51 protein-coding genes (1 of these 51 only partly in view) are annotated in these 57,049 nt (G+C 70.7%); 31 read left to right on the top strand and 20 right to left on the bottom strand.

Going from position 1 to position 57,049, the window contains the following annotated elements; all coding sequences use genetic code 11:
• Positions 1–1,241: the 3' end of a phosphodiester glycosidase family protein gene (locus ACFV8T_RS15785; protein WP_385327829.1), read on the top strand. It extends 2,188 nt beyond the left edge of the window; 1,241 of the gene's 3,429 nt are visible here — the last part of the coding sequence; its start codon lies off the left edge, out of view; its stop codon occupies positions 1,239–1,241.
• A gap of 83 nt (positions 1,242–1,324) precedes the next feature.
• Here ACFV8T_RS15785 and ACFV8T_RS15780 read toward each other — a convergent pair whose 3' ends face one another.
• From ACFV8T_RS15780 to ACFV8T_RS15760, 5 genes are all read right to left on the bottom strand, one after another.
• On the bottom strand, positions 1,325–1,735 hold the full coding sequence (locus tag ACFV8T_RS15780; RefSeq protein ID WP_385327827.1) for a PTS-dependent dihydroxyacetone kinase phosphotransferase subunit DhaM: 411 nt from the start codon (positions 1,733–1,735) through the stop codon (positions 1,325–1,327).
• Positions 1,732–2,346 carry a dihydroxyacetone kinase subunit DhaL gene (dhaL, locus tag ACFV8T_RS15775; protein ID WP_385327825.1) on the bottom strand — a complete coding sequence of 205 codons (615 nt, stop codon included), beginning with the start codon at positions 2,344–2,346 and terminating at the stop codon, positions 1,732–1,734. Before dhaL ends, ACFV8T_RS15780 begins: the two co-directional genes overlap by 4 nt.
• A 46-nt stretch (positions 2,347–2,392) precedes the next feature.
• Positions 2,393–3,385, bottom strand: coding sequence for a dihydroxyacetone kinase subunit DhaK (gene dhaK / locus ACFV8T_RS15770; RefSeq protein WP_385327824.1), 993 nt, complete (start codon positions 3,383–3,385; stop codon positions 2,393–2,395).
• A gap of 162 nt (positions 3,386–3,547) precedes the next feature.
• A complete protein-coding gene (locus tag ACFV8T_RS15765) occupies positions 3,548–4,084 on the bottom strand; it encodes a hypothetical protein (RefSeq protein ID WP_385327899.1) in 537 nt (178 codons plus the stop codon).
• Positions 4,085–4,232: 148 nt separating this feature from the next.
• On the bottom strand, positions 4,233–5,162 hold the full coding sequence (locus tag ACFV8T_RS15760; protein WP_385327822.1) for an LLM class F420-dependent oxidoreductase: 930 nt from the start codon (positions 5,160–5,162) through the stop codon (positions 4,233–4,235).
• Positions 5,163–5,396: 234 nt separating this feature from the next.
• Here ACFV8T_RS15760 and ACFV8T_RS15755 point away from each other — a divergent pair, with 234 nt between their 5' ends.
• The 5 genes from ACFV8T_RS15755 to ACFV8T_RS15735 all read left to right on the top strand — a co-directional run bounded on the left by ACFV8T_RS15755 (position 5,397) and on the right by ACFV8T_RS15735 (position 12,642).
• Positions 5,397–7,619 (top strand): NADP-dependent isocitrate dehydrogenase, encoded by a 2,223-nt coding sequence (locus ACFV8T_RS15755; protein ID WP_385327821.1) that lies wholly within the window; start codon positions 5,397–5,399, stop codon positions 7,617–7,619.
• A gap of 234 nt (positions 7,620–7,853) precedes the next feature.
• Positions 7,854–8,591, top strand: coding sequence for an SDR family oxidoreductase (locus tag ACFV8T_RS15750; protein ID WP_385327819.1), 738 nt, complete (start codon positions 7,854–7,856; stop codon positions 8,589–8,591).
• A gap of 456 nt (positions 8,592–9,047) precedes the next feature.
• Positions 9,048–10,778, top strand: a complete 1,731-nt coding sequence (gene ctaD / locus ACFV8T_RS15745; RefSeq protein WP_385327817.1) for a cytochrome c oxidase subunit I — start codon at positions 9,048–9,050, stop codon at positions 10,776–10,778.
• Between the two features lie 29 nt (positions 10,779–10,807).
• Positions 10,808–11,149, top strand: a complete 342-nt coding sequence (locus ACFV8T_RS15740) for a hypothetical protein (protein ID WP_385327815.1) — start codon at positions 10,808–10,810, stop codon at positions 11,147–11,149.
• Positions 11,150–11,280: 131 nt separating this feature from the next.
• A complete protein-coding gene (locus ACFV8T_RS15735; RefSeq protein WP_385327813.1) occupies positions 11,281–12,642 on the top strand; it encodes an NAD(P)/FAD-dependent oxidoreductase in 1,362 nt (453 codons plus the stop codon).
• Between the two features lie 49 nt (positions 12,643–12,691).
• Here ACFV8T_RS15735 and ACFV8T_RS15730 read toward each other — a convergent pair whose 3' ends face one another.
• Together ACFV8T_RS15730 and rho are read right to left on the bottom strand one after the other, a co-directional pair.
• A complete protein-coding gene (locus ACFV8T_RS15730) occupies positions 12,692–13,690 on the bottom strand; it encodes an aldo/keto reductase family protein (protein ID WP_385327811.1) in 999 nt (332 codons plus the stop codon).
• A gap of 85 nt (positions 13,691–13,775) precedes the next feature.
• On the bottom strand, positions 13,776–14,933 hold the full coding sequence (rho, locus tag ACFV8T_RS15725; protein ID WP_385327810.1) for a transcription termination factor Rho: 1,158 nt from the start codon (positions 14,931–14,933) through the stop codon (positions 13,776–13,778).
• Positions 14,934–15,309: 376 nt separating this feature from the next.
• Between rho and ACFV8T_RS15720 the strand changes: the two genes are divergently transcribed.
• Positions 15,310–16,191 (top strand): GNAT family N-acetyltransferase, encoded by an 882-nt coding sequence (locus ACFV8T_RS15720; RefSeq protein WP_385327808.1) that lies wholly within the window; start codon positions 15,310–15,312, stop codon positions 16,189–16,191.
• Between the two features lie 54 nt (positions 16,192–16,245).
• Here the strand turns inward: ACFV8T_RS15720 and meaB are convergent, their stop codons facing one another.
• Genes meaB through mutA form a run of 3 tightly spaced genes read right to left on the bottom strand, consistent with a single transcriptional unit; the run spans position 16,246 to position 21,311 of the window.
• Positions 16,246–17,235 carry a methylmalonyl Co-A mutase-associated GTPase MeaB gene (meaB, locus tag ACFV8T_RS15715; protein ID WP_385327806.1) on the bottom strand — a complete coding sequence of 330 codons (990 nt, stop codon included), beginning with the start codon at positions 17,233–17,235 and terminating at the stop codon, positions 16,246–16,248.
• Positions 17,236–17,247: 12 nt separating this feature from the next.
• Positions 17,248–19,449 carry a methylmalonyl-CoA mutase gene (gene scpA, locus ACFV8T_RS15710; RefSeq protein WP_385327804.1) on the bottom strand — a complete coding sequence of 734 codons (2,202 nt, stop codon included), beginning with the start codon at positions 19,447–19,449 and terminating at the stop codon, positions 17,248–17,250.
• Positions 19,449–21,311, bottom strand: a complete 1,863-nt coding sequence (mutA, locus tag ACFV8T_RS15705; protein ID WP_385327803.1) for a methylmalonyl-CoA mutase small subunit — start codon at positions 21,309–21,311, stop codon at positions 19,449–19,451. The genes scpA and mutA overlap by 1 nt, the downstream gene beginning before the upstream one ends.
• 504 nt (positions 21,312–21,815) lie before the next feature.
• Between mutA and ACFV8T_RS15700 the strand changes: the two genes are divergently transcribed.
• The 4 genes from ACFV8T_RS15700 to ACFV8T_RS15685 all read left to right on the top strand — a co-directional run bounded on the left by ACFV8T_RS15700 (position 21,816) and on the right by ACFV8T_RS15685 (position 24,809).
• Entirely contained in the window at positions 21,816–22,613 is a 798-nt protein-coding gene (locus ACFV8T_RS15700; protein ID WP_385327802.1) for a tyrosine-protein phosphatase, read from the top strand.
• A gap of 166 nt (positions 22,614–22,779) precedes the next feature.
• A complete protein-coding gene (locus ACFV8T_RS15695) occupies positions 22,780–23,721 on the top strand; it encodes a hypothetical protein (protein WP_385327800.1) in 942 nt (313 codons plus the stop codon).
• A gap of 136 nt (positions 23,722–23,857) precedes the next feature.
• Positions 23,858–24,262, top strand: a complete 405-nt coding sequence (locus tag ACFV8T_RS15690) for a DUF1992 domain-containing protein (RefSeq protein WP_385327799.1) — start codon at positions 23,858–23,860, stop codon at positions 24,260–24,262.
• Between the two features lie 55 nt (positions 24,263–24,317).
• The gene (locus tag ACFV8T_RS15685) at positions 24,318–24,809 is read left to right on the top strand and encodes a GNAT family N-acetyltransferase (RefSeq protein WP_385327797.1); all 492 of its coding nucleotides are present in this window, start codon (positions 24,318–24,320) and stop codon (positions 24,807–24,809) included.
• Between the two features lie 67 nt (positions 24,810–24,876).
• Here ACFV8T_RS15685 and ACFV8T_RS15680 read toward each other — a convergent pair whose 3' ends face one another.
• Positions 24,877–25,266: a VOC family protein gene (locus tag ACFV8T_RS15680; protein ID WP_385327796.1), complete on the bottom strand. Its 390-nt coding sequence runs from the start codon at positions 25,264–25,266 to the stop codon at positions 24,877–24,879.
• 211 nt (positions 25,267–25,477) lie between these two features.
• Here ACFV8T_RS15680 and ACFV8T_RS15675 point away from each other — a divergent pair, with 211 nt between their 5' ends.
• Positions 25,478–25,993, top strand: coding sequence for a DUF6328 family protein (locus ACFV8T_RS15675; RefSeq protein WP_385327794.1), 516 nt, complete (start codon positions 25,478–25,480; stop codon positions 25,991–25,993).
• Between the two features lie 25 nt (positions 25,994–26,018).
• Here ACFV8T_RS15675 and ACFV8T_RS15670 read toward each other — a convergent pair whose 3' ends face one another.
• Together ACFV8T_RS15670 and ACFV8T_RS15665 are read right to left on the bottom strand one after the other, a co-directional pair.
• Positions 26,019–26,846, bottom strand: a complete 828-nt coding sequence (locus ACFV8T_RS15670; RefSeq protein WP_385327792.1) for a VOC family protein — start codon at positions 26,844–26,846, stop codon at positions 26,019–26,021.
• A gap of 136 nt (positions 26,847–26,982) precedes the next feature.
• Positions 26,983–27,315 (bottom strand): DUF6479 family protein, encoded by a 333-nt coding sequence (locus tag ACFV8T_RS15665; RefSeq protein ID WP_266423879.1) that lies wholly within the window; start codon positions 27,313–27,315, stop codon positions 26,983–26,985.
• Between the two features lie 259 nt (positions 27,316–27,574).
• On the opposite strand from ACFV8T_RS15665, the gene ACFV8T_RS15660 reads away from it, so the two are divergent.
• The 7 genes from ACFV8T_RS15660 to ACFV8T_RS15630 all read left to right on the top strand — a co-directional run bounded on the left by ACFV8T_RS15660 (position 27,575) and on the right by ACFV8T_RS15630 (position 36,438).
• The gene (locus ACFV8T_RS15660) at positions 27,575–27,964 is read left to right on the top strand and encodes a hypothetical protein (protein ID WP_385327790.1); all 390 of its coding nucleotides are present in this window, start codon (positions 27,575–27,577) and stop codon (positions 27,962–27,964) included.
• Positions 27,965–28,079: 115 nt separating this feature from the next.
• A complete protein-coding gene (locus ACFV8T_RS15655) occupies positions 28,080–28,646 on the top strand; it encodes a 2Fe-2S iron-sulfur cluster-binding protein (protein ID WP_385327788.1) in 567 nt (188 codons plus the stop codon).
• A complete protein-coding gene (locus ACFV8T_RS15650; RefSeq protein WP_385327786.1) occupies positions 28,643–29,629 on the top strand; it encodes an FAD binding domain-containing protein in 987 nt (328 codons plus the stop codon). Before ACFV8T_RS15655 ends, ACFV8T_RS15650 begins: the two co-directional genes overlap by 4 nt.
• A gap of 42 nt (positions 29,630–29,671) precedes the next feature.
• A complete protein-coding gene (locus ACFV8T_RS15645) occupies positions 29,672–31,771 on the top strand; it encodes a xanthine dehydrogenase family protein molybdopterin-binding subunit (RefSeq protein ID WP_385327784.1) in 2,100 nt (699 codons plus the stop codon).
• A gap of 150 nt (positions 31,772–31,921) precedes the next feature.
• Positions 31,922–32,425, top strand: coding sequence for an ATP-binding protein (locus tag ACFV8T_RS15640; RefSeq protein WP_385327782.1), 504 nt, complete (start codon positions 31,922–31,924; stop codon positions 32,423–32,425).
• Between the two features lie 178 nt (positions 32,426–32,603).
• Complete coding sequence (locus tag ACFV8T_RS15635) at positions 32,604–34,028, top strand: NADP-dependent succinic semialdehyde dehydrogenase (protein ID WP_385327780.1); 1,425 nt, start codon at positions 32,604–32,606, stop codon at positions 34,026–34,028.
• A gap of 22 nt (positions 34,029–34,050) precedes the next feature.
• On the top strand, positions 34,051–36,438 hold the full coding sequence (locus ACFV8T_RS15630) for a phosphoketolase (RefSeq protein ID WP_385327779.1): 2,388 nt from the start codon (positions 34,051–34,053) through the stop codon (positions 36,436–36,438).
• A 27-nt stretch (positions 36,439–36,465) separates the two neighbouring features.
• On the opposite strand, the gene ACFV8T_RS15625 is transcribed toward ACFV8T_RS15630, so the two are convergent.
• Together ACFV8T_RS15625 and ACFV8T_RS15620 are read right to left on the bottom strand one after the other, a co-directional pair.
• On the bottom strand, positions 36,466–36,789 hold the full coding sequence (locus ACFV8T_RS15625; protein WP_385327777.1) for a plasmid stabilization protein: 324 nt from the start codon (positions 36,787–36,789) through the stop codon (positions 36,466–36,468).
• A gap of 136 nt (positions 36,790–36,925) precedes the next feature.
• Positions 36,926–38,041: a chemotaxis protein gene (locus ACFV8T_RS15620; protein ID WP_385327775.1), complete on the bottom strand. Its 1,116-nt coding sequence runs from the start codon at positions 38,039–38,041 to the stop codon at positions 36,926–36,928.
• A 213-nt stretch (positions 38,042–38,254) separates the two neighbouring features.
• On the opposite strand from ACFV8T_RS15620, the gene ACFV8T_RS15615 reads away from it, so the two are divergent.
• From ACFV8T_RS15615 to glsA, 3 genes are all read left to right on the top strand, one after another.
• Positions 38,255–38,416, top strand: a complete 162-nt coding sequence (locus ACFV8T_RS15615) for a DUF1269 domain-containing protein (protein WP_385327773.1) — start codon at positions 38,255–38,257, stop codon at positions 38,414–38,416.
• A 125-nt stretch (positions 38,417–38,541) separates the two neighbouring features.
• Positions 38,542–39,108, top strand: coding sequence for a hypothetical protein (locus ACFV8T_RS15610; RefSeq protein WP_385327771.1), 567 nt, complete (start codon positions 38,542–38,544; stop codon positions 39,106–39,108).
• A gap of 12 nt (positions 39,109–39,120) precedes the next feature.
• Positions 39,121–40,470: a glutaminase A gene (gene glsA / locus ACFV8T_RS15605; RefSeq protein ID WP_385327769.1), complete on the top strand. Its 1,350-nt coding sequence runs from the start codon at positions 39,121–39,123 to the stop codon at positions 40,468–40,470.
• A 101-nt stretch (positions 40,471–40,571) separates the two neighbouring features.
• Here glsA and ACFV8T_RS15600 read toward each other — a convergent pair whose 3' ends face one another.
• Positions 40,572–41,396: an endonuclease I family protein gene (locus ACFV8T_RS15600; RefSeq protein WP_385327768.1), complete on the bottom strand. Its 825-nt coding sequence runs from the start codon at positions 41,394–41,396 to the stop codon at positions 40,572–40,574.
• Between the two features lie 250 nt (positions 41,397–41,646).
• Between ACFV8T_RS15600 and ACFV8T_RS15595 the strand changes: the two genes are divergently transcribed.
• The 3 genes from ACFV8T_RS15595 to ACFV8T_RS15585 all read left to right on the top strand — a co-directional run bounded on the left by ACFV8T_RS15595 (position 41,647) and on the right by ACFV8T_RS15585 (position 44,394).
• Positions 41,647–41,847, top strand: coding sequence for a hypothetical protein (locus tag ACFV8T_RS15595; RefSeq protein WP_266423914.1), 201 nt, complete (start codon positions 41,647–41,649; stop codon positions 41,845–41,847).
• Between the two features lie 77 nt (positions 41,848–41,924).
• A complete protein-coding gene (locus ACFV8T_RS15590; RefSeq protein WP_385327766.1) occupies positions 41,925–43,082 on the top strand; it encodes a methyltransferase in 1,158 nt (385 codons plus the stop codon).
• Positions 43,083–43,203: 121 nt separating this feature from the next.
• The gene (locus tag ACFV8T_RS15585; protein WP_385327765.1) at positions 43,204–44,394 is read left to right on the top strand and encodes an acyl-CoA dehydrogenase family protein; all 1,191 of its coding nucleotides are present in this window, start codon (positions 43,204–43,206) and stop codon (positions 44,392–44,394) included.
• 343 nt (positions 44,395–44,737) lie between these two features.
• Here ACFV8T_RS15585 and ACFV8T_RS15580 read toward each other — a convergent pair whose 3' ends face one another.
• The 3 genes from ACFV8T_RS15580 to ACFV8T_RS15570 are packed head-to-tail and all read right to left on the bottom strand — an operon-like array spanning position 44,738 to position 47,963.
• Entirely contained in the window at positions 44,738–45,646 is a 909-nt protein-coding gene (locus ACFV8T_RS15580; RefSeq protein ID WP_385327763.1) for a carbohydrate ABC transporter permease, read from the bottom strand.
• Positions 45,643–46,659 carry a carbohydrate ABC transporter permease gene (locus ACFV8T_RS15575; RefSeq protein WP_385327761.1) on the bottom strand — a complete coding sequence of 339 codons (1,017 nt, stop codon included), beginning with the start codon at positions 46,657–46,659 and terminating at the stop codon, positions 45,643–45,645. Before ACFV8T_RS15575 ends, ACFV8T_RS15580 begins: the two co-directional genes overlap by 4 nt.
• The gene (locus tag ACFV8T_RS15570; protein WP_385327759.1) at positions 46,656–47,963 is read right to left on the bottom strand and encodes an ABC transporter substrate-binding protein; all 1,308 of its coding nucleotides are present in this window, start codon (positions 47,961–47,963) and stop codon (positions 46,656–46,658) included. Before ACFV8T_RS15570 ends, ACFV8T_RS15575 begins: the two co-directional genes overlap by 4 nt.
• A 542-nt stretch (positions 47,964–48,505) precedes the next feature.
• On the opposite strand from ACFV8T_RS15570, the gene ACFV8T_RS15565 reads away from it, so the two are divergent.
• From ACFV8T_RS15565 to ACFV8T_RS15555, 3 genes are all read left to right on the top strand, one after another.
• Positions 48,506–50,209, top strand: a complete 1,704-nt coding sequence (locus ACFV8T_RS15565) for a class I mannose-6-phosphate isomerase (RefSeq protein WP_385327757.1) — start codon at positions 48,506–48,508, stop codon at positions 50,207–50,209.
• A complete protein-coding gene (locus ACFV8T_RS15560; RefSeq protein WP_385327756.1) occupies positions 50,206–51,153 on the top strand; it encodes an ROK family protein in 948 nt (315 codons plus the stop codon). Before ACFV8T_RS15565 ends, ACFV8T_RS15560 begins: the two co-directional genes overlap by 4 nt.
• A gap of 62 nt (positions 51,154–51,215) precedes the next feature.
• Positions 51,216–52,985, top strand: coding sequence for a beta-galactosidase family protein (locus ACFV8T_RS15555; protein WP_385327754.1), 1,770 nt, complete (start codon positions 51,216–51,218; stop codon positions 52,983–52,985).
• 106 nt (positions 52,986–53,091) lie between these two features.
• On the opposite strand, the gene ACFV8T_RS15550 is transcribed toward ACFV8T_RS15555, so the two are convergent.
• Complete coding sequence (locus ACFV8T_RS15550; protein ID WP_385327753.1) at positions 53,092–54,261, bottom strand: Gfo/Idh/MocA family protein; 1,170 nt, start codon at positions 54,259–54,261, stop codon at positions 53,092–53,094.
• Between the two features lie 424 nt (positions 54,262–54,685).
• Here ACFV8T_RS15550 and ACFV8T_RS15545 point away from each other — a divergent pair, with 424 nt between their 5' ends.
• From ACFV8T_RS15545 to ACFV8T_RS15535, 3 genes are all read left to right on the top strand, one after another.
• Complete coding sequence (locus tag ACFV8T_RS15545) at positions 54,686–55,462, top strand: FadR/GntR family transcriptional regulator (protein WP_376316825.1); 777 nt, start codon at positions 54,686–54,688, stop codon at positions 55,460–55,462.
• Between the two features lie 30 nt (positions 55,463–55,492).
• Entirely contained in the window at positions 55,493–56,536 is a 1,044-nt protein-coding gene (locus ACFV8T_RS15540; RefSeq protein ID WP_266734710.1) for an enolase C-terminal domain-like protein, read from the top strand.
• Positions 56,537–56,646: 110 nt separating this feature from the next.
• Positions 56,647–56,976: an L-rhamnose mutarotase gene (locus ACFV8T_RS15535; protein WP_385327752.1), complete on the top strand. Its 330-nt coding sequence runs from the start codon at positions 56,647–56,649 to the stop codon at positions 56,974–56,976.
• Positions 56,977–57,049 lie beyond the last annotated feature (73 nt).

The following is a 57,049-nucleotide window of genomic DNA, read 5'->3' as shown; positions in this document are numbered from 1 at the left end:
GGGCGAACAAGCAGTACACGGGCGAGATCGTGATCGACGACCTCACCGCCCAGGTGCCACCCACCGTCGACCTGCCCGAACAAGCCGCTCCCGCCGACCCCCTGATCGACCCGGCGGCCGTGACCGGGCGCAGGGACTGGCAGTTCGCGGTGATGTCCGACGCCCAGTTCGTCGCCCGTGACCCGGACAGCGCGATCGTCGCCCAGGCGCGGCGCACCCTGCGCGAGATCAAGGCGGCGGCCCCGGACTTCCTGGTCGTCAACGGGGACCTCGTCGACGAGGGATCGCCGGCGGACCTCGCCCTCGCCCGCCGCATCCTCACCGAGGAACTCGGCGACTCGCTGCCCTGGTACTACGTGCCGGGCAACCACGAGGTGATGGGCGGCAGGATCGACAACTTCGTCACCGAATTCGGGCCCGCCCAGCGGACGTTCGACCACAAGGGCACCCGCTTCGTCACGCTCGACACATCCAGCCTCAGCCTGCGCGGCGGGGGCTTCGCCCAGATCGAGCAGCTCCGTGCCCAGCTGGACGCGGCGGCGAAGGACCGTGACGTCGATTCGTTCATGGTGATCGAGCACGTGCCGCCGCGCGATCCGACCGTGCAGAAGGGCAGCCAGCTCGGGGACCGCAAGGAGGCGGCCCTGGTCGAACAGTGGCTCGCCGACTTCCGCCGTACGACGGGCAAGGGCGCGGCCTTCATCGGCAGCCACGTGGGGGTCTTCCACGCCTCGCACGTCGACGGCGTGCCCTACCTCATCAACGGGAACTCCGGCAAGGCACCGGCCGGACCCGCGGACGACGGCGGTTTCACCGGCTGGTCGCTGGTCGGCGCCGACCGCGTCAGCCACGGAGCACAGGCCGCCGCGCGGCAACGGCCGTGGCAGGGCGGGCCGGACTGGGTCTCCGTACAGACCCGCGCGCACGTGGACGCGCTGAGGATCGACGCGCCCGCGGTGCTCGGCACCGGAAGCCGTACGAAGGTCAGCGCGACCGTCACCCAGGGGACCCGGAGCGTCCCGGTCGGCTTCCCGCTGGCCGCGGACTGGACCGGCTCCCCGAACGTCCACATCGGCGACCGGAGCGGCACCCGTCACCGCCACACGGCGGTACTCGACCCGTCGACCGGCACCCTCACCGCGCTGCGGCCGGGGACGATCACGCTCGCCGTGACGGTCAACGGCACGACACAGAAGGCGCAGATCAGGATCGCGGCAGCCGGGTCCGCGCCGGCGGCCTGAGGACCGAAGGCCGGCCCGCCCCGCCCCCGCCTGACAGGAGGCCGCCCCGCACCACGACACGGTGCGGGGCGGCCCCGCAGACCCTAGAGCTTGCGGTACTCGTACGCCTCCGACGCCGCAGCCGCCACCGCCGCGATGTCGCCGCCCGCCGACGCCGTGACCACGGCCGCCACGGCGCCCTCCACGAACGGCGCGTCCACCAGGCGGGAGCCGTCCGGCAGCTCGTCGCCCTCGGCCAGCATCGACTTGACCGTGAGCACCGCACTTCCCAGATCGACCAGCAGCGCGACGCCCGCGCCGCAGTCCACCGACCTGGCGGCCTCGGCGATCAGCTCCGCACTCGTCCCGAGACCACCCGCCGGGGTGCCCCCGGCAGCGGCCACCGGAGCCGTGGCGCCACCCGCGGCAAGGCCCTTGGCCAGCTCGGCGACCGACTCGGCCACCGGGCCGCTGTGCGAGACCAGCACGATCCCGACCTGCTTCCCGTCACTCATGCGTCGCTCCCGTCCGCCGCCCCGGTATCGGCCAGTGCGGTGATCAGCAGGGCCGAGGACGTCGCCCCGGGATCCTGATGACCGATGCTGCGCTCACCCAGGTAGCTCGCCCTGCCCTTGCGGGCCTGCATCGGCACCGTCGCCAGCGCCCCCGCCTCGGCCGCGTCCCGGGCCGCCGCGAACGACGTGCCGAGCGCCTCGGCGGCCGGCAGCAGCGCATCGAGCATCGTCTTGTCCCCGGCCTGCGCCCCACCGAGCTGCGCCACGGCCGCGACGCCCACCCCGAGCGCCTCCGCCAACTGCTGCGGTGTCACGGCGGGGGCGTCGCCCAGGGCCTTTCCCGTACGTCGCAGCAGCGTCCCGTACAACGGGCCCGAAGCACCGCCGACCGTCGAGATCAACTGCCTGCCGGCCAGCATCAGTACGGCCCCCGGGGTCTGCGGCGGCTCCTTGTCCAGGACCGAGGTCACCGCGGCGAAGCCGCGCTGCATATTGCTGCCGTGATCGGCGTCCCCGATCGCGGAATCGAGGTCGGTGAGGCGGTCCGCCTCACGGCTCACCAGAGCCGCGGCCGCGGCCATCCAACGGTGGAAGAAGTCGGCGTCGAGCACATGATCTCCTTGTCGCTCCAGCAGGGCGGGGTGCGGTACCGGCGGATCATCGGCCCCAGCGCAGCGCAGGCGTCTCCACCGGCGCGTCCCAGAGCCGCAGCAGCTCCTCGTCCACCTGGCAGAGCGTCACCGAACAGCCCGCCATGTCGAGCGAGGTCACATAGTTCCCCACGAGCGTACGAGCTGCCACGACGCCCCGCTCGGACAGCACCCGCTGGACCTCGGCATTGAACCCGTACAGCTCCAGCAGTGGCGTCGCGCCCATCCCGTTGACCAGCACGATCACCGGTCCGGTCGGCCGCAGGTCGTCCAGCACCGCGTCCACCGCGAAGTCCGCGATCTCCCGCGAGGTCATCATCGGCCGCCGCTCCCGCCCCGGCTCGCCGTGGATGCCGATGCCGAGCTCCAGCTCACCCGGCGGCAGATCGAACGTGGGCGAGCCCTTGGCCGGCGTGGTGACGGCGCCGAGCGCCACCCCGAAACTCCGCGACGACTCGTTCACCTGCCGGGCGACGGCCGCCACCCGCTCCAGCGGCGCACCCTCGTCGGCCGCCGCCCCGGCGATCTTCTCGACGAACAGAGTGGCGCCCGTACCCCGGCGTCCCGCGGTGAAGAGACTGTCGGTCACCGCCACGTCGTCATTGACCAGTACCTGGGTGACCTGCACGCCCTCGTCCTCGGCGAGCTCCGCGGCCATCTCGAAGTTCAGCACGTCACCCGTGTAGTTCTTGACGACGAACAGCACCCCTGCCCCGCTGTCGACCGCGGCGGCGGCCCGCACCATCTGATCCGGCACGGGCGAGGTGAACACCTCTCCGGGACAGGCCGCGGACAGCATCCCGGGCCCGACGAACCCCGCATGCAACGGCTCGTGCCCGGAACCGCCGCCGGAGACCAGCGCCACCTTCCCGGCCACGGGGGCGTCGCGTCGTACGACGACACGGTTCTCGACATCCACGGTCAGTTCGGGGTGGGCGGCGGCCATACCGCGCAGTGCGTCCGCGACAACGGTTTCGGGGACGTTGATCAGCATCCTCAACGGTATCTCCTAGCGAGGTGGGAAGGCCCGGCACCGAGCAGGGTGCACACGGGCCGGGCTGGATTCGCCTGGTCGCTGTCGACTCTACTGATGGGGCATCACGTTGTGCCGGAGGAGGCTGAACGGATGTGCGGCCGGGCAGCGCCGGGACCGGGGGAGGCTCTACCGTTCATCGATCTCGACGAGCGGCGCGTGCTGGTACCAGGTGCAGAAGACCGAGATCTCGCGGTCGTCCCGGGTGAAGGTCACCCGGATCCACTGCGGGGTCTTCCACACCTGCATCTGCCAGCCCGATTCGGGGGTCGCCGAGACCAGGTCCGCCGAGGACCGCTTGATGCCGAAGACGACGCGGCCCCCGTCGACGGTGTAGCGCTTCACGTTCACGGCCCCGCCCGACGGCTTGCCGCTCGGGCTCGGCAGGGGAGTCGGCGCGGAGCTCCGCGGGGCGCCGGCCGACGGCCTGCGGACCGTGTCGTCCTTGCCGCCCCCGTTGCCGCCGGGCGCGGACTTGCTCGGCTCGGGGGACTTCTCGGGGCGGTACGTGGAGTAGGGCTGCGGCTTCGCTGCTTCGTCCGCGGCGCGTGCCGCGTCCGCGATCGGCAGGGCGCGGGGCGGGTCGTACGCGGTCCCCGACAGCACCGTATGGACGCCCCACCAGGACAGCGTGACCGCAGCCCCCGTGGAGAGCGCCCAAGCCATGCCGTGCATCAGTCATAGTGCACCATGTGCGCCCGCGGTATGCCTGGCGGTACGCCCGACCCGGCCCGCGGCCCGTCGCGGATGACGTAGGGCCTCCGCCGCCGCTCCGCGCGGCCCGTCGCCCCGTGCCCGTTCCGTCGCCGTGCTGTCAGACGCCCGCCGCCCGCGCCGCCCCGTACACCTCGGCCGCCACGTCGATCAGCTCCGAGGCGTCGCGTGTCGTGCCCTGGAGATCCAGCAGGATCTCCGGAACACCCGTCGCGGCGTGGGCCACCAGGTCCTCGACGATCTGGGCCACATCGCCGTGGAAGGGGGCGCGGTCCGCACCACGGACCGGTTCGGCGCTGTACCTGGCGTTGGCGCGGGCGCAGACGCCGACCGGACGCTCCCGGCCGCGCTCGGCCGCCAGGTCCTGGACCCGCTCCCACTGCTCGGTCAGCTGGGCGGCGCCCATGGCCACGGGCATCCAGCCGTCCGCCCGGTCGACCAGCCGGCGGGTGGCCCGGGGGCTGTTCGCCGGCAGATAGACCGGGATGGGGCGCACCGGCTTCGGGCCGACCTCGGACGGGGCGATGGTGGTCAGCTCGCCCTCGTACGAGACCGGATCCGGGCCCCAGACCGCCGCGCACACGTCCAGCAGCTCGTCCAGGACCGCACCGCGCTTCTCGAAGGGGGCGACCGAGGCGGCCGCGTACTCGTCCAGGGACCAGCCCGTGCCGATGCCCGCGATCACCCGGCCGCCGCTCGCGACATCGAGCGAGGCGAGCGCACGGGCCAGCTGGAACGGTACGTGCAGCGGAGCGACCAGGACGCTGGTGCCGAGCCTGGCCCGGCTCGTGGCCCCGGCGGCCAGCGCGAGAGTGATCAGGGGGTCGGCGACACTGCGGTACTGCTCGGGCCAGGGCAGCCCCGGAACGCCGTACAGCCCCTGCGTGGCGGGCTCGGGAAAGATGATCCGCTCGAAGACCCACAGGCTCTCGTAGCCGACCTCCTCCGCCGCGCGTGCCACGGCGGCCACATCGCGGCCGATGTCGTACTGCTTCATCTGCGGAAGACCGAGACCCAGCGAGACCGGCATGTGCGCACTCCTTCTGGCGGGCATTGGGGCAACCACCGTATGACACTTGTCTGTTGCCCGCCGAGCTTCCTGCCGGGGGTGGCGTCGGGTGCGGTCACGATCCGGGGCGGGCGTGCGCCGCGCGACCGGGGTGACACGCTTCGCCGTCGATGAGAGCAGGGCCCTGTCGAGGCCGGGGCGATCACGAGATATCTTGATGTCAAGCAATGTTGCAGACGTGGAGCGGAGCACAGGGTGACTGACTCGACCATCATCTATACACACACCGACGAGGCCCCGGCCCTGGCGACGTATTCGTTCTTGCCGGTTGTCCAGGCGTACGCCTCGACGGCCGGGGTCAATGTCGAGAGCCGTGACATCTCGCTGGCCGGACGCATCATCGCCGGCTTCCCCGAGCGTCTGGAGGAGGGCCAGCGCATCGACGACGCGCTCGCCGAGCTCGGTGAGCTGGCCAAGCGGCCCGAGGCCAACATCATCAAGCTGCCGAACATCTCGGCCTCGATCCCGCAGCTGAAGGCGGCCATCGCCGAGCTCCAGGCGCAGGGCTACGCGCTCCCGGACTACCCGGACGACCCGCAGACCGACGAGGACAAGGACGTCCGCGCGCGCTACGACAAGGTCAAGGGCAGCGCGGTGAACCCCGTGCTGCGCGAGGGCAACTCCGACCGCCGTGCCCCCGCCTCGGTCAAGAACTACGCCAAGGCGCACCCGCACCGCATGGGCAAGTGGTCCGCCGACTCGAAGACGAACGTCGCCACCATGGGCGTCGACGACTTCCGCTCCACCGAGAAGTCCACGGTCATCGCCGAGGCCGGTTCGCTGCGCATCGAGCTCGCCGGTGACGACGGCAGCACCACCGTGCTGCGCGAGTCGGTGCCGGTGCTCGCGGGCGAGGTCGTCGACGTGGCGGTCATGCGCGTCGCGGCGCTGCGCGAGTTCTTCACCGCGCAGGTCGCCCGCGCCAAGGCCGAGGGCGTGCTGTTCTCCGTCCACCTCAAGGCCACCATGATGAAGGTCTCCGACCCGATCATCTTCGGCCACGTGGTCCGCGCCTTCTTCCCGAACACCTTCGCCAAGTACGGCGAGGCGCTCGTCGCGGCCGGTCTGTCCCCGAACGACGGCCTCGGCGCCATCCTCAAGGGCCTGGACTCGGTGCCGCACGTGGGCGCCGAGATCAAGGCGTCCTTCGAGGCCGAGCTGGCCGAGGGCCCGGCGCTGGCCATGGTCGACTCGGACAAGGGCATCACCAACCTGCACGTCCCGAGCGATGTCATCGTCGACGCCTCCATGCCGGCCATGATCCGCACCTCCGGTCACATGTGGGGCCCGGACGGCGAGGAGGCCGACACCCTCGCGGTGCTGCCGGACAGCAGCTACGCGGGTGTCTACCAGGTCGTCATCGACGACTGCCGCGCCAACGGCGCCTTCGACCCGTCGACCATGGGCTCGGTGCCGAACGTCGGTCTGATGGCCCAGAAGGCCGAGGAGTACGGCAGCCACGACAAGACCTTCGAGATCCCGGCCACCGGTACGGTGCGGGTCCTCGACGGCAGCGGCGACGTCGTGCTGGAGCAGGCCGTGGGCGCCGGCGACATCTTCCGCATGTGCCAGGCCAAGGACCTGCCGATCCAGGACTGGGTCAAGCTCGCCGTCACCCGCGCCCGCGCCACCGGCGTCCCGGCCGTGTTCTGGCTCGACGAGGACCGCGCCCACGACGCGCAGCTGATCGCCAAGGTCAAGACGTACTTGGCCGACCACGACACCGACGGTCTGCAGATCGAGATCATGTCGCCGGTGAAGGCCACCGCGTTCTCGCTGGAGCGCATCCGCCGCGGCGAGGACACCATCTCGGTCACCGGCAACGTGCTGCGTGACTACCTGACCGACCTGTTCCCGATCCTGGAGCTGGGCACGAGCGCGAAGATGCTCTCCGTCGTCCCGCTCATGAACGGCGGCGGTCTGTTCGAGACGGGCGCCGGCGGCTCCGCGCCCAAGCACGTCCAGCAGCTCGTCAAGGAGAACTACCTGCGCTGGGACAGCCTGGGCGAGTTCTTCGCGCTCGCGGCCAGCTTCGAGCACCTGGCGGCCACCACGGGCAACGCGCGCGCCCAGATCCTCGCCGACACCCTCGACCGCGCGACCGGCACTTTCCTCAACGAGGACAAGTCGCCGAGCCGCAAGCTGGGTGGGATCGACAACCGCGGCAGCCACTTCTACCTGGCGCTCTACTGGGCCCAGGAGCTGGCGCAGCAGACCGGCGACGCACAGCTCGCGCAGGCGTTCGCCGCGCTCGCGAAGACGCTGGGCGAGCAGGAGCAGACCATCGTCGACGAGCTGATCGCGGTGCAGGGCTCGCCGGCCGACATCGGTGGCTACTACCAGCCCGACCCGGCCAAGGCCTCGGCCGTCATGCGTCCGTCGGAGACGTTCGTCCAGGCCATCGCCGCCATCGGCTGACGAGACGCCTGAGACGGTCTGACGAAACGCCTGCGGAGAAGGGGCGCGTCCGGTCGCCCCCATCCCTCCCGCCCCGGTCGGCACCCTGCCCGGCCGGGGCGGTCCCATGTCCCGGACCGGCACCGCGGCCAGGCCGCCGACTCGGAGACTTTCCGTGCAGCCGGAGCCACAGGGAACCGTTCCGGCGATAGGTTCGGACGCCCGGACCGACCGTGCTGTGGAGGAGGAGGGGCTGTGCTGACAGGCAGGAACGCCGTGGTCACCGGTGGATCACGGGGCATCGGTCGCGCGATCGTCGAGCGCCTGTGCCGCGACGGGGCACACGTGGTCTTCAACTACGCGACCAGCGACGACGCCGCGGCCGAGGTCGTCCGTACGGTGCGGGGCAACGGCGGCAGGGTGCGGGCCGTCCGACTGGATCTGGCGGACCCGGACGGCCCGGAGCGTCTGATGTCGGTTGCCGAGGAAGAGCTCGACGGGCTGGACATCCTGGTGAACAACGCCGCCCTCTGCCCCACCCCGTCCCTGATCACGGACACCGATCCGGCGGTCTTCGACAAGGTGATGGCGGTCAACACGAGAGCGGTCTTCACGACGATCCGCCACGCGGCGCTGCGGATGCGCGACGGCGGCCGCATCGTGAACATCTCCACGGCCAACACCGTGCGGCCGGGCCCCGGCATCTGCGCCTATGTGGCGAGCAAGGGCGCGGTCGAGCAGCTCACCGTCGTCGCCGCCCATGAACTCGGGGCCCGCGGGATCACGGTCAACACCGTCTCGCCCGGCGCCACCGACACCGAACTGCTGCGCGGCACCAACCAGCCGCAGGCACTGGAGGCAGTCACCGGCATGACCCCGCTGCGCCGACTGGGGGAACCCGCGGACGTGGCCGATGCGGTCGCCTTCCTCGTCGGCCACGACGGCCGATGGATCACGGGGCAGAACATCCGCGCGACCGGCGGACTGGCCTGAGCACCGCCGGGGGAGCCCGTCGCCGGTCCCCGGTCCGGGCGTTCACCGGATCGATCGCCAACGGCACCGGACCGTATAGGAGTTCGGCCGTCAGCTCCTCGGCCCACGGTGGACCGACGGCATGAAACGACCTGCGTCCGCCGCCGGTTGACCGGACGGAAGGCCCGCGTTCCGCGTTCCGCGCGCACGACCGTCACGGTGTCCGTCGCGCTGCCGTGGACCGCCACGGCACCGGCCCGCACCCGCAATCGACACGCCCCTGCCCATGGACGCCCTGACGGGTGAATGTCACGCGGCGGCGGGCGGCGGGCCACGCATAGCGGCCCCGCGGCTGATTTGCTGCACCTGGAATCTGGCGTGACGCGCGCGGGACCGGTCGGTCGGCCGTCCCGGTGGAAACGGCGCCCCTGCCGGGTGCTCGGTCCACCCGCGAACGACAATCGAAGGAGCGTCCCAGTGACGACGACGGGCACAACAGGGGCAGCCGACGAAGAGGAGGCGTACGCGAACGAGCTTCCGGTCCGTGCCAAGGAACCGGGAAACGTCGTCATCAAGTGGCTGACCACCACCGACCACAAGACGATCGGCACGCTCTACCTCGTCACCTCGTTCGCCTTCTTCCTCGTCGGCGGTGTGCTGGCCCTGATCATGCGCGCCGAGCTGGCGCGTCCGGGGATCCAGATCGTCTCGCCCGAGCAGTTCAACCAGGCGTTCACGATCCACGGCACGATCATGCTGCTGATGTTCGCGACGCCGCTGTTCGCCGGATTCACCAACTGGATCATGCCGCTGCAGATCGGCGCGCCCGACGTGGCGTTCCCGCGGCTGAACATGTTCGCGTACTGGCTGTACCTCTTCGGCTCGATCATCGTGGTCGGGGGCTTCCTCACCCCGAGCGGCGCGGCGGACTTCGGCTGGTTCGCCTACTCCCCGCTGACCGACGCGGTCCGCTCACCGGGCATCGGCAGCGACATGTGGATCATGGGTCTGGCCTTCTCCGGCTTCGGCACGATCCTCGGTTCGGTCAACTTCATCACCACGATCATCTGCATGCGCGCTCCCGGCATGACGATGTTCCGCATGCCGATCTTCGTCTGGAACGTCCTGCTGACCGCCGTGCTGGTCCTGCTGGCCTTCCCGGTCCTCGCGGCGGCCCTCCTGGTGCTGGAGGCGGACCGCAAGTTCGGCGCGCACGTCTTCGACCCGGCCAACGGAGGCGCACTGCTCTGGCAGCACCTCTTCTGGTTCTTCGGCCACCCGGAGGTGTACATCATCGCCCTGCCGTTCTTCGGCATCGTCAGCGAGGTCATCCCGGTCTTCAGCCGGAAACCGATCTTCGGCTACATCGGCCTGATCAGCGCGACGATCGCCATCGCGGGCCTCTCCGCGACCGTGTGGGCGCACCACATGTATGTCACGGGCGGTGTGCTGCTGCCGTTCTTCTCGTTCATGACCTTCCTCATCGCGGTACCGACCGGTGTGAAGTTCTTCAACTGGATCGGCACGATGTGGAAGGGGTCGCTGTCCTTCGAGACACCGATGCTCTGGTCGATCGGCTTCCTGGTGACCTTCCTCTTCGGCGGCCTGACCGGTGTCATCCTCGCGTCGCCCCCGATGGACTTCCACGTCTCGGACTCGTACTTCGTCGTCGCGCACTTCCACTACGTCGTCTTCGGCACCGTGGTCTTCGCGATGTTCTCCGGATTCCACTTCTGGTGGCCGAAGTTCACCGGCAAGATGCTGGACGAGCGGCTCGGCAAGATCACGTTCTGGACGCTCTTCGTGGGCTTCCACGGCACGTTCCTGGTGCAGCACTGGCTCGGTGCCGAGGGAATGCCGCGCCGCTACGCCGACTACCTCGCCGTCGACGGCTTCACCGCGCTGAACACGATCTCGACGATCTCCTCGTTCCTGCTCGGCCTGTCGATGCTGCCGTTCCTCTACAACGTGTGGAAGACCGCCAAGTACGGCAAGAACGTCGGGGTCGACGACCCGTGGGGCTACGGCCGCTCGCTGGAGTGGGCGACCTCCTGCCCGCCGCCGCGGCACAACTTCCACACCCTGCCGCGGATCCGTTCCGAATCCCCGGCCTTCGACCTGCACCACCCCACGGTCCGGGCGCTCGACGAAGCCCTCAACCGCCCGGAGACGGAGCTCCCCCGGGCCCCGGGGGACGAGCGGGCGTGACCACGACGGCCCGGGGAGAGGAGGAGCGAATGGACCCCGACAAGGACAGCGCCCGCGGCCTGGCACAGCTGCAGGGCTACCTGCTGTGGAGCGCCGAGATCGAGGAGGCCCGCCGCATGGCGGTCCGCTTCACCGACGAGCTGCCCTGGCTCACCGCGGCACAGCGCGAGGACGTCGAACGGGTCTACACCGCCGACCGTCTCGCCGCATCACGGGCGACGCTCGGCCGCATCTCCGCCCGCGCCACCGCGCTGCACGGCGAGTACGAGGCGCGCTACCGCGTGCTCAGGGCGCGCTGCGTGGCCACCGGAGTCGTGCTGGTCGGCGTGATCGGCGGCACCTGTACCGCACTGACCCTGCTGACCCGCTGACCGGGTGGCGTCGTCCTTCCGCCGCCCCCAGCAGGCGAACTCGCCCGAGGCTCGTGAAGATGGGACGACGGGCGCGTGCGACGGGGCAGGCGAACGGATGACCGGTACAGGCCCGAGAAGGGACGAACACTGTGGCACGACGCAGGATCCTCGTTGTCGGAGCCGGATTCGCCGGAGTGGAATGCGTACGCCGTCTGGAGCGCGGGCTCATCCCCGGCGAGGCGGAGATCGCGCTCGTCGCCCCGTTCTCGTACCAGCTCTACCTCCCTCTGCTGCCGCAGGTGGCGGCGGGCGTGCTCACTCCGCAGTCGGTCGCCGTCTCGCTGCGCCGCAGCCGCAAGCACCGCACCCGGATCATTCCGGGCGGGGCCATCGGTGTGGACCCCAAGGCGAAGATCTGCGTCATCCGCAAGATCACCGACGAGATCGTCTACGAGCCCTACGACTACATCGTGCTCAGTGCCGGGAGCATCACCCGTACCTTCGACATCCCCGGCCTGCTGGACAACGCACGGGGCATGAAGACACTGGCCGAGGCCGCCTACGTACGGGACCACGTGATCGCCCAGCTCGACCTCGCGGACGCCAGCCACGACGAGAACGAACGGGCCTCGCGCCTGCAGTTCGTGGTGGTCGGCGGTGGATACGCGGGCACCGAGACGGCAGCCTGTCTGCAGCGCCTCACCAGCAACGCGGTGAGGCACTACCCGAGGCTCGACCCGAAGCTGATCAAGTGGCATCTCATCGACATCGCCCCGAAGCTGATGCCCGAACTGGGGGACAAGCTGGGCCGCAGCGCCCTGGAGGTGCTGCGCGCCCGTGGCATCGACGTGTCGCTCGGCGTCTCGATCGCGGAGGCCGCTCCGGAGAAGGTGACCTTCACCGACGGCCGGGTGCTGCCCTGCCGAACCCTGATCTGGACAGCGGGCGTCACCGCGAGCCCGCTGGTCAACACGCTCGACGCGGAGACGGTACGCGGACGGCTGGCCGTCACCCCCGAGATGAGGCTGCCGGGCTTCGACGGCGTCTTCGCCCTCGGCGACTGCGCGGCCGTGCCGGACCTGAGCAAGGGCGACGGAGCAGTCTGCCCGCCCACCGCACAGCACGCCATGCGCCAGGGCCGCAGGCTCGCCGACAATCTCATCGCGACACTGCGGCACCAGCCGCTGAAGCCGTACGTCCACAAGGACCTCGGTCTCGTCGTGGACCTCGGCGGCAAGGACGCGGTCTCCAAGCCGCTCGGCGTCGAGATGCACGGAATCCCCGCACAGGCCGTCGCACGCGGGTACCACTGGTCGGCGCTGCGCACCAATGTCGCCAAGGCGCGGGTCATGACCAACTGGGTGCTCAACGCGGTCGCGGGCGACGACTTCGTACGCACCGGCTTCCTGTCCCGTCAGCCGGCGAAACTGCGCGACTTCGAGTACCCCGACTCCTACCTCACACCGGCGCAGGTCCGCGAGTACACCGCCGCGCTGCACACCGGCACCTGATCGCGCACCGCCCCGGCCCCCGCTCGTGCCGGGGCCGGGGCCGGTCGGATCAGCTGTTGCCCGCGTGCCCGGCCGTCAGCGCGGGATCCCGCTCGACCACCGGGTCCAGGATGTCGTCGATCCCCTTCAGCAGCTCCGCGTCGAGTGTCACACCGGCCGCCCGGACGTTCTCCGTCACCTGCTCGGGCCGGGAGGCGCCGATGATCGCGGCGGAGACGTTCGAGTTCTGCAGCACCCACGCGACCGCGAGCTGGGCCAGACTGAGACCGGCGCCGTCGGCGAGCGGCCGCAAGCGCTGGACGCGCTCCAGCACGTCGTCACGCAGCCAGCCGGCGACCATGTTCGCGCCGCCCTTGTCGTCCGTCGCCCGCGAACCGGCCGGGAGCGGCGCACCGGGCTTGTACTTGCCCGTGAGCGCGCCCTGGGCGATCGGGGACCAGACGATCTGGCCGATGCCCAGCTCCTCGGAGGCGGGCACCACATCGCTTTCGATGACCCGCCACAGGGCCGAGTACTGGGGCTGGTTGGAGATCAGCGGCACCCGCAGCTCGCGGGCCAGTCCATGGGCGGCGCGCAGCTGGTCGGCCGTCCACTCCGAAACGCCGATATAGAGGGCCTTGCCGGAGCGGACGACGTCGGCGAACGCCTCCATGGTCTCTTCCAGCGGTGTCGAGTGGTCGTAGCGGTGGGCCTGGTACAGGTCCACGTAATCCGTCTGCAGGCGGCGCAGCGAATTGTCGATGGACTCCATGATGTGCTTGCGGCCGAGCCCCCGGTCGTTGTGTCCGGGACCGGTCGGGAAGTAGACCTTGGTGAACACCTCCAGACCCTCACGGCGTTCGTTCCTGAGGGCCCGGCCCAGGACGGCCTCGGCCCGGGTCTCGGCGTAGACGTCCGCGGTGTCGAAAGTGGTGATTCCGGCGTCCAGGGCGGCGCGGATGCAGGCGACCGCCGCGTCCTCCTCCACCTGGGAGCCGTGGGTGAGCCAGTTTCCGTAGGCGATCTCACTGATGGTCAGACCGCTGCGGCCGAGTCGGCGGAACTCCATGTGGCTGCTCTCCCTGTGCTCGTGAGCGCGGATCATGCGTGGCCCGGCCATGCTATTGCGCCGGGCCGGCGCCGCGCGGACAGGCTCAGGCGTCCGGGACGGTGCGATGGACGGCACGGAGGAAGGCCGCGTTGTCCGGGGTGCGGCGGATCCGGTCCAGCAGCGTCTCCAGCGCGGTCTGCGAGTCCCTGGCGTGCAGCGCGCGCCGAAGTCCCCGTACCACCCGCAACTCGCCCTCAGGTACGAGGAGTTCCTCGCGCCGCGTGCCGGACGCCGGGATGTTCACGGCCGGGTGGATGCGCCTGTCCGCGAGTTGGCGGTCGAGCCGGAGCTCCATGTTGCCGGTGCTCTTCAGCTCTTCGAAGAAGTAGTCGTCGGCGCGGGAGCCGGTCTCCACCAGCGCCGTGGCCAGGATGGTGAGGGAGCCACCCTCCTCGGCGAGTCGGGCGGCGCCGAAGAGCTGCTTGGGGCCGAGCAGGGCGGCCGCGTCGACGCCGCCGCTGAGAGTGCGTCCGCCCGCGGCGGAGGCGTTGTTGTGGGCGCGGCACAGACGGGTGAGGGAGTCGAGCAGGATGACGACGTCCTGGCCCTGCTCGACCAGTCGCTTGGCACGTTCGACCGCGAGTTCGGCGAGTGCGATGTGCTCCTTCGCGGGCCGGTCGAACGTCGAGGCGAGGACCTCGCCCCGTACGGACCGGCGCATGTCGGTGACCTCCTCGGGGCGTTCGTCGACCAGCACCACCATCAGGTGGCACTCGGGGTGGTTGGCGGCGACGGCGGCGGCGACCTGCTGGAGCAGCACCGTCTTTCCGGTCCTGGGCGGCGCGACGACGAGCCCGCGCTGCCCCTTGCCGATCGGTGCGATCAGGTCGACGATACGCATCGCGGCGCCGCCGGACGGCGTCTCCAGCCGCAGCCGGTGCCTGGGGTGGAGCGGGGTGAGGTCGCGGAAGTGCGGCCTGCCGCGAAGCGCCTGCGGGGAGCGGCCGTTGACCCGCTCCACGGCGGAGAGAGTACGGGGGCGGTCGCACAGTCCCTCGACGGCATCGCCCCGGCGCAGGCCGTGGCGGCGGATCAGGGCGGCCGGGACCACCACGTCGCCGGGGGAGGGGCGGCCGTCCTGGAGGCGCAGCGCGCCGTTCCCCTGGTGTGTGAGGTCGAGGACGCCGGCGGTCCTGGTCGCTGTCGTGGCGTCGGTGGGCAACTCCTGTCGGAGCAGCGGGTGTTCGAGTGTGCTGGTCATGGTGGGCGGTCCTTTCGCGGACATGGCGAATGAAGGGGCCGGACGGCGCGGGCGGAAGAGATCACGCCCCGCACGACGGGCGGGAAAGCCCGGACGGAGAAGAACCCGGTCCGAACTGGATGATGTGATGTGCGAAAGCTGGATCGCCGGTCGGAAAAGGACGGGCACGGCAGCTTCGGAGAGGTGACTCGGCACCGGCGCCTCGAAGTGAGGCCGACACAAGTACCAAAGGCACCGTACCACGGCCCTGGGGAACCGGGGCCGGGCCGAAGGCCCCGATATCCGGTTGCCGCGGCGTTCGCGGAGTGATGTGGTTCTCCGGGCCACCCGCCCGCTCACCCATCCCGACCGGCGCCCCGGGCGCGGAGGAGTCACCTTGTCACTACGCATCACCGCACTGTCCGACCCCGATGGGGCCAGTGGCAGCCATCGTCTGGTCTGGCTCGCCTCCGACCCCGAGGGCAGCCCCGTCGGGTCGGCGTTCCTGCGCGTCTTCACCCGCGGGGGCCAGGACCACCTCGCGGAACTGGAGCTCCACGTCCACCCGGCGGAGCGCCGCAAGGGCATCGGCTCGCGGCTGTTCGACACGGCGGTCGCCGCCGCCCGCGAGGAGGGCCGGCGCAGCGTCATCGCGCAGGTCCGGGCAGGGACCCCGGGGGATCGTTTCCTGCGGACCAAGGGGCTGCGCAAGGTGCTGACCCTGACGTACGTCCGGCTTCCGCTGGCGAAGTCCGACACCGAGGACCTGCGCCGGACCGTCGGGCAGCCGCATCCGGGCTACCGGCTCATCTCCTGGGACGGCACCGTCCCGGACGACCTCGCGCCGACGTTCGCCGCGTCCCGCCGGGCCATGGACGACATGCCCATGGACGACACCGACTTCGGCACGGTCGTCTGGGACGTGGACCGGCTCCGGTCCGCGGCGGCGGCCATCGCCGCTCGCGGCGACCTGCTCCACACGGTCGCGGCGGTCGACGAGTCCGACGCCACGATCGTGGGCTTCACGGAACTGGTCGTCCCGGGCGACGGGACGGGCGACGGCCAGCACTACGGCACCGGAGTCCTTCCCGAGCACCGGGGGCACGGCCTCGGCCGGTGGATGAAGACGCGGTCCATCCTCCAGGCCCGCGAAAGCCACCCGGGCCTGGAAGGGCTGTTGACGGACACCGCCGACAGCAATACGCACATGCGGAGCATCAACGACGCGCTGGGCTACGAGCCGACACACAAGTCGGTCCAGTACCAGCTCGATCTGTAGGAGTCCGCCGCCCGGTGGCCGGGGTGAGACCCCGGCCACCGGCCTTCTTCCGGATCAGGCCGTGCCCCGGAACGCGGCCAGGATCCGTTCGGCCGCCAGCGTGGCCGTCAACTCGCCTTCCCGCACCCGCTGTTCCAGCCCCGGAGCGAGCGCGCGCACCTCCGGATGACCGCGCAGACTCTCCAGCAACTCGTCCCGCACCATCGTCCACGTCCAGTCGACCTGCTGGTCACGCCGCTTCGCGGCGAGCCGGCCGGTCGACTCCAGCAGCGCGCGGTGCTGCTCCAGCCGCTCCCACAGCGTGTCGAGACCGGCCGACTCACGGGCGCTGCAGGTAAGGACCGGCGGGGTCCACGCCGCGTCCACCGGGTGCATCAGCCGCAGCGCGCCCGCCAGTTCACGGGCGGCCGCGCGGGCGTCGCGCTCGTGCGGGCCGTCCGCCTTGTTGACCGTGATCGCGTCCGCCAGCTCCAGCACCCCCTTCTTGATCCCCTGGAGCTGATCGCCGGTCCGGGCCAGCGTCAGCAGCAGAAACGTGTCGACCATGTTGGCCACCGCCGTCTCCGACTGTCCGACGCCCACCGTCTCCACCAGCACCACGTCGTACCCCGCGGCCTCCATCACCACGATGGACTCCCGGGTCGCCTTGGCCACCCCGCCGAGCGTCCCGGCGGTCGGGGACGGACGTACGAACGCCGCCGGGTCCACCGCGAGCCGCTCCATCCTGGTCTTGTCGCCCAGGATGGAGCCGCCGGTACGGCTGGAGGACGGATCGACGGCCAGCACCGCGACCCGGTGCCCGAGCCCGGTGAGCATCGTGCCGAGGGCGTCGATGAAGGTGGACTTCCCGACCCCCGGCACGCCGCTGATGCCGATCCGCCGCGCGGAGCCGGAGTGCGGCAGCAGCTCGCGCAGCAACTGCTGGGCCAGCGACCGGTGATCGGGCCGGGTGGACTCGACGAGAGTGATGGCGCGCGCGATCTGCGCCCGCTTCCCGTCGAGCACCCCCTTCACATAGCTGTCGATATCGATCTTCGGAGCCATCGGGTCAGCGGCTCACAGCTCGTGGCCGAGCGCGGCACCGAGCCGCGCCACCAGGTCGTACGCGGCATCCGGAATGACCGTGCCGGGCGGGAACACGGCCGTCGCGCCCGCCTCGTGGAGCGCCTTGACGTCCTGCGGCGGAATCACCCCGCCCACCACGATCATGATGTCCTCGCGCCCCTCGGCAGCCAGCTCCTCGCGGAGCGCCGGCACCAGTGTGAGGTGCCCGGCGGCCAGCGAGGAGACGCCCACGATGTGCACGTCCGCCTCGACCGCCTGCCGTGCCACCTCGGCCGGCGTCTGGAACAGCGGGCCGACATCGACGTCGAAGCCCAGGTCGGCGAAGGCCGTCGAGATCACCTTCTGGCCGCGATCGTGGCCGTCCTGTCCCATCTTGGCGACCAGGATGCGCGGACGGCGCCCCTCGGCCTCCTCGAACCTGTCCACCAACGCCCGGGTCCGGTCCACGGAAGGGGATTCACCTGCCTCGTTGCGATACACACCGGAGATCGTACGGATCTGGCCCGCATGCCTCCCGTACACCTTCTCCAGTGCGTCCGAGATCTCGCCCACGGTCGCCATCGCGCGTGCCGCGTCGACGGCGAGGGCCAGCAGATTGCCTTCGAGGCCGGGGCCGGGATCCCGCTCGGCCGCGGCCGTGAGCGCGTCCAGCGCGGCCCGGCAGGCCGACTCGTCGCGCTCCTCGCGCAGCCGGCGCAGCTTCTCGATCTGCTGGGTGCGCACCGACGAGTTGTCGACCTTGAGCACATCGATCTGCTCATCGGTCTCCACCCGGTACTTGTTCACCCCGATCACCGGCTGGCGCCCGGAGTCGATCCGCGCCTGGGTGCGGGCCGCGGCCTCCTCCACCCGGAGCTTGGGGATGCCCGCGTCGATGGCCTGCGCCATGCCGCCCGCCGCCTCGACCTCCTCGATGTGCTGCCAGGCCCGGCGCGCCAGGTCGTACGTCAGCTTCTCCACGTACGCGCTGCCGCCCCACGGGTCGATCACCCGGCCGGTGCCCGACTCCTGCTGGAGCAGCAGCTGGGTGTTCCGGGCGATCCGGGCGGAGAAGTCCGTCGGCAGGGCGAGCGCCTCGTCGAGCGCGTTGGTGTGCAGCGACTGGGTGTGCCCCTGGGTGGCGGCCATCGCCTCCACACAGGTCCGGGTGACGTTGTTGAACACGTCCTGCGCGGTCAGCGACCACCCCGACGTCTGTGAATGGGTGCGCAGCGACAGCGACTTGGCGTTCTTCGGCTCGAACTCCTTGACCAGCTTGGCCCAGAGCAGCCGGGCCGCCCGCAGTTTCGCGATCTCCATGAAGAAGTTCATGCCGATCGCCCAGAAGAACGACAGCCGGGGCGCGAACGCGTCCACGTCGAGACCGGCGTCCCGTCCGGCCCGCAGATATTCCACCCCGTCCGCGAGGGTGTACGCCAGCTCCAGATCGGCCGTCGCACCCGCCTCCTGGATGTGATAGCCGGAGATGGAGATCGAGTTGTAGCGCGGCATCTTCTGCGAGGTGTACGCGAAGATGTCGGAGATGATCCGCATCGAGGGCTTCGGCGGATAGATGTAGGTGTTGCGGACCATGAACTCTTTCAGAATGTCGTTCTGAATGGTCCCGGCCAGTTTCTCGGGCCCGACTCCCTGCTCCTCCGCGGCCACGATGTATAGCGCCAGTACGGGGAGCACCGCGCCGTTCATCGTCATCGACACCGACATCCGGTCCAGCGGGATGCCGTCGAAGAGCTGCCGCATGTCGTAGATCGAGTCGATCGCCACGCCCGCCATGCCGACATCGCCGGTCACCCGAGGGTGGTCGCTGTCGTAGCCGCGGTGGGTCGGCAGGTCGAAGGCGACGGACAGGCCCTTCTGCCCGGCCGCGAGGTTGCGGCGGTAGAAGGCGTTGGACTCCTCGGCGGTGGAGAACCCGGCGTACTGCCGGATCGTCCAGGGCTGGTTGACGTACATCGTCGGGTACGGGCCCCGCAGATACGGGGCGATGCCCGGATACGTACCGAGGAAGTCGAGCCCTTCGAGGTCGTGCCCGGTGTACAGCGGCTTGACCGCGATGCCTTCCGGGGTCTCCCACGACAGGTCGCCGTCGGAACTGCCGGAGGACTCCTTCACCGAGGTGCGCCACCGCTCCTCGGACACCTCGGCGGCGGCGCCCGGACCGAGCTCGATGCCGGAGAAGTCAGGGATACGCATTACGCCACATCCATATGGTCGAGGAGGGAGGAGAGCACGGCCACCACATCGGAGCCCGCGAAGACGTACTCGTCGACGCCGGTGCAATCTCCGGGGCGGCCGGCGAGGAACACCCGCAGCGCACCCGCCGAACCCAGCGCCTCGGCGACCGCCGCGGCCTGCTCGGTGTAGAGCGCGTCGCTGGAGCAGAGGCAGGCCACGGTGGCCCCGCTGGCCCTGAACGCGTCGGCGGCCGTGGTCGCGTCGACCGAGACCGGGTCGTGGACCGGTTCGATGCCGCCGGCCTGGAAGAGGTTGGCGGCGAACGACGCCCGCGCGGTGTGTGCCGCGGCGGGGCCGAGCGCGGCGAGGAACACCTTGGGCCGCTGCCCGGTCGCCGCGAGGTGGGCGTCCGACCGGGCGCGCAGCGCCTCGAACGCCTCGTCACGGCGGACCCTGGGCAGACCGCCCGATGTCTCGGCCGGTACGGCGGGGGCCGGCTCGCGCTCCACCGGGCGTTCCGCCAGCTGCGGGAACTCGCTGACCCCGGTGATCGGCTCCTTGCGGCGCGCCAGGTCCTTGCTGCGCGCCGCCCAGGTGGCCGCGAGACGCTCGCCGATCATCCCGGAGCGAAGGGCGGCGGCCTGGCCACCGGACCGTTCGATCTCCTGGAAGAACGACCATGCGGCGTCCGCGAGTTCGTCGGTGAGCCGCTCCACGTACCAGGAGCCGCCCGCCGGGTCGATCACCCGGGCCAGGTGCGACTCCTCCAGCAGGATCGTCGACGTGTTACGGGCGATGCGCCGGGCGAACGCGTCCGGCAGGCCCAGGGCGTGATCGAAGGGCAGCACGGTGACGGATTCGGCGCCGCCGACACCCGCACCCAGACACGCCAGCGTCGTGCGCAGCATGTTCACCCAGGGATCGCGCCGCGTCATCATCACCGACGACGTCACCGCGTGCTGGCGCTGGGCACCGGCTCCGGCCGCCCCGCACACCTCGGCCACCCGGGACCACAGGCGTCGCGCGGCCCGCAGCTTGGCGATGGTCAGGAACTGGTCGGCGGTCGCCGCGAACCGGAACTCCAGCTGCCCGCAGGCGTCCTCGACCGACAGCCCGGCGTCCGTCAGCGCCCGCAGACAGGCGACACCGGTCGCCAGCGAAGCACCCAGCTCCTCGGCCGCCGAACCGCCGGCCTCGTGGTACGGCAGCGCGTCGACGCTCAGCGCCCGCAGTCCGGGAAACTCCTGTGCGCACCGCTGTGCCCAGTGGACCGCGGCCGACAGATCGGGTTCGGCGCCGCTGCGGGCGGCCTGCCCGAACGGGTCGGCGCCCAGGTTGCCGCGCACACTCCGCGCGTCGACGCCCCGCTCCGCGCAGATCCGCAGCAGCTCCGTCGCCGCGGCGTCGGTCTCGTCGCCGGCATCGAGCACCACGGGGGCCAGATCGAGGTAGACACCGTCCAGAGCCGCCGCCAGCGCCGACACCGGAACACCCGCGGCACCGCCCACGGTCAGCCACAGCGAGGTGACACCGTTCTCCAGATCGGCGAGCACCGCCTCGTTGAGGCGCGCGGGATCCGGCAGCGTGTGCCGCTGCCGTACGTCCCAGCCGCCCGCCGCGTTGCCCTCGGCCTTGCTGCCGCGGGTGAAGGGGGCGAAGCCCGGATATCCGGCATCGGGCGCGCTGTCGCGCGAGGTGTAGAGGGGGCGGGTGATGAGCCCGTCCTCCACTGTGGTGGACAGTGCTTCCTCGGCGGCCGAACCCGCGGCGTCCTTGCCCGACTTGCGCAGCACGCCTTCGACGAGGCGTTGCCAGTGCTCATGGGCGGGAGCGGGGAATTCGGCGGCCAACGAAAGCCCGTCGGCAGGCAGGACCGTCATGCCCAGATGCTAGGTCAGGGCGCTGGAGGGCAGCATGGGTTCCGCTTGTGACCTTGCCCTCTCCGAGCGCACTTGATCCTTCACCCAGCGTCGCGTAGACGACCGGGCCCGGCGCTCGGGTGATTCCTCCGATGCGCCCGGGAAGAGCGTCGAGGCGGGCCGTGGTCGCTGTCGCCGTCCTCTGACGGCGAAGATTCCGCGATCCGGCCCGCCCCGTGTCCCGAACGGAATCGCGGCGCCGGGAATTCGAGGGTCGGCGTACCGTTCCGAGCATCGACCGGCGTTGCCCTTCGGGCGGGGTTTCGGAGAACACGCCGCTATTGGTGTGATGCGCCCCTGACCTGGGTGAGGGCGGCTTCGATTTCACATTTCCTTTATCTCCGGACGTGCCCCCGATCGATACCGTCCGGCGTTTTACTTTGTCGATTTCCCGGCTGCGTGCGACGTTTGATCCGGCCAGGCCGAATTAATTCGGATACGCGTCGGGAAAAGGGGAAGTTCATCGTGCAGACAGCCAGGGCCGTCCCGTCATCCACCGTCCTCAACCTGCGCGACCTGGGCGGCATCGCCCTGGGCCCGGACCACCGGGTCCGGGCGGGTGTCGTGCTGCGGTCCGGACAGCTCAGCGGGCTCGACGCGGCGCAGGATTCGCAGGTGGCCGCGCTCGGCATCCGCACCGTCGTCGATCTGCGGACCGCCGACGAGCGTGCCGCCGCACCCGACCGGCTGCCTCCCGGGGCGCGGCTGTTCGTCGCCGATGTGCTCGGGGACAATCCGGGTGTGGCGCCCGCCCGGTTGCGCGCGCTGCTCACCGACCCCGTCGAGGCGGAGCGGACGCTGGGGGGCGGGAAGGCGGAGGGGCTGTTCGCGGACACCTACCGGCAGATGGTGCTCTCGCCGGGCGCGTCCGCCGCCTACCGGGCCTTTGTCGAGACGGTCGCCGACGACCGCGCCCGGCCGGTGCTCTTCCACTGCACGGCCGGCAAGGACCGTACCGGCTGGGCCACCGCCCTCCTCCTGATGATGGTCGGTGCGTCACGCGATGCCGTGCGCGCCGAGTTCCTCGCGGTGAACCCGGTGGTACGGGTCGCCTTCGCGCCCTATGTGCAGGACTTCCTCGACGCGGGCGGCGACCCCGAGATCGCGTCCGCCATCACCGAGGTCCGCCCCCGCTATCTCGACACGGCACTCGACGCCATGGACGAGAGGTGGGGTGGGCTCGACGGGTATGTGCGCGACGGCCTGCGCATTCCTGGAGCGGCGATGGAGCGGCTGCGCGGCGGACTGGTGGTGCCCGCCTGAACCGCGGGCCGTGACCCGGCCGGCCCCCCTGACGGAAGTGGCCACACCTCCTCCGCGCACCCGGGAAGCGACGGTGCGCCCGAGGGTTGACTTGATACCCCCAGGGGGTATGTTGTGGTGCATCGGGAAGCGCTGCCTCCCGGTCGACCCGATGGAGGAAACCGTCATGAACAACGCACTGAGGATCACCGCCTTCGCCGCCGCGCTCGCCGCGACCTTCGGGACCGCGTACGGAGTGGGCAGGGGCGTCGACCCGATGATGACCGCCGAGGACCGCCCCGCCGGGCAGCACGGCGGCCACGGCGGGGGAGAGGGGGGTGGGGCGAAGGCGGCGGCGGACCATGCGGCCGGCGGGCTGCGGATCTCCGACGGCGGCTACACGCTGGCCCTTGAGACACCGACGGTCCGGGCCGGGGTCCGTACCGGGATCCGGTTCGCCGTCAAGGACGACAGCGGGCGCAAGGTCACCGCCTATCGGCGTGAGCACGGCAAGGAGTTGCACTTCATCCTCGCCTCCACCGACCTCACCCAGTACCGGCATCTGCACCCCGTCCGTGCGGCCGACGGCACCTGGTCGACGCCGGTCGACCTCCCCGAAGCCGGTGGCTACCGGGTGTTCGCCGACTTCACCCCGGCGGCCGCGGGTGCCGAGAACCTCACGCTGGGAGCGGATCTGGCCGTCTCGGGTGCCTACCGCCCCGCCCCTCTCCCGGCCCCGAGCGCCACCGCCGAGGTCGACGGCTACCGAGTCGCACTCGGCGGCGAACTCCGCGCCGGCCGGGCCGGCGAACTCGAACTCGCCATCAGCAGGAACGGTCGTCCCGTCACCGATCTCCAGCCCTACCTCGGCGCGTACGGGCATCTGGTCGCCCTGCGCTCGGGCGACCTGGCCTATCTGCATGTCCACCCGAACGAAGGGGGTCCCGGTCCGGCGGTGTCCTTCACGGCGACGGCGCCCAGCGTGGGAACGTACCGGCTCTTCCTGGACTTCAAGCACGAGGGCAAGGTGCGCACGGCGGCGTTCACCGTCCGGGTGGCCGAGCCGGGCGACGACGGCGACGGGCACCGGGGGAGCGGCACCGGGGCTCCCGCCGCGCACGCGCACTGACGCGGACGACCCGGCTCCCGAAATGGCCCTGTGCCGAGGCGCGTTGAGGCGTGGGTGCCGGGGTGCGCCGGGTTCCCCCTCGACTCCTGGGTATCGTGAAAGGACCGGATTTCGAATCCTCCGAGAGGGGCGTACGTTGACCGAGCGCAAGCCTGCGGGCGTCAGCTTCGAATCATGGGTCGACAAGCAGATCCGGGAGTCCGAGCAGCGCGGCGACTTCTCGCAGTTGCCGGGATTCGGCAAGCCGCTCGAAAGTCTTGAGGCTCCCTACGACGAGAACTGGTGGATCAAGCAGAAGATGCAGCGCGAGGGGGTGTCGGTGCTCCCGCCGGCGCTGGCCCTGCGCAAACAGGCGGAGGACGTGGCCGAAGCCGTGCCCGGGGCGCGGACGGAGGCCGAGGTGCGGCGCATGCTGGCAGAGGTCAACGAGAAGATCCGGGCGGCCATCAGGCGGCCGCCGCCGGGACCGCCGCTGAACCTCAAGCCGTTCGACATCGACGCCGTGGTCGACGAGTGGCGCACGACGCGCGATCCCTCGTAGCCCTCGACGGGCCCGCGGGTCGGTGTCCGGCCGCCGGATGCGTAATACTCCGTTCATGACATCGAGCATTACGCGCCGGGACGGCGGGGCGCGACGGGAGACCGTGCGCATCAGGCGGGCGACCGCCCGGGACGCGAAGCGGCTCACCCGGCTGGTCAGGACGTCCCGCGCCTACGAGGGGCAGTACGCCGCCATGGTCGCCGGATACCGGGTGGGTCCCGACTACATCGAGACCCATCGGGTCTTCGCGGCCGTGGAGCCCGGCACCGAGCGGCTGCTCGGCTTCTACTCGCTCGTTCTCGCGCCGCCGGAACTCGACCTGATGTTCGTCGCCGACGATGCGCAGGGACTCGGCATCGGGCGGCTCCTCGTCGGTCATCTGCGCGGCGAGGCGGAGCGCGCCGGCCTCACCGGCGTCCGCGTCGTCTCGCACCCGCCCGCCGAGGGTTTCTACCGGAGCGTCGGTGCCCGGCGGACCGGCACCCTGGCGGCCAACCCGCCCGCCGTCATGTGGGACCGGCCCGAACTGCTGTTGCCGATCGCCTGAACCCACACGGAGCGGTCCGGCCGGGACCCGTGCACGAGCTCCGGCCGAACCCTCCTGCCGGCACGCCCTAGGAGGGAAAGCCGCCGTACGGGCGCGTGATGATCTCCATGGCATGACCGGCGGGATCGAGGAAGTACACACCTCGGCCGCCGTCATTGTGGTTGATCTCGCCCGGATGCTTCTGGTGCGGATCCGCGTAGTACGTGAGCCCGAGCTCCTTGATCCGGGCGTACGCCGTGTCGAACTCCGCTTCCGAGACGAGGAAGGCGTAGTGCTGCATGACGATCGAGGCCTCGGGAATGGTCGCGAAGTCCAAGGTGACCCCGTTCGCGGTTTCGACCGCGACGAACGGGCCCCATTCCGCGCCGACTTCCAGCCCCAGTATGTCCGCGAGGAACTCGGCGGATTCCCGGTTGTCCCGGGCGTGAACGATGGTGTGATTCAACTGGACTGACACTGTGGAATGCCTCCAACAGGCATCTCCGGGCACCTCCACGCCTCACCCGGCCGGTGACCGACGCGCGATGCCGTACCTAAGATCCTAGGTGAGGTCGAACTGCTCGTCGAGAGCCGGTGATCGATCCGGCCATCACCCCGGCCCCGGTGACCGGCTACGGTGGGGGAGGGGGGAACGCGAAGTACTCCGGGTATTCGGACGGAGGCTCCCGGTGACCTCGACAGCACGTCTTCCCGGCAGTCAGGGCAGCGACGACGGCCGCCACGAGACGCCCGAGGAGCGAGCGGACCGGCGGTGGACCGATCTGCTCCAGGAACTGCGCGTGGCCCAGACCGGCGTCCAGATCCTGTTCGGCTTCCTGCTCGCCGTCGTCTTCCAGCCCCGCTTCGCCGAGCTCTCGGACACCGACCGCACCATCTACGTGGTCACCGTGCTGCTGGGATCGGCCACCGCCGCCGCCCTGATCGGGCCCGTCTCGTACCACCGGCTGCTGACCGGACGGCGGCTCAAACCGCAGACGGTCACCTGGGCCTCACGCATGACCGTGCTGGGGCTCGTCCTGCTGTTCTGCACCATGTGCTCCGCCCTGCTGCTCATCCTGCGGGTGGCCCTGCACGACCCCGTCGTCCTGTGGCTGGTCGGCGGCATGGCGCTGTGGTTCCTGATCTGCTGGTTCGTCCTTCCGGCCTGGGCGCTGGCCCGCTCCTCGTCCGGGCACGAGAAATGACCGCGGCGCGGGGGGAACAGAACGGTCAGCCGGAATCGCCTGCCGCGAGCCCCCGGACATCCGTGACCGTGAAGAGGCCGCCGTCCGGGTCCAGCAGGGTCGCCTCGCTGCCCCGCGCCAGCGGCCGCTGCTCGACCAGGCTGCCGCCGTACTCCCTCGCCGCAGCGACCGTGGCCGCCACATCGGTGACGGGGAAGTGCACCTGCCAGTGCGGGCGGACCAGCGGATCGGGCGCCGCCTCCACCGCGCCGGAGCTGATCCGGGCGAGCCGGCGCCCGTCGCAGTCGATGATGACCTCGTCCTTCTCGTACGACACCTCGCAGCACCCCGGGCGCCCGCTCGCCCAGTCGAGCACCTCTCCGTAGAAGATCGCGGCGTCGAAGGCGTTCCTGGTGTGCAGGCGCAGCCAGGCGTGCGAATGGTCGTCCGGCGCGCGCGGCGAGGTCGCGGGCTCGGTCCGCTCCCAGATGCCGAACACCGCACCGTCCCGGTCCGCCGCCAGCGCCCCGCGCCCCTTGCCGAGCGCCATCGGCCCCACGGCGACCGTGCCGCTGCGCTCACGGATGCGTGAGGCCGCCGCGTCGGCGTCGGCGACGGCGAAATAAGGCGTCCAGGCCACGGCCACCCGGTAGGCGGTCGCCACCGCGCCGATGCCCGCGACCGGTACGTCGCCCCGGCGTGCGACCGAGAACTCCTGCCCCAGCTTGCCCGGACGGAAGGTCCACCCCAGCACGGCGGTGTAGAACTCCTGCGCCGATTCCAGATCGCGGGTCATGAGGTTGACCCAGCAGGGCGCTGCGGATCCGGTCAGCGGCGCCGGTGTCGGCGCCCTCCCCGAGTGGCTTCCGGTCATGGTCCTACTGCCTTCATCGGTTCCGAGGTCTGGGTCCGCCCGTGGCCGTCGGGCCCTCACCAGCCTCACCGGGGGCGGCCGCCACCGCAACACGCGACGTCCCGCCCCGAGGACCGCTGCCGGGGAGGGGCGAGGGTCAGTCGCGCTGCTCGTCGGTCTCGCGACGGATGGTCTCGCTCCCGTGGTCGCCGAGCTCATAGGGCGAAAGGCCACGGCCGTCGGGCGGGAAGTGGTCGTCGCCGTGCACATCGCGTTCCTCGATGTGGCTGCGGTGGTCCGGCCGTGGTGGCTGCTCGTCGGGTCTGGGCGGTGGCAGCTCCTCGGCCCGGCGCCGCTTCCCCAGCCATACCGCGCCGATCAGCACGGCCACCAGCACCACTCCGACAATGCCCATCACCGACCCGGTCGCGCCCCGGCCGTCGGCAAGGACGAGGGCCAGCGAACTCAGGTCTGCGCTCGAAACGTCCATGCTTGCCGGATACCCCGAGGCGGAGACCTCAGTCGATAATTCACATGAATTCATGTTTTAAGTGGATATGAACAAAAAGGTGTTTCGCGTCGAGGGGCCGCGATCGGCTCGTGCGCCGACGGTCTCGTGTCGCCGTCGCCCCGTCACGGGGTGAGCCTGGAGACAGCCTCGAATCGCCTCAGGGGCACGACGCCCGCCGCCGGGGCCAACGGTCCCGGGCGCGGGGCGCGCGGCGGAACACCGAGCGGAAGGAACCGCGGTGAACACCATCAAGGAGAAGCAGACGGAGGAGAGCGGGTACGGCCAGGAGGTCTCGGTCGTCATCAGCGGGTGCGAGAAGGCCGACGCGCGGATGGTCTTCGACGTGCTGCGCGCCGCGTTCACCACCGACCGGGCCTCGGTCGACGTACCGCAGAATCTTGCGGGCAAGCGCCCCACCGCTTGGGTGGTGACCGTCGACGTCACCGAGGCGAGGGTGGTCTCGGGGCCGGTCGCGCTCGGCGCGCCCGTGAGCGTCGATGTGCAGGGCGGCTACTGGGCGGTGGAGCGGCTCCGCCAGAGCCTGGCGCACGCCTTCGACGTAAAGGTCGTCGGGACCGTCTCCGGCGACCAGGAGGAAGAGGTACGGCTGCGTCTGGCGAGCCGGTAGACCGATGGGCCGACAGCCCGGAGGGCCACGGCCCGGCGGCGGAGCAATGGGGCGGGAAGCCACCGCCCGTCTGGTAGAAAGCGGACAAAAGGCCACCCCTGAAAGGTGCGAGTGCGTGGACCCCTCTCACGGGCGGGACGACGGTGCGCAACAGCCGGGAGCAACCGGTGACCGTTCCACCCTGACCCTGCAGATCAACGGAACCGAGCGGACGCTCACGCTCGATCACCGCACCACCGTCCTGGACGCGCTGCGCGAGCACCTCGACCTCACCGGTGCGAAGAAGGGCTGCGACCACGGACAGTGCGGGGCGTGCACCGTCATCGTCGACGGGCGGCGCGCCAACAGCTGCCTGCTGCTCGCCGTCGCCCACGACGGCGCCGCCATCACCACCGTCGAGGGCCTCGCCGAAGGCGACCTCCTCCACCCCCTCCAGGAAGCCTTCCTGGACCGCGACGCCCTGCAATGCGGCTACTGCACCCCCGGCCAGATCTGCTCGGCTGTCGGCATGCTCGGCGAGGCGGCGGACGGCTTCCCGTCCCATGTCACACCCCGGAGTGCACCCGTATCGGCCCCGGCACGGCTCGGCGCCGACGAGATCCGCGAGCGGATGAGCGGCAACCTGTGCCGCTGCGGCGCGTACCCCCGTATCGTCCAGGCGATCGAGGACGTGGCGCCATGAAGCCCTTCGCCTATCTCCGCGCCCGGTCCACGGAGGAAGCGGTCCAGGAGAGCGCCGCCCGCCCCGGCGCCGTGTTCCTCGGCGGCGGCACCAACCTCGTCGACCTGATGAAGCTCGGTGTCGAAGCCCCCGAGCTGCTCATCGACATCCGTCGGCTGCCACTGGACCACGTGGCCGACACCGCGGACGGCGGCCTGCGGATCGGCGCGACCGTGCGCAACAGCGACCTGGCCGCCCATCCCGCGGTACGCACCCGGTACCCCGTCCTGTCGCAGGCGCTGCTCTCCGGCGCCTCCGGGCAGCTCCGCAACACCGCCACGACCGGCGGCAACCTGCTGCAACGCACCCGTTGCCCGTACTTCCAGGACACCTCCAAGCCCTGCAACAAGCGGGAACCCGGCACCGGCTGCCCCGCCCGCGACAGCGCCCAGCGCGATCTCGCCGTACTCGGCCACTCCGCGCAGTGCGTCGCCACCCACCCGTCCGACATGGCCGTCGCCCTGTCCGCCCTCGACGCCACCGTCCACCTGCACGGACCGGACGGCGCGCGGACCGTGCCCGCCACCGGATTCCACCGCCTGCCCGGCGACACCCCCGACCGGGACACCGAGATCCGGCCGGGTGAACTCATCACCGAAGTGACCCTGCCACCGAGCCCCGGCGGCGCCGCCTCCCTCTACCGCAAGGCCCGCGACCGCGCCTCCTTCGCCTTCGCCCTCGCGTCCGTCGCCGCCGTACTGAGCGTCCGGGACGGCCGGATCGAACACGCCGCGCTGGCCTTCGGCGGACTCGCCCACCGGCCCTGGCGCGCACGGGCCGCCGAGGACGTGCTCCGCGGCGCACCGGCCACCGACGAGACCTTCGCACGGGCCGTGGACGCCGAACTCACCGCGGCCCGGCCGCTGCGCGACAACGCGTTCAAGGTGGGCCTCGCCCGCAATCTGGCCGTCGACGCACTCGCCGAACTCGCCGCCGACAGCTGAGCAACCGCACCCACGCCGACCCCCTGCCGTGAGGACCCCGTCATGAGCCAGGCCCCGCCACCACTGGGCACCCCCGTCGTCCGCCGTGAGGGCCGGGACAAGGTCACGGGCACCGCCCGCTACGCCGCCGAGCACACCCCGCCGGGGTGTCTGTACGGCCGGCCCGTCCCCGCCACGATCGCCCGCGGCCGCGTCGACGCCATCCGCGCGGACGAGGCACTGGCCCTGCCGGGTGTGCACGCCGTACTCACCCACGACAACGCGCCCCGGCTGAAGGAGCCCGACGACCCGATCCTCGCCGTCCTCCAGAACGACGCGGTCCCGCACCGGGGCTGGCCCGTCGCGCTCGTGGTGGCCGACACGCTCGACCACGCCCGTGCCGGGGCCGAGGCGCTGCAGATCGCGTACGAAACCACCGAGCACGATGTCCTCCTGGCCGAGGACCACCCCGGCCTGTACACGCCGGAGACCGTCAACGGCGAGTACCCCGCCGTCCGCGAACGCGGCGACGCCGACCGGGCCTTCACCATGGCACCCGTACAGGTCGACGCCACTTACATCATCGGCGCCCTGCACAACCACCCCATGGAGCCGCACGCCTCCACCGCGCAGTGGACGGAGGACGGGCATCTGCACGTCCATGACTCGAATCAGGGGTCCACCGCGGCCCGCGAGAGCCTTGCCGCCGCCTTCGGGCTCCGGCCGCAGCAGGTCACCGTGGTCTCCGAACACGTCGGGGGCGGCTTCGGCTGCAAAGGCACCACACGCCCGCAGGCCGTCCTGGCGGCCATGGCCGCGCGCCACACCGGACGCCCCGTCAAGGTCGCCCTGCCGCGGCGCCAGTTGGCTGCCATGGTCGGCCACCGCCCGCCCACCGTGCAGCGCCTCCGGCTCGGTGCCGAACTCGACGGTACCCTCACCTCGGTCTCCCACGAGGTCATCACCCAGACCTCCACGATCAAGGAGTTCGTGGAGCAGGCGGCCGTCCCGTCCCGCATCATGTACGGGTCGGCTCACAGCCGTACCACCCATCGTGTGACCGCCCTGGATGTGCCGAGCCCCTCCTGGATGCGCGCACCGGGCGAGGCCCCGGGCATGTACGCGCTGGAATCCGCCATGGACGAACTCGCCGCGGCCCTCGGCATCGACCCCGTCGAACTGCGCCTGCGCAATGATCCGGCCGACGAACCCGACTCCGGCCGCCCGTTCAGCAGCCGGGGTCTCGCCGACTGTCTGGAGTCGGGCGCCGCACGCTTCGGCTGGTACGACCGCGATCCGCGCCCCGCGGTCCGCGAGGAGGGTCCGCTGCTGGTCGGTACGGGCGTCGCGTCCGCCACGTATCCCGTGTACCTCTTCGGCTCCAGCGCCTCGGCGCACGCGGCACCCGACGGCTCGTACCGCGTCCAGGTCAACGCCACCGACATCGGTACCGGCGCCCGCACCGTGCTCGCGCAGATCGCGGCCTCCGTACTGGACACCCCGGTGGAGAACGTCAGGATCGACATCGGCAGCAGCGAACTGCCCGACGCCCCGCTGGCCGGCGGCTCCTCGGGTACGGCCTCCTGGGGCTGGTCCGTGCACAAGGCGTCCACCGCCCTGCTGGGACAGCTGCGCGAGCGCACCGGCCCCCTTCCCGCCGAGGGACTGACGGCCTTCGCGAATACCGGGCAGGAGACCTCCGGGCAGTCCCCGTACGCACGCCACGCTTTCGGTGCGCAATTCGCCGAGGTCGCCGTCGACTCCCGCACCGGAGAAGTGCGGGTGCGCCGGATGCTCGGTGTCTTCGCCGCCGGGCACATCCTCAACCCCCGTACCGCACGCTCACAGTTCATCGGGGGTATGACCATGGGAATCGGCATGGCCCTGACCGAGGGCAGCACCATGGACCCTGTCTTCGGGGACTTCACCGAGAGTGATCTCGCCTCTTACCATGTGCCGGTCTGTGCCGACGTGCCGGAGATCGAGGCGCACTGGATCGACGAGGAGGATCCGCATCTCAACCCGATGGGCAGCAAGGGCATCGGCGAGATCGGCATCGTCGGCGCCGCGGCGGCCGTCGGCAACGCCGTCCGGCACGCCACCGGTATCAGACTGCGCAGCCTCCCGCTCACCCCGGACACGCTGTTGCCGTATCTGCTGTGACCTGGGCGGTCGTCCCCTGTGTTGCGGGACCGGTTCCGCCGGGTCACCCTGTTGAGTGACCCAGAAGTGACATCTGCTCACTCTTCGTGTTCGGGGGTCGTTCGTCCAACGGGGCGAAGCCAGTGAGCCTCGATGTGAGGAGCCTCGACGATGACCGTTCCACTCGACCGGCACTATCTGGTCGAACTCCAGGTTTCGACAGAGCGTGTGTCCCAGCTGCGGCGAATAATCGCGGCGCACCTCCGCCACTGGAGTCTCGAACTCCACGTCCGGCCGGTGTGCCGGGGCGTGGAGGAGCTGCTGACCAATGTCCACCGGCATGTCGGTGACGACAACAACTGCGTCGTCGAACTCCGCTGGTCCGGGCGGCATCTCACGGTCTCCGTCGCCGACAACGGCTCCGAGATGCCGAAGCTGCTCAGCACCGGCGGCGGTGGCCTGAGCCGAGTCATGGCCCTGAGCGACAGCTGGGGCACCTGCCGTACGGCCGGGGGCAAGGTCGTCTGGTTCACCAGGTACGCCGAGGAGCCGTACAGCGTCGACCTGACGCCGCTCCCGCCGCTGCCCGGTGTGCGCGAGTTCCGCCGCCCGCCCGACACCGTCGCCGCCCCCGTCGCCGAGCCCGCGAAGGTGGCCGACCCCGCTCTCGTCTGAGACGGGCCACCGGGACCGCCGGCTTGCGCCCCCGCTGAAACGCCACCCCGCCCGGCGCGGACGACGTGCACACGGCACGCACGGACCGCGCCGGCCGGTGTCCGCCCGGCGGGGCCCGCGTTGCGGCGCGGCGCACGGCGCGGCACGGTCGAAGAACCGAGGCTAGGAGGACACGGCCATGCCCATCGCGACGGTCAATCCCGCGAACGGCGAAACCCTCAGAACGTTCGAAGCGCTGGACGAGGCGGGGATCGAGCAGCGGCTCGACGCCGCCGACGCCGCGTTCAGGCAGTACCGGACCACCGGATTCGCCGAACGGGCCCGTCTGCTGCACCAGGCCGCGGGGCTGCTCGACGAGGACCAGCAGGACATCGCGCGCACCATGACCACCGAAATGGGCAAACCCGTCAAGGCGGCCCGCGCGGAGGCCGCCAAATGCGCCAAGGCCATGCGCTGGTACGCGGCCCATGCGGAGGAACTCCTCGCGGACGAGCATCCGTCCGCCGCCGATGTGCGGGACTCCGGCGCCTCCCGGGCCTATGTCCACTACCGGCCGCTCGGCGCCGTGCTCGCCGTGATGCCGTGGAACTTCCCGCTCTGGCAGGTCGTACGGTTCGCCGCCCCGGCCCTCATGGCGGGCAACGTCGGCCTGCTCAAGCACGCCTCCAACGTCCCGCAGACGGCGATGTATCTGGAGGGCCTGTTCCGCCGGGCCGGATTCCCGGCGGGGTGCTTCCAGACCCTGCTGGTGGGATCGGGGGCGGTCGAGTCGATCCTGCGGGACCGCCGGGTCGCCGCGGCCACCCTCACCGGCAGCGAACCGGCCGGCCGCTCGGTCGCATCGATCGCCGGCGACGAGGTGAAACACACCGTCCTGGAGCTGGGCGGCAGCGACCCGTATCTCGTCATGCCGTCGGCGGACGTCGCCAGGGCCGCCCGCACCGCCGTCACCGCGCGGGTGCAGAACAACGGGCAGTCCTGCATCGCCGCCAAACGGTTCATCGTGCACACGGAGGTGTACGAGGAGTTCGCCGAGCGGTTCACCGTGGGCATGAACGATCTGACGGTCGGCGACCCCATGCAGGAGTCCACCGACATCGGACCGCTCGCCAGCGAACAGGGCCGCACCGACCTGGAGGAGCTGGTGGACGACGCGGTGCGGCAGGGCGCGAGCGCCCTGTGCGGAGGCGGCAGGCCCGACGGTCTGGCCCCGGAACTGGAACGCGGCTGGTTCTACGCCCCCACCGTCCTCACCGGGATCACCCCCGCCATGCGCATCCACCGTGAGGAGACCTTCGGGCCCGTCGCCTCGCTCTACCGGGTCGACGGACTGGACGAAGCCGTGGCGCTCGCCAACGACAGCCCCTTCGGCCTCAGTTCCAACGTATGGACCCGCGACCCGGACGAGGCGCGGCGCTGCGTACGCGATCTGGAGGCGGGCGGTGTCTTCTTCAACGGCATGACGGCGTCCCATCCCGCGCTGCCCTTCGGCGGCGTCAAGCGCTCCGGCTACGGGCGTGAGCTCGCCGGTCAGGGCATCCGCGCATTCTGCAACGCGACCACGGTCTGGTACGGCCCCGAGCCCGTCGGTGCCACGTCCTAGAGCCCTTCGGCTGGAGACATCCATGAGCAACGCCCCCGGCCCGGCAGCCCCGTCCGGCCCGTCCGACGAAGAGATCGCGGCACTCGACGCGCACTGGCGGGCCGCCAACTACCTGGCCGTCGGCCAGATCTATCTGATGGCCAACCCGCTCCTGACCCGGCCGCTCGCCCGGGAGGACATCAAGCCGAGGCTGCTCGGCCACTGGGGCACCTCACCCGGGCTGAACCTGGTCCACACCCACCTCAACCGGGTCATCAGGTCCCGCGGCGTCCAGGGCCTCTGCGTCTGGGGCCCCGGCCACGGCGGACCCGCCGTCCTCGCCAACTCCTGGCTGGAGGGCAGCTACTCGCAGACGTACCCCGATGTCAGCCGCGACGCCGAAGGCATGGGGCTGCTGTTCAAGCAGTTCTCCTTCCCCGGCGGGGTGCCCAGCCACGTGGCACCGGAGACACCCGGCTCCATCCACGAGGGCGGCGAACTCGGCTACGCCCTCACCCACGCCTACGGGGCCGCCCTCGACCACCCCGACCTGATCGTCACCTGCGTCATCGGCGACGGCGAGGCCGAGACCGGACCGCTCGCGGCGTCCTGGCACTCCAACAAGTTCCTCGACCCGGTGCACGACGGAGCCGTCCTCCCGGTTCTCCACCTCAACGGCTACAAGATCGCCAACCCGACCGTGCTCGCCCGCCTCCCCGAGACGGAGCTCGACGCCCTGCTGCGCGGCTACGGGCACGACCCCCTGTACGTCGGCGGTGACGACCCGCTCAATGTCCACCGGGCGATGGCCGCCGCGATGGACCGGGCCGTCGACCGGATCCGGGAGCTCCAGGACGCAGCCCGCACCGGCGGCGACACCGGCCGCCCGCACTGGCCGATGATCGTGCTGCGTACCCCCAAGGGCTGGACCGGCCCGGTGGAGGTCGACGGGGTGCCCGTCGAGGGCACCTGGCGCGCCCATCAGGTCCCGCTGCCCGGGGTCCGGGACAACCCGGACCATCTGCGGCAGCTGGAGGCGTGGATGCGCTCCTACCGGCCCGAGGAGCTCTTCGACGCGTCGGGGCGGCCCAGCGCCCAGGTGCTCGCCTGCGTGCCCGAGGGCGATGCCCGGCTCGGCTCGACCCCGTACGCCAACGGCGGTCTGCTCCTGCGCGACCTGCCCATCCCGCCGCTGGACGACCACGCCGTCGAGGTCGACAAGCCCGGCACCGTGCTGCACGAGCCGACGCGGGTGCTCGGCGGCCTGCTGGAGGCCGTCATGGCCGCCACCGCCGAGCGCCGCGACTTCCGTGTCGTGGGCCCCGACGAAACCGCCTCGAACCGGCTCGACGCCCTCTACGGCGCCACCGCCAAGGCGTGGCAGGAACGGACGCTGCCCACCGACGAGCACCTCTCCCGCGACGGCCGCGTCATGGAGGTGCTCTCGGAGCATCTGTGCCAGGGCTGGCTGGAGGGATATCTGCTCACCGGGCGGCACGGTCTCTTCTCCTGCTACGAGGCGTTCGCCCACATCGTCGACTCGATGGTCAACCAGCACATCAAATGGCTCAGGACATCCCGCCGGCTGGCCTGGCGCCGCCCCATCGCCTCGCTCAACTACCTGCTCACCTCGCACGTCTGGCGCCAGGACCACAACGGGTTCTCCCACCAGGACCCCGGTTTCGTCGACCATATCCTCAACAAGAGTCCCGAGGTCGTACGGGTCTATCTGCCGCCGGACGCCAACACCCTGCTCTCCGTCGCCGACCATGCGCTGCGCAGCCGTGACTACGTCAATGTGATCGTGGCCGGCAAGCAGCCGTCCTTCGACTGGCTCACCATGGACCAGGCCCGCGCGCACTGCGCCCGCGGCGCCGGTGTGTGGGAGTGGGCGGGTACGGAGGACGGCAGCCGCGAACCCGACGTGGTGCTCGCCTGCGCCGGTGACGTACCCACGCTGGAGACACTGGCCGCCGCCGACCTGCTGCGCAGGCACCTGCCGGAACTGGCGGTACGGGTGGTGAACGTGGTCGACATGGCGCGGCTGCTGCCGCGCGAGGAGCACCCGCACGGAATGCCGGACTCCGAGTACGACGCGGTATTCACCAGGGACACCCCGGTGATCTTCGCCTACCACGGCTATCCGTGGCTGATCCACCGGCTCGCCTACCGGCGGGCGGGCCATGCGCAGCTGCATGTGCGGGGCTACAAGGAGGAGGGCACCACCACGACGCCCTTCGACATGGTGGTCCGCAATGACCTGGACCGCTACCGGCTGGTCATGGACGTCATCGACCGGGTGCCCGGCCTCGGGGTGCGCGCGGTGGCGGTACGCCAGGCGATGGCGGATGTCCGCACCCGCCATCACGCCTGGATCCGTGAGCACGGCACGGACCTGCCCGAGGTGGCCGGCTGGACCTGGAGCGGCTGACACCGCCCCGGTTCCCACGACGTGGGCTCAGCGGCCGACCGCGCGTGCCAGCTGGGCCTTCGTCATGTTCGACCGCCCGTGGATGTTCTTCCTCCTCGCCTCTTCGTAGAGCTGGTCGCGGGTGGGCCCTTCCGCTCCGCTGCGGGAGCGCAGACCGCCGCGCCGCGGGGACGACATGTCCTCGATGGAGGTACGGCTCGCGGTCCTCGACTCACCGGCGCGGGCGCGTGCCTTGTTGACCGTACGGGCCGCGATCTCCTCGGCCCGCTCCTCGCTGACGCCGCGCTCCTGCGCGCTCTCCTTGATGTGCTCGTACTGCCGTTCCCGCTTGGCGTCGTATCCGCGTGGCATGGTGCGATCACCTCTCTCCCTGGGACCTGCCGCGGGGCCCGGCGGGGCCCCTCCTCAGTCTCCCAGCGACCCCACGGGCCCGCACGCCTGAGGCGTGCGGGCCCGTGGGAGGGGTTGCGGCGTCGTGCCGGTCGGTTCAGTAGCGCAGGGCCGCCGCGATCCGTCCGTGCTCCGCGAGCGAGTCGTCCGGGAGGAAGACCACGTCGGCGCCGCTGTCCAGGGCCGCCTCGACGAGCTCGTCCACGATGTCCTCACGGACCGCGCCGTCCGTGAGGTCCGCGGCTTCGCCGCTCACCGGCTCCAGGTGCTCGTCCGTCACCCGTACGGTCTGCTGGAAGTGCTCCTCCACCGCGACCAGTCCGGCACGGCCCTCCCGCACGGCGGCCCACACCTCGTCGAGACCGCCGGCGAAGGCACGACGGCCGCGGGCCTCGTCCAGCTTGCCGTCGATCTCCGCCGCGAACCGCTGCTGCCGTTCGTCGAGCGCCGGCCGCAGCTCCTTGAGCAGGTCGCCCGGTGTCATGTCGGCGGGCGCACCCTTGGTGACCCGGCCGACGGCCGACTTGGCGCCCTCACCGACCTCGTCCAGCAGAGCGAGCGCGGGGGCGAGGCCCATCAGATAGAGCGGCCGCGGCTCCGCGGCCAGCACCGCGCGCAGCTTCTCGTCGACCGTGCGCAGGAAATTGCGCGTCTCCTCGTCGCTGAAGGTGCTCGGGGTGTCGCCGATCCGCTCCTCGCGCTGCGGGTTGGGCGCCTCCTGCGGAGCCGTCAGCGGGAACCCGCCGGCCTGCTCCTCGCGCAGGGCGTCCGTCGTGCCGCTCCACAGGACCGCCCGGTCGGCCGACACGGTGAGCGCCCAGAACGGCTGGGCCTGTGCCTTCGCGGCGACCAGGTTGCGGGTCAGATAGGTGTCGCTGAGCACCACCCGTTCGGGGGCGGTGCGCGGAAGCTGCCAGATCTGGTGCTCGCCGGTGGTGACGAGGAGGACCAGGGCGTCCAGGGACCGGCGGGGGTCCACCTCGGTGACCGCCCGGTCCAGCTGCTCCTTGAGCGCGGTCCGGGCCTCGCGGGTGACCTCGGGGTCCGCTTCCAGCCGCCCGGCGGCCTCGGCCACCAGGTTGCGCAGCCGAACGGCGTCCTGGGCATTGTCCGGAGCACGGCGGTGGGTCGGCATGGTCAGGGACAGGGCCGGATAGGGCTTGACCGCCCGCAGTTCCTGCAACAGGCCGGCGGTCAGGGCGTCCGTATCCATCGTTCTCTCCCAGGGTCTCGGCCGGTATCCGCTCCCGAGCGAAGCGGGTGAATTCGACGAGTCAATTCATACCTTTTGATCCTAATATGAGCGAGTTCTTCATTGTTGTTCTCAGGAGGTGCATGCGATGTCCGCACTCACTGTGTGGAAGTTCCGGTCGGCCGAGGGCGCGGAGAGCATGGAGACATCGCTCAAGTCCCTCCGGGAGGAGAGGTGACACCGGGCACTTCGGCCCTGTTCCCGCTGACCACGGACGAGGTGCCCGACCGGATCGGCGACGCGCTGCCCGACGGCGGTGCCGAACTGCTCCACAGCGACCTGGACGCGCGGAGCGAGGAGCGGCTGTGCGAGGCCTTCGGTGACGAAGCGGCCTGACCGGCCGGGGGAGAGCGGCGACCGCGCTCTCCCGCACTTGTCCCCTCCTCCCTCATGCCCCCCATCCCTCCTGCCTTTCCCTGTCCCTCCCTCTTCCTAGGCCCTTCCGAGCAGACGGAGCGTCCGTGAACCCGACCAGTCCCTTGCGGCATGCCCTCGGCGGCCGCGCAGTCCGCAGTCTGACCCCGGCCGTGCTGGCCGCGGTGATCATCACCGGTACCGCCGCCTGCGGCGGCTCCAACACCACCTCGTCGGGCACGGCCAGGAGCACCCGTACGGTCTCCCCCGAACCGGCCAAGACCCCCTCCGCGAGTCCCACTCCCCGTACCCAGCGGGAATTCGCCGCCTCGGTCTCCGCCGCTGCCGAGCGCAACCGGCAGCGGGCGGTGAAGCAGCTCGCGGGCGTGCGGGGTCGGGGCAACGCGGTCAAGGACGTCTCGGTGACCGGGCAGCCGGTCGCGAAGTCCGAGCAGTTCCGCAGCGCTCTCGTCCGCGTCACCAACCCCACGGACAAGGCCGCCTTCTACGCCGTCAAGGTGGAGTTCGTCGACGCGTCCGGGAAGGTGCTCGACTCCGTGGTGCTCGGCTTCCCGGACGCCCCGCCCGGACGGACCGTCAGCCAGCACGCCAACAGCCGGAAGGCGGCCGGCGTCAAGACCTTCCCCCGGATCGCCCAGGCCGAGCGCAGCTGACGGCCGGGCCGGGTGAGTGCCGCCGCCGACGCCGTCAACGACGCCCTGCGGGAACTGCACACACGGTTCACCGGGCTGCGGGACGGCCGGCCAGCCGACTACATCCCGCAGTTGGCCCTGACCGACCCGGATGCCTTCGGGCTGGCGCTGATCAGCATGGACGGCCATTGCTACAGCGCGGGTGACGCCGAGGCCCCGTTCACCATGCAGTCCGTGTCGAAACCGTTCGTCTACGCCCTCGCCCTGTCCGTCCTCGGGCTCGACGAGGTGGGCCGCTGGGTCAATGCCGAGCCCAGCGGCGAGGCGTACAACGCCATCAGCCTGGAACCGGACACCGGGCGACCCGACAACGCCATGGTCAACGCGGGGGCCATCATCACCACCGCGCTGATCCCGGACACCCCCGACGCCCCGAGGTTCGACCGCATCCTCGACTGCCTGAGCCGGTTCGCCGGCCGGCGGCTGGACGTGGACGAGCAGGTGTACGCCTCCGAGGCCGCCACCGGCGACCGCAACCGCGCCCTTGCCTACCTGATCCGGAGCACCGGCCCGCTGCCCGTCGACCCGGTCGCGGCGGTCGAGACGTATTTCAGGCAGTGCGCGGTGCGGGTCACCGCACTGGACCTGGCCGCGATGGCCGCCACCCTCGCGCACGGCGGCGTGAACCCGCTCACCGGTGACGCGGTGGTCCCGGGGCCGGTGACCGCGCAGGTGCTGGCGGTGATGGCGACCTGCGGCATGTACGACGCCTCGGGCGACTGGCTGCTGCGCGTCGGGCTGCCCGCGAAGAGCGGTGTGTCCGGCGGGCTGATCGCCGCAGGCCCCGCGCGGTTCGGCCTGGCGACCTACAGCCCGCGGCTGGACCCGACCGGCACCTCGGTGCGCGGGCGTGCCGCGCTCGGCGCGCTGTCGGAGCGGCTCGGGCTGCATCTGATGCACAATCCGGCGCTGGCCGGCACCACCGTCACACTCGTCGCCACCGCCGACGAGCTGCCCGCCGCCGGGGCCGCTCCGCAGGACCGTGTCCCGCGCGAACGGGTCGCCGTCGTGGCCGCCCAGGGCGCCATCGACTTCACCGCCGCCGAGCGGGTGCTGTACGCGCTGGACGAGTCGCGCCCCCGGGCGATGGAACCGGTCGTGCTGGACCTGGAACAGGTGACCGGCGTCGACGGGGTGGCTCGGGCGATGCTGCGCGGCGGGCTCGGCCGGATCGCGGCGGACGGGGTGCGCACCGCCGTCGCCGACCCGGCGCACCGGCTCGCCCTGCCCGGCCCCGGACGGCAGGACGGACCGACGGCGCTGCGGTGCTTCGCCACCCGCGCGGAGGCCGTGGCCTGGTGCACGGGCGGCGGGCCCGGCTGAGCGCCGCCGCCCGCGCCGTCACGTCGACGGGCGGGCCGGCGACGTGACGGGGACGGCAACGGGACCGGCGGATGTCCGCCGGTCGTCCGGGGCGCTCGGGTCTACCAGATGGACTCGACCCACTCGGGGTGATCGATGAACGGGTTCCGGTTGTGCTGGTACTGGTCGAATATGACGTCGTTGCGCCGCTTCTCGAAGGTGTCCGGCGGGTCCTCCTGGCTCCACGCCTTCAGTACCGACAGGCGGCCGATGTTCGGGGCGGAGCCGTTGGACACCTTGTCGTTGGGTTCGAGGTCGGGGAACGAGTCGTCGCCCTCGTAGCGCACCGCCATGTAGAGGAGCATGCGGGCCACATCGCCCTTGACCGCGTCGCGCGGCTCGAAGGAGTCGCTGTCGGTGTAGTTGCCCGGTGCGCCGCTGACCGCGCTGCCGCCGTTGTCGAAGTCCTTGTTGCCGCGGATCGAGTTGACGGTGACGTCCTCCGGGCGCAGGTGGTGGATGTCGGTGCCGGGGCCGGTGGCGGTGCCGAAGTTGCCGTGCGACTTGGCCCAGACGTGCTCGCGGTTCCAGTCCCCGACCGCGCCGCCGTTGGAGTTCTTGGACTGGGAACGTCCGGTGTAGAGGAGGATCACGTTCGAGCTGTTGGCGGGGTCCTCGTCGGTGTCCTTGAGGGCGTCCCAGACCTGGCTGTAGGAGAGCTTGGTCTGGTTGCTGATGATCGCGTGCAGGGCGCTCTTCAGCTGGGTCCCGGTCTTGCCGAGCGCGTCCTGGTAGTACGTGTCGTCGAGTACCCGCAGCGGTGTCGCGGTGGTGTGCGTGGCCTCGGGCGTGGCGGCCGGCGCGGCGGCGGCGGTGCCGCCGAGCACCGCGAAGGCGGCAAGGGTCGCCAGCAGCGGGCGCCGGTAACGAAGGTGACGACGGGACATGTGGGGTGTCCTCTCCGGAAATGCGTGCGCCCCGACACCGTCACAAGGTGGGGGGCGGCGCCGCGGCGATCGTGTGGTACGTGGTAGCCGGGAGCCTTCCACACGCACCGTGACCATGGTGTGAACAGCGCGTACCTATCATGTGCAGGTCAAGTGATGGCTCGGCCGCGACGCCGGGAGCGGATCGCGGGGCCTCGGATGCGGCGGACCTGGCGCGGGGCGAGAATGACCGAAAGGACGAGGAGGCGGCATGAGCGACGAGCCCGAATCCGTATTCGCATCTCGGGGAGTGACTCCCGACAGCCTCTTGCACACCGGCGGCAGCGACAATCCGTCGGCAGAGGACCTGGTGCTCGCCTCCGGGCGGGACCTGACTCCGAAGAATCTTCAGTGGGCGGAGCGCAGGCTCGCCCGGGAGGGCCGGTCGGCGATCGACAAGGCGCTGCCCTAGCGGGACACGGCGGTCCGGTGGCCGGCGCGCGGGGAGTGTGTGGGCGCTCCCCGCGGCTCGGCTAGCCTGGGTGCACAATGAACCGTTTGACGACGTCAGGGGCCGGGTTCGAGCTCGCCCGCTACCCCGAGGACCCGCGCGACCCGTTCCGTGCCTGGGACGCCGCCGATGAGTACCTGCTGCGGCGGCTGGAAGGGGCCGACGGGACGGATCCGGTCGATCTGTCGGGCGCCGTGGTCGTGGTGGGCGACCGCTGGGGCGCGCTGAGCACCGTACTCGCCGGGCACCGGCCCGTACAGATCACCGACTCCTACCTGGCGCAGCGCGCGACCCTGGCGAATCTGGACCGCAACGGGGTGGCCGCGGACGCGGTACGCCTGCTGTCGGCCAGGGACACGCCGCCGGACCGTATCGACGTCCTGCTGGTACGGGTCCCGAAGAGCCTCGCGCTCCTGGAGGACCAGCTGCACCGGCTCGCGCCGGCCGTCCACCCGGGCACCGTGGTGATCGGCACCGGGATGGTCAAGGAGATCCACACCTCCACCCTCAAGCTCTTCGAGCGGATCATCGGTCCGACCCGCACCTCCCTGGCCGTCAAGAAGGCCCGGCTCATCTTCAGCACTCCGGGCCCGGGAACGGCCCGTACGCCCAGCCCCTGGCCGTACCGCTACGACCTGCCCGAGGGGCTCGGCCCGGTCTCCGGCCGGACCGTCACCAACCATGCCGGGATCTTCTGCGCCGAGCGCCTCGACATCGGCACCCGGTTCTTCCTCGGTCATCTCCCCGCGCGCAGCGGGCCCGACCGGGTCCTCGACCTCGGCTGCGGGAACGGTGTCGTCGGGCTGGCCGCCGCGCTCGCCAACCCCGAGTCGGCGGTCACCTTCGTCGACGAGTCGTACCAGGCGGTCGCCTCCGCGGAGGAGACCTTCCGGGCCAACACCGGCCCGGACGCCAAGGCCGAGTTCCTGGTCGGCGACGGGCCGGCGGAAGTGCCGCCCGGCAGTGTGGACCTGGTCCTCAACAACCCACCGTTCCACTCCCACCAGGCCACCACCGACGCGACGGCCCGCACCATGTTCCACGGGGCCCGCACCGCACTGCGGGCCGGCGGCGAGCTGTGGGTCGTCGGCAACCGGCACCTCGGCTACCACACCCGGCTCCGCCGCATCTTCGGCAACTGCGTCACGGTCGCCGGCGACCCGAAGTTCGTCGTGCTGCGAGCCGTCAAGCGCTGACCCCCGCCGCCAGGCGCCGACCCCGCCGGAACCGTCCCGGCCCTTCCGGATTCTTGCAACACGTTCTACTGTGTGCGCCGCCGCACACGGACGACGCGACCGCGAGACTCCCGGAGGGGCCGTGCACCTCGAATACACGCCTGAACAGCAGCAGTTGCGCGCCGAGCTGCGCAGCTACTTCGCTGCGCTGGTCCCCGACGACGCATACGCACGCTACGCCGCCCCGGCGGCCCAGAAGACCTTCTACCGGGAGACGATCCGCCGCCTCGGCACCGACGGCTGGCTCGGCGTCGGCTGGCCGACGGAGTACGGCGGACGCGGACTGTCCCCGATGGAACAGTTCATCTTCTTCGACGAGGCCGCACAGGCGGGCGTCCCGCTCCCGCTGATGGCCCTCAACACCGTCGGCCCGACGCTCATGCGGTACGGCACCGACGAGCAGAAGGCGTACTTCCTGCCGAAGATCCTCGCGGGCGAGATCGACTTCGCGATCGGATACAGCGAACCCGACGCGGGCACCGACCTCGCCGCCCTCAAGACCCGGGCCGTGCGCGAGGGCGACGAGGCCACCGGCCACTACACGGTCGACGGGCAGAAGATCTGGACGACCAACGGCGACACCGCGGACTGGGTCTGGCTCGCCGTCCGCACCGACCCGGACGCGGCGCCGCACAAGGGCATCACCATGCTGCTCGTCCCGACCACGGACCCCGGCTACTCCTGCACCCTGATCAACACCCTCGCCTCGCACGACACCACCGCCAGCTACTACGAGAACATCCGCGTCCCCGTCTCCCGCCGCGTCGGCGACGAGAACAAGGGCTGGCGGCTCATCACCAACCAACTCAACCACGAGCGCGTCACCCTCGCCGCCCACGGCACCATGGCGATCCGCGCCCTCCACAACGTCCAGCGCTGGGCATCGGACACCCGGCTCGCCGACGGCCGCCGCGTGATCGACCTCGGCTGGGTCCGCGCCCTGCTGGCCCGCACCCACACCAGGCTCGACGCCATGAAGCTCCTCAACTGGCAGATGGTCTCCGCGGTCCAGAACGGAACCCTCACCCCGCAGGACGCCTCCGCCGTCAAGGTCTACGGCTCCGAGGCACGCCGCGACGCCTACGCCTGGCTGATGGAGGTCGTCGGCTCGGCGGGACCGCTCAAGGAAGGCTCGGCGGGCGCCGTGCTCCACGGCGAACTGGAACGCGGGTACCGCTCCGCCGTCATCTTCACCTTCGGCGGCGGCAACAACGAGATCCAGCGGGAGATCATCTCCTGGATCGGCCTGGGGATGCCGCGCGTACGGCGGTGAAGACGGGTGTGACGAGGATTCATAGTTGGGCACAGGAGAGGCATGGTTGGCACCGGCTGCAGCCCGCAGTCATCGGGATGCCGGCTCCGACGGGAAGGACGTGCCGCGACCACGGCAGGGCGCCACGAAGGTTCGGACTGAGGGGATGCCCCACGTGGTGGTGTGAGCTGCGGCACGACGTCTCTTCGGGGGTGCCGATCTGTCGCGGCGGCTGGTTCCTGACGGTCTGTCGGAACTTGGCGTTCCGTTGCTGTCGTCGTTTCTCGGGTGAGCCACTGCCCTCACCTGCTGAGAGAAGCCCGCAACACTCGCCAAAGCTGATCAGCGCGGAACTGTCCGCGCGTCAGCTCTTGAGGCTTCCGGCGGACAGCCCCGAGCGCCAGAACCTCTGGAGGGCGAGGAAGGCGATACAGAGGGGGACCACCGACACCAGGGAGCCCGTGACGACGATGTCGTACCAGGGCTGGTCCCGAAGCTGGCTGTTCCAGAAGTAGAGCCCCAGGGTGAGCGGCCAGCGTGAGTCGTCGGCGAGCATCATCAGTGGCAGGAAGAAGTTGTTCCAGATCCCCACGAACTGGAACAGGCAGATGGTGACCAGCGCGGGCGACATCAGCCGCAGGGCGATGGTGAAGAAGATCCGGAGTTCTCCCGCGCCGTCGACCCGGGCGGCGTCGGTGAGTTCGTCGGGCACGGAGGCTTCGGCGTAGACGCGGGCGAGGTAGACCCCGAAGGGGGTGACGGCGCTCGGGATCAGCACCGACCAGTACGTGTTGACGAGGCCGGTCGACGAGGCGAGCAGATACAGCGGGAGGGCGAGCAGCGGCGGGGGGATGAGCACCGCGCCGAGGATCACGGCGAAGACACCCTCCCGGCCTTTGAAGGGATATTTGGCCAGGGCGTATCCGGCCATCGCGGCGAACAGGGTCGCCACCAGGGCCCCGGCCCCGCAGTACAGAAGGCTGTTGAGGAGCCAGCGGCCGAAGACGCCGTCGCTGTGCCGGAAGACCTTCGTGAGGTTGTCGGCGAGGTGGAAGTGCGAGCCGAACCAGAAGCCGTTGCTGCCGAACAGGTCGCCGTTGGATTTCGTCGCCGAGACGATCAGCCACCAGATCGGCAGCAGGAAGTAGCCCGCGATTGCGGACAGCAGCACGGTGGTGCTCAGTCGGGCGGCCGAGGTGCCGCGACGGCGGGCGGGCGGCGCCGCCCGCCCGGGGTCGGACCCGCGGTGTCGGGGTGTGGGCTGCGTGCTCATCGCGATCCTCGTGTGCTCAGGCGCAGGAAGCCGTAGGACAGGACGAATGTGGCAAGGGCCAGGACCACCGCGACAGCCGCGGCGAAGTTGTAGTCGTTGAGGCCGAAAGCAGCCTGGTAGGAGAGCATCACCGGGGTGTAGTTGCTGCTGATCGTGGCGGTCATGGGGCGCAGCACCATCGGTTCGCCGAACAGCTGCAGCGTGCCGATGATGGAGAAGACGCCGGTCAGGGTGAGGGCCGGGCGCACCAGCGGCACCTTGATGTGCCAGGCGATCCGGAATCCGGAGCATCCGTCCAGCTCGGCGGCCTCGTACAGCTCCTTGGGGACCGACTGCAGCGAGGTGTAGATGATCAGCATGTTGTAGCCGGTCCAGGACCAGGTGACGATGTTGCCGATCGAGAAGAGGATCACGTTGTGGGAGAGGAAGTCGACGTCTACGCCGATGCTCCTGCCGACGTCGTTCAACGGACTGATGCCGGGCATGTAGAGGAAGGCCCACAGCACCGCCGCGATCACACCGGGGATCGCGAACGGCAGGAAGTACGCCACGCGGAAGAAGCGCTTGAACCGTGCCACTTGCGAGTCGAGGAGCAGGGCGAGGAGCAGGGCGAGACCCAGCATCACCGGCACCTGGACGAGGCCGAAGACCAGGACCCTGCCCACGCCCTTCAGGAACGTGCTGTCGGTGAGCACCCGCGTGTAGTTGTCCAGGCCGGCGAAGACGGTGCGCGGCGCCCCGAAGCCGAGCCCGGAGCGCTCCACCCGGAACAGGCTCTGATGGACGGCGTACCCGATCGGGATGACGAACACGGCCAGGAACAGGACGCCGAACGGGGCGAGCAGCACGGCGGCGGAGCGGTTGCGCCGGGCGGCGAGCCTGCTGCCGGAGCGGCCGCGCGACGGCCGCCGCTCCCGGCCCGGGGCACCGGAGAACCGGTCCCGTCCGTGACCGCCCGACGGCGCCGGCCGGTCCGCGACCGGCACTGCCGGGGAGTCCACATCGCGGGTCATCTGACCTTCACGCCCTTCGACTTGATCGCCGCGAGCGTCTTCTTCTGTACGTTGTTGAGCGCGTCGAACAGCGTGCCGGAACCGGCGTAGGCGTTGGCGGTCGCCTCGTCCAGATCGACACCGAACTGCGACTGCGTGGGACCCCACTGCCAGTTCGTGTCCGTGTGCTGGGCGGCTTCGCCGAACACCTTGTAGATGTTCTGGCCGCCGTAGTACTCCACGCCCTTGTTCACTTCGGGCAGCTCAAGTCCGGCGGTGGCGGCCGGGTAGATGCCGGTCTTCGTGATCAGATTCTTGAGGCTGTCGGGGTCGGTGCTCATCCAGGTGGCGAACTCGACTGCTTCGTCCTTGTGCTGACAGCCCTTGAGCAGGGCCGTGCTGGCGCCGCCGTCGTTGCCGAACTCTTTCTCCCCGTCGGTCCACTGCGGCATCGGGGCGACGGCGAACTTGCCTTTGGCCTTGGGGGCATTCTGGGCGATCAGCGGGTTCAGCCAGACCGCGCCGATCGCCGTGGCCACCTTGCCGGACTGCAGGCCGCTCCACCATGCGGGGCTGTAGCCCTGGTCCGTGGCCACCAGCTTCTTGTCCACCAACTGCTGCCAGTAGTCAGCGAGTTGATGGGACTGGTCGTCGTTGACGCCGACGTGCCACGCGTCGCCCTCGGTGCCGAACCACTTGGCGCCCTTCTGCCAGGCCAGGCCGGACAGGGTGATCGCCCGCAGGTTCACGATGTGGGCCTCGGGGTCGGCCATGTGCAGCTTCTCGGCCGCCTTGGCGTACTCGTCCCAGGTCGTCGGCACCGGGATGCCGTACTTCTTGAAGACGTCCTTGCGGTAGTACATGGCCATCGGGCCCGTGTCGACCGGGATGCCGTAGGTCCTGCCCGCGACGGTGACCTGGTTCCACGTCCACGGAACGAACTTGTCCTTCGCGGCACCGGCCTCCTGGGAGACGTCCTCCAGGGCGCCCTCGAGCAGGAACGTGGGTATGGACTCGAAGCCGATCTGCGCCAGACAGGGGGCGTTGCCCGCCTTCACCGCCGAGAGCATCTTGTCGTAGCCGCCCTGGCCACCGGACGGCAGCTTCTTGAAGGTGACCTCGATGTTCTTGTGGGTGGCGTTGAACAGCTCGGCCGACTTGTCGTAGCCAGGGGCCCAGCCCCAGAACTCCAGGTGGACGGTGCCGCCGGCGGCCTTGTCGTCGCCGCTCCCTCCGCACGCCGCCGCTGTCAGGACCAGGGCGGCCGCGGACAAACTCCCGAGTACGACCCGCTTTCTGGAGCGCGCGGCCAACTTAGCAAGCATTTATGTGCACCTTCCCGTTGCGAAGAACTGGAAATTACTCAGATTCTTGGGCACGTTGAACGTGAGGAGCCTGGTGCTGCCCTCGAAGGTCGAGGGGTGGGGCTGTAGTTTCCCGAGGCGCTGAGGTCCGGTACTTGTATCCATCGCGAGGCGAAGCTCAGTATTTGTGGGGTGCTCCGTGACGTCAAGACCATAGATCGGATACATTCCAGCTGTGGAGATCCGTAGCTCAGAAATATCAGATGGACATTGAAGCGGCTGCGAGCCTGCCTTCATCGCCGCGTCGGCCGTGATCCCACCGTCGGACACCAGGCCGGGACCGGACCGGCGGCTGGAGCGCCATGGGGAGGCTGAGCGGACCGGAGAGCGACGGCGACCCGGTCGCCGCCGCCCTCCGACCGTCCCGATCATGGCGCGGTCGGCGCCTGCGCCGCATGGACCCGGCATCACGCCGAGTGCGGTGCTCCCGGCCCTCGTCGCAGGAGCGGCCTGAGCCGCACGATCAGCAAGCCCTAGCGAAAGACAGAAAGGCTGACACCGTCATGTCGGAAGTTCGCGGCTATGAAGCCGAACCGTGTTACAGCATCTCCGCAGAGGTGGGCGCCGGGTACCGGGAGGCGGTCGCCGGACTCGCCCCGGGGCTTGTCCTCGCCGTCGACGGCCCGGCGGCCGTGGACTGGGAGGCGGTTGCCGCCGGGATCTGTGAGGCGCTGGCCGCCCGTGCCGTCGCGACCAAACAGACCGACCTGCGCGAGCACTTCGCACCCTGGCCGGACGTCCTCGCCCTGACCGCCTCCGCAGTGCTGGAGGACGACCTGGACTTCGCCCCGCTGTCCCGGGCCGGGCTCGCCGACTTCTTCACCGGGCTGCCGGAGCCCGGGGCCGCCGACGACACCGTAACGGTCGTCTTCGGACCGGGCGCGGCCCTGGTGCCGCACGACCGGCTCTGGTACGCGGACCTGCCCAAGCGGTACGCCGAGGCTCAGATCACCGGCGGGACCGGCCGCAACCTGGGGCAGCCCGCCGGTACCGGGGCGGGCACGACCCGTCGGCTCTTCTACATCGACTGGCCCGTCCTCGACCGGCACCGCGACACCCTCGTATCCGGCGTCGACCTGTGGCTGGACACCCAGGACGCGCAGGCCCCGTCCTGGCTGGAGGGCGCCGCCCTGCGCGCTGCCCTCGCAGATCTGGCCAGGCGGCCCTTCCGTACCCGCCCCACCTTCAACACCACTTCCTGGGGCGGACATTGGGCCCAGGAGCAGTTCGGCTTCAACCAGGAGGGGGCCAACACCGCGCTGGGCTATGAGCTCATCGCTCCCGAGAGCGGGATTCTGGTGGGTACGCCGGACGGTCCGCGGGTCGAGGTGCCCCTGCAGGCACTGGTCGCCTCGCACCCCGAGGCGATCCTCGGCGACGACGTACACGCGAGGTTCGGCACCTCGTTCCCGATCCGCTTCGACTACCTCGACACCGTCGGCGGTGGCAACCTCTCCGTCCACTGCCACCCGCAGTCGGACTACATGCGCCGCGTATTCGGATGGCCGTACACCCAGCACGAGACCTACTACATGATGCTCGGCGGGCCCGGCCGGCAGGTGTTCCTGGGGCTGCGCCAGGACGCCGACGTCGCGGCCTTCCGACACGAGGCGGACCGGGCGTTCCACGACGGCGTGCCGTTCGACATCGAACAGTACGTCCAGACCTTCCCCGCCGATCCGCACCAGATCTTCCTCATCCCGGGCGGCACCCCGCACGGCAGCGGCGAGGGCAATGTCGTACTGGAGATCAGCGCGACGCCGTACCTGTACAGCCTTCGCCTCTACGACTGGCTGCGCAAGGACAGCGAAGGCAGGCAGCGGCCGGTCCACGTCGGCCACGCGTTCGAAAACCTGGACCCGGACCGGTCGGGGGAAGCCGTGGCCAAAGACCTGGTCCCCACGCCGCGCACCCTGCGCTCGGGCGACGGCTGGCACGAGGACGTCATCGGCCGCCTCCCGGAGATGTTCTTCGAGGTCCGGCGGATCGCACTGGCGCCGGACACCGTCACGGACGACGACACGGACCACCGCTTCCACGTCCTCAACGTCGTGGAGGGCGACGGAATCCTCCTGGAGACCAGTGGCGGCCACCGCCATGTGCTGGCGTACGCCGAGACACTGACCGTGCCCGCCGCGGTCGGCGCCTACCGGGTGTGGGCCCTCGGCGGGGGACCGGTGCGCTATGTGAAGGCGCTGGTGCGGTGAGCCCCGCCGACGAGGCCACCATCTCGGTCCTCGAGGTCGGCGGCACCCATGTGACCGCGGCCGGTGTCGACATCCGCGCCCGCAGCCTCCGGTCCGGCCGCTCGTTCCGTGAGGCGGTGGACAGTAACGGCAGTGCCGAGGAGATCCTGTCGGCCCTCGTCCGCTGCGCCGACCGGCTGTCCGGCCTCGGCGCGGGCCCATGGGCCGTGGCACTGCCCGGTCCGTTCGACTACGAGCGTGGGATCGGGCGGTTCGAAGGGGTCGGCAAGTTCGAAGCCCTGCGGGGGGTCGATCTGCGGGCCGCCCTGACCGCATCACTGCCCGGCGCCACCGCGCTCAGCTTCTGCAACGACGCGGACGCGTTCGTGCTCGGCGAGTGGTGGGCCGGGGCGGCGCGCGGGCACCGCACCGTCGCCGGTATCACGCTCGGGACCGGTGTGGGTTCCTGCTTCCTGCGCGACGGCCGGATACTGCGGCACGGCCCCGGGATCCCTCCCGAAGGCCGGGTCCACAACCTGCGGTACGCGGGCGGACCCCTGGAGGAGACGGTGTCCCGGTGTGCCCTGCGGCGGGCCTACGCACGGGCGACCGGCGCGGCGCCGCCCGACGTCCGGGAGATCGCCCGGCGGGCGCGGCAGGGGGACCGGGCCGCGGCGGAGGTGTTCACCGAGACGTTCCGTGCCCTGGGAAGGGTGCTCGGGCCACTGCTCGCCGCCTTCGAACCGACGGTTCTGGTGGTCGGGGGCGCCATCGCGGGGGCCTGGGACCTCCTGGCCGAACCGCTGCGCTCAGGGCTCGCCGAGGCCGATCCGGTCCGCAACCGACGCGTCGTCATCACCCCGGCGCACCGGCCCGACGAGGCCCCGCTGCTCGGCGCGGCCTACCTGGCCGGGGTGTGCCGCCGGCCGGGCGACCGCACCGCTCCGCTCGGAGACTCCCGCTGACACCGGCCCGGCACGTGCGACGAGGCCTCCTCCATCCACACCCCCGACCCCTGGGAACAGCTGTGACCCCTCCCCGTTCCACCGCCGAACTGACCGTGACCGAGCGCGGCTTCCTGCGCGCCGGACGCCCCCACCAGATCGTCTCCGCCGCCATCCACTACTTCCGTGTCCACCCCGAACTTTGGGAGGACCGGCTGCTGCGGCTGCGCGCCATGGGCGTCAACACCGTCGAGACCTACATCGCCTGGAATCTGCACCAGCCGGCTCCCGGGCAGACCGACTTCTCCGGACAGGCCGATGTCGCCCGCTTCCTGCGCACCGCCGCCCGGCTCGACCTGGACGTGATCGTGCGACCCGGCCCCTACATCTGCGCCGAGTGGGAGTTCGGCGGCCTCCCCGCATGGCTGCTGGCCGACCCCGGGCTGCGGCTGCGCCGCACCGACGACCGCTATCTGGCCGCCGTGGACGCCTGGTTCGACCAGTTGACCCCAGTCCTGCGCCCCCTGCTCGCCGGCCGGGGCGGGCCGGTGATCGCCGTCCAGATCGAGAACGAGTACGGCAGTTACGGCCATGACACCCCCTACCTCGACCATCTGCGGCAGGGCCTGATCCGACGCGGCGTGGACTGCCTGCTGTTCACCGCCGACGGAGCCACTGACGGCGTACTGCGCGGGGGCATGCTGCCCGGCACCCTGGCGACCGCGACCTTCGGCTCACAGCCCGAGGAGTCACTCGCGACCTTGCGCCGCCACCAGCCGACCGGCCCGCTGATGTGCTCCGAGTACTGGCACGGCTGGTTCGACCACTGGGGCGAGCACCACCATGTACGGAACGCGGACGAGGCCGCCGGGGAGCTGGATCGGATGCTGACTCAGGGCGCCTCGGTCAACCTCTACATGGGCCACGGCGGCACGAACTTCGGGTGGTGGAACGGAGCCAACCACAACGAGACCGACTACCAGCCCACCTGCACCAGCTACGACTACGACGCTCCGGTCGGTGAGGCCGGCGAGCTGACCGAGAAGTTCCACGCGTTCCGCGCGGTGATCGAGCGGCACCGTGGCCCGATCCCGTACGCGATACCCGCGACACCGGACCGGCTCGCCCCGCAGACGGTACGGCCGAACGGTGCGGTGGCGCTGGCGGACTGCCTCGACGTGCTCTCCACTCCTCGGCAGCGGCTCTCACCGGAACCGATGGAGGTGCTGGGCCAGTCACTGGGGCTGATCCACTACCGCACGTGGCTCCGTGGCTCCTTCCCCGACTCGACCCTGCGCGTGCACGGCCTCGCGGACCGGGCCCAGGTGTTCCTCGACGGAGTGCCGCTGGGCGTCCTGGAGCGGACAGGGTCGCTCGACGCGCTGCCGATCAACGTCCCCGACACCGGTGCCGAACTCGACCTGCTGGTGGAGAACATGGGACGGATCAACTACGGCCCCTTGCTGGAGGATCGCAAGGGCATCAGCGGCGGCGTCCGGATCGACGGCCAGTACCAGTTCGACTGGGAGATCCGCCCCCTCCCGCTGACCGATCTGGCAGGCCTGCGGTTCGGGGCCGCCGAACGGATCGAGGGCCCGGCCTTTCACCGTGCGACGCTGGAGGTACCGGAACCGGCCGACGGTTTCCTGGCCCTGCCGGGCTGGACCAAGGGCCAGGTGTGGCTGAACGGCTTCGCCCTCGGCCGTTACTGGGACCGCGGACCCCAGTGCACCCTGTACGCCCCCGCCCCGGTGTGGCGGGCCGGCCGAAATGAACTCGTGATCCTGGAACTGCACCGGCCGGGCGAGCGGATCGAGCTCTGCGACGTCCCGGATCTGGGCCCGACCGACTGACCTCCGGACTGCCAAGTGGCTCCGGTCCGTATTCCTTCCGGACCGGAGCCACCTGAAGCGAGTGCCGGAGGGCCGACGGGATTCCGCCGGCTTCCGCCTGCCCGAATCAGCTCTGGCCGTGCCCGAAGTACACGGCCAACTCCCGGTCCGGGGCCGCGACCTCGACGGCCCGGCCGCCGTCCCGCAACGACATGGTGGCCGCGTAGCCGGCGGCCACCGCTTCGCGGGCCGCGACGGGCGAGGTGACGGTGGCTCCGCCGTCCCGTGCGAACCGCAGGAACTCCGCCATCAGCACGGGATCGGCGCCCCCGTGCGTGCCGGTCGGTGTGTGCACGGGCACCACCAGATCGGCCTCGGCGCGGCCGTCGGAGCGGCGGTTCCACACGTGGACCTCCGCTCCCTCCGAGTCGCCGAAGTTCTCCAGCCGCCCCTCGGTGCCGATCACCGTGTAGTTGCGCCAGTAGTCGGGGGTGTAGTGACACTGCTGGTAGCTCGCGAAGACTCCGTTGTCCAGCTGCATCTGCATCATGCTCAGGTCCTCCACGTCCACCACCGGGTGGAGACCGGTCTGGCTGAGCGGCGGCCAGTTCTCCGTCGACAGCCACTCGGTCATCCGCTCCCCGCTGCGGTCGCGGTGTGAGTCGATGTCCCCGTAGACCGTCAGCCCGCCCATGGCGTTCACCCGCCGGGTGTAGCCGCCGGCCAGCCAATGGATGACATCAATGTCGTGCGCGCCCTTCTGCAGCAGCAGGCCGGTGGTGCGGCGTCGGTCCGCGTGCCAGTCCTTGAAGTAGAAGTCCCCGCCGTGGCCGACGAAATGGCGGCACCAGATGGCCTTGACCTCGCCGATCGCCCCCTTGACGATCAGTTCACGCATGGCCACCACGACCGGCATGTGGCGCATGTTGTGGCCCACGTACAGCGGGGTCCGATGCCGGTGAGCCGCCGCGAGCAGCCGGTCGCACCCCTCGGTGGTGATCGCCATCGGTTTGTCCAGGAACACCGGTACACCGGCCTGAAGGAAGTCCAGGCCGATCTCCTCGTGCGTGTGGTCCGGAGTCAGCACCAGCACGCCGTCGAGTCCCGCGTCGAGCAGCTCGTGGTGATCCGCGGCGGTCCGCACCCGGGTGCCGAATCGCTGTTCGGCACGCGTCAGCAACTGCCGGTCGCGGTCGCAGGCGGCGGCCACCAGTGAGCCCGAACCGGGCCGGTGGGCCAGGTCGGCCAGGTCGCTGCGATTACCCAGGCCGATGACGCCGAGCCTGATGTCGTCCAAGGTGCTTGCCCTTTCAGAAGGTTTCGACCCCAGCAGGGCGAGGATGACCGGATGATAGATCTGGAACATATCCGGTTGCATGGTGGGATTGTCTTGATTCTGAGGGGGTCGGGATGGTGTCGACCACCAGGACGGCCGTGCTCTCGGAGGTGCTGCGGCCGGGCGGAGAAGGATGTCGCCCCGGTGAGAGGTGGGGCGAGGTGGTCGGCGCGGGACGGAACGAGTCTGAGTTCACCGGATCCTGGCGTCAAGAGTTTGGATGTGATTCACTGAGCCCGAATTGGCTGATGTATCAGAAACATACCGCAGATGGTGCGTCTCTGCGTCGTTCGGCAACCTCATGCCCGACGTGGACGGCCGTACCGTCCGGACCGCCGTGACATGGATCGACGGAGTAGTGGACCGACGTGAAAGGGGAGTGCCGGTGACCCGCGCAGCCCACAGCACCGCACCCGCGCCGCAACCCCCGGGCGACGGGGCCGGTTACCGTCCCGGCTACGAGGTCGCGGCCGAACGCATCCTCGAGTACCTCGTCCTGGCCGGCCTGGGGCCCGGCGCCCGGCTGCCCACCGAGCAGGACCTGGCCGACCGGGTGGGGATGAGCCGGACCGTGGTCCGCGAGGCGGTGAAGATCCTCTCCGCGCTGGGCCGGCTGTCCGTGCACAAGGGCCGCGGCATCTACGTCGCCCAGCCCGACCAGTCCTCCTGGCAGCACTCCCTGACCCACTTCCTGCCCGCCGATCTGCGTCAGGTCGACGAACTCTTCGAATTCCGGCGCCACTTGGAAACCACCACCGCCCGCCTGGCCGCCGAACGCGCCACTCCCGCCCAGGTCAAAGCCGTCCGCGCGGCCGCCCACCAGTCCACCCGGGCCGCCCGGCAGGACGACATCGACGCCTTCAGCCACGCCGACGACACCTTCCACACCGCCATCGCCACAGCCACCAACAACGCCTTCTTCGCCGCCACCATCGACACCCTGCGTCGCCTGCAACACCAGGTCACCGCCATAGGGCTGGCCGGCCTCGCGGGCGGATCCCTACGCGACGCCGCCGCTCAGCACGAAGCCATCGCCCACGCAATCGCCACCGGCGAACCCACGCACGCGCACACCCTCATGGCCCACCACATCGACCGGACCACCCACCAGTTCCAACGAGAGATCCGGCACCGCATCACCCCGGGCCACCCCAACGCCTGAACCCCACACCACCACCCATGAAGGACACCCATGCGAATCACCGACGTGACTGTGGAACTGGTCGATCTGCCCGCTCAGCCGCCCTTCCGGTGGCGGGCAGGGCTGCCCGGATCGGAGCCGGCGGTCGTGGGCGGGATCCTGCGGGTCCACACGGACGAAGGCCTGGTGGGCGAGGCGCACACGAGACGTGGGCTGATCGTCGCCGATCTGGTGAACCGCCGTATACGTGAGGACCTGCTCGGCCGCGACCCGCTGATGCGCGAGCTGCTGTGGCACCGCCTGTGGGAGCTGGACCGCATAGAGGAGCTCCCCATCTATGCGCTCGGCCTGGTCGACGTAGCGCTGTGGGACCTGGCCGGTCTCGCGGCCGGACAGCCGGTCCACCGGCTGCTCGGCCCCTACCGCGAGGCCATCCCCGCCTACGCGAGCACGGTCACTTTCGGCAGCGTCGAGGAGTACCTCGATGTGGCCGACCAGTGTCTGGAGCTCGGCTACTCCGCCATCAAGCTGCACGCGTGGGGAGACCCGCGAGCCGACGCGGACCTGTGCCAGAAGCTGCGGGCCCACGTCGGTGACGACGTCCCGCTCATGTACGACGGCTCGGCCGGGTTCGACCTCGCGGACTCGGTGTACCTCGGCCGCGCGCTTTCCGAGGCGGACTACCTGTGGTACGAGGAGCCGATGCGCGAGTTCAGCGTGACCGCCCACCGGTGGCTGGCCGAACAGGTCGACATTCCGCTGCTGGTCGCGGAGACTTCCGACGGCGCGCATTTCAACGTCGGTGACTTCATCATGGCGGGCGCGGCGAGCCGGGTCCGCACCAGTGCGCAGCTCAAAGGCGGGATCACCGGAGCCCTGCGCATCGCGCACCTGGCCGAGAGCTACAACCTGCGGGCCGAGGTGCACGGCAGCGGAGTGGTCAACGCCCACCTGTGCATGGCGATCCCCAACACCACCTACTACGAGTCCCTCGTCTACACCAACCCCGTGCAGCGCGAGCCGGCGGTCGGTGCCGACGGGCTGGTGCGGGCGCCGTCGGCCCCCGGTATCGGCTTCGATCAACCGGGCTGGTGACGACTTCCGATCGAACCAACAGGGCCGCTCCGGAACGTCCTTGACGATGATTCAGGTTCCAACGGCGCAACGTCTCAATGCCTCAGTGCTTCGTGGAAAGGAGCCACACCATGCCCGTGCAACGCTACGCCTCGGCCATACGCCTGCGTGGGGAACTCGAGGCGGAATACCGCGCCTTGCACGCGGCGGCCTGGCCCGAGGTCCTCGCCACCCTCAAGCGCGCCCACATCGGCAACTACTCGATCTTCCTGCGTGACGGGCTGCTCTTCAGCTACCTCGAGTACACCGGCGAGGACTACGAGGCCGACACCGCGCTCGTCGCCGAGTGCCCGGTCACCCGGGACTGGTGGGCCCGTACCGACCCCTGCCAGCAGCCATTGGACAGCGCCGGCGACGGCGAGTGGTGGGCACCTGCCGAAGAGGTCTTCCATCTCGAGTGACATCAGGGGCAAACGGCGGAGGGGGGGGGGGGGAGGGAGGCGCGCCCCCCCCCCCCTTTTTCCTCTCCCAGTC

Source organism: Streptomyces sp. NPDC059832 (genome assembly GCF_042731715.1).
Classification (GTDB): domain Bacteria; phylum Actinomycetota; class Actinomycetes; order Streptomycetales; family Streptomycetaceae; genus Streptomyces.
The sequence above is the reverse complement of the archived record's forward strand: the minus strand, read 5'-3'. Positions and strand labels throughout refer to the sequence as shown.

Excerpts from the sequence above, each read along its gene's own strand:
- ACFV8T_RS15780 (WP_385327827.1), bottom strand. The coding sequence starts at position 1,735 with ATGAGTGACGGGAAGCAGGTCGGGATCGTGCTGGTCTCGCACAGCGGC.
- ACFV8T_RS15765 (WP_385327899.1), bottom strand. The coding sequence starts at position 4,084 with ATGGCTTGGGCGCTCTCCACGGGGGCTGCGGTCACGCTGTCCTGGTGG.
- ACFV8T_RS15760 (WP_385327822.1), bottom strand. The coding sequence starts at position 5,162 with ATGCCGGTCTCGCTGGGTCTCGGTCTTCCGCAGATGAAGCAGTACGAC.
- ACFV8T_RS15740 (WP_385327815.1), top strand. The coding sequence starts at position 10,808 with ATGGACCCCGACAAGGACAGCGCCCGCGGCCTGGCACAGCTGCAGGGC.
- ACFV8T_RS15730 (WP_385327811.1), bottom strand. The coding sequence starts at position 13,690 with ATGGAGTTCCGCCGACTCGGCCGCAGCGGTCTGACCATCAGTGAGATC.
- rho (WP_385327810.1), bottom strand. The coding sequence starts at position 14,933 with ATGACCAGCACACTCGAACACCCGCTGCTCCGACAGGAGTTGCCCACC.
- meaB (WP_385327806.1), bottom strand. The coding sequence starts at position 17,235 with ATGGCTCCGAAGATCGATATCGACAGCTATGTGAAGGGGGTGCTCGAC.
- scpA (WP_385327804.1), bottom strand. The coding sequence starts at position 19,449 with ATGCGTATCCCTGACTTCTCCGGCATCGAGCTCGGTCCGGGCGCCGCC.
- mutA (WP_385327803.1), bottom strand. The coding sequence starts at position 21,311 with ATGACGGTCCTGCCTGCCGACGGGCTTTCGTTGGCCGCCGAATTCCCC.
- ACFV8T_RS15695 (WP_385327800.1), top strand. The coding sequence starts at position 22,780 with ATGAACAACGCACTGAGGATCACCGCCTTCGCCGCCGCGCTCGCCGCG.
- ACFV8T_RS15685 (WP_385327797.1), top strand. The coding sequence starts at position 24,318 with ATGACATCGAGCATTACGCGCCGGGACGGCGGGGCGCGACGGGAGACC.
- ACFV8T_RS15670 (WP_385327792.1), bottom strand. The coding sequence starts at position 26,846 with ATGACCGGAAGCCACTCGGGGAGGGCGCCGACACCGGCGCCGCTGACC.
- ACFV8T_RS15665 (WP_266423879.1), bottom strand. The coding sequence starts at position 27,315 with ATGGACGTTTCGAGCGCAGACCTGAGTTCGCTGGCCCTCGTCCTTGCC.
- ACFV8T_RS15650 (WP_385327786.1), top strand. The coding sequence starts at position 28,643 with ATGAAGCCCTTCGCCTATCTCCGCGCCCGGTCCACGGAGGAAGCGGTC.
- ACFV8T_RS15645 (WP_385327784.1), top strand. The coding sequence starts at position 29,672 with ATGAGCCAGGCCCCGCCACCACTGGGCACCCCCGTCGTCCGCCGTGAG.
- ACFV8T_RS15640 (WP_385327782.1), top strand. The coding sequence starts at position 31,922 with ATGACCGTTCCACTCGACCGGCACTATCTGGTCGAACTCCAGGTTTCG.
- ACFV8T_RS15635 (WP_385327780.1), top strand. The coding sequence starts at position 32,604 with ATGCCCATCGCGACGGTCAATCCCGCGAACGGCGAAACCCTCAGAACG.
- ACFV8T_RS15630 (WP_385327779.1), top strand. The coding sequence starts at position 34,051 with ATGAGCAACGCCCCCGGCCCGGCAGCCCCGTCCGGCCCGTCCGACGAA.
- ACFV8T_RS15625 (WP_385327777.1), bottom strand. The coding sequence starts at position 36,789 with ATGCCACGCGGATACGACGCCAAGCGGGAACGGCAGTACGAGCACATC.
- ACFV8T_RS15620 (WP_385327775.1), bottom strand. The coding sequence starts at position 38,041 with ATGGATACGGACGCCCTGACCGCCGGCCTGTTGCAGGAACTGCGGGCG.
- ACFV8T_RS15600 (WP_385327768.1), bottom strand. The coding sequence starts at position 41,396 with ATGTCCCGTCGTCACCTTCGTTACCGGCGCCCGCTGCTGGCGACCCTT.
- ACFV8T_RS15595 (WP_266423914.1), top strand. The coding sequence starts at position 41,647 with ATGAGCGACGAGCCCGAATCCGTATTCGCATCTCGGGGAGTGACTCCC.
- ACFV8T_RS15590 (WP_385327766.1), top strand. The coding sequence starts at position 41,925 with ATGAACCGTTTGACGACGTCAGGGGCCGGGTTCGAGCTCGCCCGCTAC.
- ACFV8T_RS15580 (WP_385327763.1), bottom strand. The coding sequence starts at position 45,646 with ATGAGCACGCAGCCCACACCCCGACACCGCGGGTCCGACCCCGGGCGG.
- ACFV8T_RS15575 (WP_385327761.1), bottom strand. The coding sequence starts at position 46,659 with ATGACCCGCGATGTGGACTCCCCGGCAGTGCCGGTCGCGGACCGGCCG.
- ACFV8T_RS15570 (WP_385327759.1), bottom strand. The coding sequence starts at position 47,963 with ATGCTTGCTAAGTTGGCCGCGCGCTCCAGAAAGCGGGTCGTACTCGGG.
- ACFV8T_RS15565 (WP_385327757.1), top strand. The coding sequence starts at position 48,506 with ATGTCGGAAGTTCGCGGCTATGAAGCCGAACCGTGTTACAGCATCTCC.
- ACFV8T_RS15540 (WP_266734710.1), top strand. The coding sequence starts at position 55,493 with ATGCGAATCACCGACGTGACTGTGGAACTGGTCGATCTGCCCGCTCAG.
- ACFV8T_RS15535 (WP_385327752.1), top strand. The coding sequence starts at position 56,647 with ATGCCCGTGCAACGCTACGCCTCGGCCATACGCCTGCGTGGGGAACTC.